Genomic DNA, 57671 nt, shown 5'->3' on the forward strand with positions numbered 1-57671 from the left:
AGGCAGTGGTAACAACTTAACGAGCGTGAGCCGTTTTATCAAGTGGTGGCAAAATGAAGTGTATTGCATACGTCAGTAGAGTGCCTATCAGTGATCGCACTATTCGAATGCCTACTGGGTTATCAGACATCGTTAGCGTCTCTCGTAAGCACAATCCAAAATCGCAAATTACGGGTATCATCTCTTACCGTGAAGGTCAGTATCTGCAAGTGCTAGAAGGCCCTTATCTGGAAGTAGACAAGTTAATGAGTAAGATAGCTTCTGATCCTAGACATGAAGATCTTTGGGTGTTTTTGGATGTGCGCGTGATCAAACGCAGCTTTCATAATTGGGCTGTGAGCGTGTTTGATTTTGTGGATCAAGGCAACTTTTTTAATGCGTTCATTGAGAACAATAGCGCTGTGTTAAACAGCTTTGATGAGTCTCAACAAAGACGTATTCAACCGTTTATTGATATAAAAAAATCTGATACGGTGCCTGAAAAGTATTATGAAGGTAAGGATTTAAGATTGCTGGCATGGCCTGATCTCAACAATGAAAGCCAGCCGCAGATGATTATGAACCTGTGTATCAAATTGACTAAAAAGCCTTATTCGTTTAATGCACTAGCGGACAGTGGTGAGTTTGGCAGCCATCACCAAGTCACACAGATTATCAGAGAGTTTGATCGTTTAGGTTTATTGAGTGTCACAGAGCCAGCACCGATACATGAGCAAACCGTAAATGAGAAAAAACCTAATAAATTTTATGGTGCGATCAAAAAATTCTTAGGAATGAGGTAAAAAATTGAATTATCAGAAGCTAGCAATCATTGGGGAAGTAGGTGCTGGAAAAACTCGGTTGGTCAAAACCCTAAGCGAGATAAGCCCCATCGAAACAGAAGCAAAATCTAGTATTGATATCGGTAAAGAGTACACGACGGTCGGCATCGATTATGGGCGCATCACTCTGTCTGACGATATGGCGCTAGGTATTTACGGTGTGCCAGGTCAAGAGCGTTTTTCTTTTTTATGGGAATTCGTCAATCAGTCGCTATGGGGATTGCTCATTTTGATTAGATATGGCGAGACACCCGATTATGCCAATTTGGATAAGCTATTACACTTTTTTGCACCAGAAAAAAATCAGACCACGTGTATCATTGGTATCACTCATTGCGAGGATGCTGACAAAGATAGTCTTTCAGCACTGGGACAAGAAATAAGAGTGATGTTGATGCAGCATAATGTGGTGGCACCCGTGCTCCATACAGATCCTAGAAATAGAGAGTCCGCCGTGTCTCTGTTGTCATTATTTAATACCCTTAATAATCAAGACTAATGCCAGATATGACTATGTTAAAAGAAAAATTAGACGAAAAATCACCAGCAAAAATAGCGTTATTAAGCCACATGAAAGCATTGTGTGATGCCAATAGAGAAGTCATATTGGTTAGCTTATGCACCACAGATGGCTTTCCCATTAGTTGCTTTTCGATCAGTGAATTGAGCAATCAAACGGACAAGTTTGCGGCGATGAGTAGCACGCTATCAGCGCTGAGCGATTCATCCGCGAGTCAAATGAAGCAGGGTAAGTGCGACATCACTATTGTTGAAGCCACTGCTGGGAATATGCTATTTGTCAAAACTGACTATATCGGTAAGCCGTGTGTATTGACCGTGGTAGCGCAGAATAAGATGGCACTAGCAGAAGCAAGATATAAGACCAAAAAATTGATTGGTGTCATTTCTGCTATCACTGAGTAAGGCGCATAAGTAACTAAGATTGCTGGATTCGGTAGGCTATAAGCGATAATTCAACTGTGATAGACATGTGATATTATTTGCGTGATCAAATATCGACACTGTATTCAGATATCGACCTTGTATAAAGGTAATGCATTGACCTTTGACGGCCATATCTACCAAAAACGCACCATTAGCGGCATTAATTTTGCCATGAATCGTGTGATTGTGCCTTCTTCGTCAGTCAGCTCTAGGTTGCTTCTTTTGCCAAGACCATATTGTAAAAATTCATGATTCTCCAAATCTGCTAGCGTCTCAAGTAATCCCATCCTGCTCAGATAATCGGGACTGGCACAGAGCGAATAACGAGTCAGCGCCAGCCGTTTTGCTTGGTCGCTGGAATCTTGCAGCTCTTAATGCGAACGGCGAGCTCATATCCTTCTTCGATTAAGTCAATGTGTCGATCAGAAAAATCCAACTCAACGTTTAGGACGGGACAGCCAGTGCTGTATCTATCGGTGATGGCGCGTAATGAAGAATTTCTATAATACATTGCGTAGAGGCTAGAGGCTTGTCGCGTATTAACTATCGGGCGAATAGATTGAATTTATGCTGTTGGCTCTATTCTAAAATGAATGGTTCTATTCTGAAGTAAACGGTTCTGCTGTGGCTATTTGACGCTATATTTACAGTGTTATTGTTCTGAAAGTTAGAGTAATTAATTACAGTCAATAATTTTTTTGATAGCTTATTTTTCATAATTTGTTCTTTGATAGCGTAATATACAAAGCACCACTTAACGGATTGTTGAGCGGTGCTTTTTTGAGTCAAAATATCAGTTTTAGATAGTGGTTTTTTAGGTACTAATTCTAACGGTACTGAGCTTAAAGATACTATCAAGGATAAATAGTTAGGCTTGGCTTTTTTTACGACCCATCAAGCTATTAGCTACCCATGCTGGACCAATTAATAAAAATTGTAAGTCTTCAAAAAATGAGGGTTTTTTGCCTTCAATTTTATGACCAATGAACTGTCCAATCCAAGCAACCACAAAAACAGCTGCCCAAACCTTAAAGCCCCATGGTAATAATGCCATTACTGACAAACAAATAAGAATAAACATTCCCATCGCCAAGAATAACGGCGTGGATAGACGCATATAAAATAACAATACCAACGCGCTAAGTACCAAGGTAAACCAGACTGATAGCGACATGCCCATGCCTAACAGGCTGACAAATATCGTGGGAACGCATAGCCAATGGATCTTCTTATTGACTAGGTTTTGATGACTGACAGAATATTCACTAAGCCATTGCTCAAGTGTGAGTTTAGACAGGCGTTTTTGCTGAGTACGAGACATACTAACCTCCATGTTAGTAGATAAATTGAAAAATCTCTCCTATCAGTTGTAGCACTAATTGAGCCAGTCCACCACATTATCTGATAGACGGCACAGTCAAAACCTATAGCGCTATCAACATATTTACCAATATCTGCGAGCTCTTTGGTTTTATTCTTTTAAGATATCAGCGCTTATGTGTCATACAAGATAACCGTTAACCTTGTTCACTGCGCTGCCATTCATACAAACCAATAAAGGCGTTTATTTGATATATCATGGTTTGAATGGCAAAAATGTAATTGCCTGACATTAGATTGACGATGAGCCAGACAAAGTTAACGATAATCCATAACCACCAGTTAAATGAATAGCGCAAAATCATCGCGGCTTGTGCAGTAATGGAGAGGACAAAAGCAATGACGTTGATCCAAAAGAAGGAGATAAATCCTAGGAATTTACTATTATCATCTTCAACCACTGCATAGCCATAGCTGGCGAGTAAATTATTTACCGTGGGGAAAAGTGCGAGACCAATAATAATAAAGGCGGCGGTAATCAACCAAACCGCTTTGCTCGCCGCCTTTGGTATCATGTCGCCATCAGGATCGGTATGTTTTGACCAATAAAAAATACCGTAGACATGGGTGAAAAAGTTGAAAAGTGGCGCGAGCATCAAACCGACTGCACCAGACGTCGCCTGCACGACGACTTCTCCCGCAGTCGCTGCCATTCCCAGCCCGTTGCCCATAACGTTTTTGCGAAATGATAGCGAAACCACACAGACCAAACCAACGAAAGACACGCCCAAATAAAACATATCAAGTGTGGTGTGTTCTGTCGTGAGCCAAAAACCTGTGGATAATGCTATTACCCCGCAAATGAACCAAGTGACAATCCATTGCATCGCCCACTTTCCAGTAATATTATCTAATAGCTGAATACGCATAAAGCCTTTTTCCTTAAAGTATTAAAACTACAATGAGTTCTTATTTTATTTTTTAGTATCATATTATTTTTGTATTATCGCTATTCTTGCCATCGCTATTTTTACCCTGTCGTCTATCTACCATAAACATACTGATCGATAAGCAGCAGCGCTTGCTGATAACGCGCATCGTAATCTGGCTGATCAACATGTGTGGTTTGATATCATGACGAGCAAAAATATCGACAAGACGTCGCTCAAAGCGTCCACGCGCCTCAGGCGTGCCCAATGAGCGCATGCCATCATCAATCCATGGCGTATTGTTATCTAGCATAATGGTATGATCCAAGCGAAACTCATCGATACAAGCCGCCACAAAAGGATGGCTGCGACCTTCATATTCTTCACAAAATGCTTGAGTGGTCACAAAATCGGTATCAACGATGGTGACAGGAGCGGTCGCATTAGCCGCCGCATCTCTTATAGCTTGAGCATGCTGAAGGGCAATCGGACCATAGTCATTGTATTGTAGACCGACTTCACTACCGCCCAAATCTGTACCGACATATAAGCGTCCCATCTCTAAAGCAAAGCTGGCGCCATAATAATTGGCCAGTTTATGCACCAATGTGGTCTTGCCTGAGCTTTCACCGCCGACAATTGCCACCGTTTTGGTATAGTCGCCGCGCGCTTGGGGATGAATAGCTGACCAATGCGCGACTGGATTACGAGCGATGGCATAAGAATCAAACTCAGGCTGTAACGGGGTCGTGACGACTGGTATCGATAATCGCTCATAGACATCACTCTGCGCCAATGGGTGGTTTTCTGCGACAAACAAGACTGTATCTGCTGGTAAGTCGAGCGCTGTCGCTAAACGTTGTAGTTTGGCATTGCTGGCTGGAATGTTGATTGTCACATCAACGAAGCTATCATGTAGCGGCAGCTCAATCTCATGAGTGGTATGAATCTGGATAAATGGCAAATCAGCACACGCCATCTGTAGCCAACGTGCTTTGTCTTGCAAAGTAATGTCAAAGTCTAGATGCGGTGCTGGATGCGCCATAATGATAATATGCAAGGTTTTCGCTTGTCCTGCTGCAGCCAATATACTGCGCATTTGACCTAAATGTAGTGGCTCAAAATGTCCAATCATCAATCCTGACTCGTACATAGCTTTCCTTAATTTTTAGTCATGCTTCATCGCACTAATTTTATCGATAGACTTCTAGGATATCTGCTATTTACCAGCATGTTATAAAGGTTTAAGGCGATTTACAGGTAGGTTATTGTAAAGGGGTGTTTTTTTATACGACTTTTTTCTGATAAAAATATGACCAAGTTATTAATTTAACTGTGATTGTTTGAGTATCTCACCATTTCTGAGATTCCATTTACACAATATCTATGTGCTGAAAATGGCTAAGTATTGAATTTGTAACAAGATGTGTAATATGGCAGCAACAAAGCTAATTGTGAAACATTTTGAAATAACTATTTAAAATCAGCAGTTTATGAGGTTTTATGACAGATTAGGGCAAGCTTGGTTAGCATAAACTCACAAAGTACGTCTATACGTTCAACAGATAAATATTAAATAGTTGCTATACTTATTCATAAGTTAAGAAGGCTAAGCAGCTTCCTGACTACAATCGGAATAAAAACAGAAGAAAAAAAGCAGAATTTCAAATAACAATAGAAATGATAGAGAGGTATTTGATTTGGCTAAACTAGCAAAACTACATCGCTCACAGAACAATCGCATGATAGCAGGTGTGATGGGCGGCATTGCCGAATACGTTGGCTGGTCACCGACTTGGGTGAGAGTATTATTCGTGATTATCTCATCCTTGAGTGCAGCAGTACCTGGCATCTTAATTTATATAATTTTATGGATAATCATGCCAAAAGCGACTAGTGCGTCTTACCAATAAGATTTTTTTATATTTGCTCGTATCTTTTTAATAGCTTAGTAGCAGTACCATTTTAATATTATCATTTTGATAGCATCACTATCGAGATTAGCTCAGATAGATTTTTAGCAAAAAAAAGAATAGCAGTTCGACTAAAAAACAAAAAGCCTGACTTATCAGGATACCAAAGACATACTTTTCCTCCTGCCCAGATGCTCGCGCATTTGGGTATTTTTTTATCTGCTACTTTTGTGCCTCCTATATTGCAGCAGTTTGATTATAAATGAGCCTTATAACGACTCGTTTAGGTCTGCAGCATAAATTTAATTGATGTAAATATAGATAAAATAGTCAATTTTTAGTAAGGTGAGCAGGCAAATAGAGTCGTTGCCGAATAGGCTATACGAGTGCTATCAAAACTTTATTTATAAATATCCATTCCACAGTGGCTTTACTATGAAAACCCAAACTATGACATCCCAAGCGACAACTCCGATGATAGAAAATACAGACCCTCAACCGATGACGTTTCAGGATTTAATTCTAACCCTACAGAATTATTGGGCAGATAAGGGCTGTGTTATCTTGCAGCCTTATGATATGGAAGTCGGCGCGGGTACTTTTCACACCGCGACATTTTTACGCTCGTTAGGTCCTGAGCGTTGGAATGCTGCCTATGTGCAGCCATCGCGTCGTCCAACCGATGGTCGCTACGGTGATAACCCAAACCGTTTGCAACATTATTATCAATTCCAAGTGGTACTTAAGCCAAATCCACCCAATATCCAAGAGTTGTATTTGGACTCGCTAAGAGCCATTGGTATCGATCCACTGGTGCACGATGTGCGTTTTGTTGAAGACAACTGGGAGTCGCCAACGCTGGGTGCGTGGGGACTAGGCTGGGAGATTTGGCTCAACGGTATGGAAGTGACGCAGTTACGTACTTCCAGCAAGTAGGCGGCCTTGAGTGTTTTCCAGTGACCGGCGAGATTACCTACGGTCTTGAGCGCTTGGCAATGTACGTGCAGGGTGTTGACAGCGTTTACGATTTGGTCTGGGCAGATGGTGAGTTTGGTCGCGTCACTTATGGCGATGTTTTCCATCAAAACGAAGTTGAGCAGTCGACTTATAACTTTGAGCACGCCGATGTGCCAATGATGGGTCAGATGTTTGATTTTTATGAGCAGCAAGCAGATAAATTGGTTGCCGAAGGTTTGCCATTACCTGCTTATGAGATGGTACTAAAAGCTTCGCATGCCTTTAACTTGCTCGATGCGCGCGGTGCGATTTCAGTGACCGAACGTCAGCGTTTTATCCTACGTGTGCGTACGCTTGCCCGTAAGGTTGCCATTGGTTACGTTGAAGCACGCGCAAAATTGGGTTTTCCATTGGCAGACGAAGCACATCGTCAGGCGGCGCTTGATAAGTATTTGCCAAAAGAACAAGCCGCTGAGAATACAGAAAGCAATCAAGCTATTGATAACAACCAATCTACTAATAACAATAAATAGGAGCATCCCATGAGTACTATTCTATTTGAACTGGGGTGTGAAGAGCTACCTCCAAAAAGCCTAAAGCCACTACGTGATGCGCTACAAGCGAGTGTCACCGAACAATTAAATGAAGCAGAAATCAGCTTCGATAGTATCAAAGCCTTTTCTGCACCGCGTCGTTTGGCGCTTCAAATTCAAGGTATTAGCGACAAGCAACCTGATCGTAGCGAGCAAAAAACGCGGCCCTGCGATTAAAGCTGCCTTTGATGCGGAAGGTAATCCAACACGTGCAGCGATGGGTTTTGCAAAAGGCTTAGGTATTGAAGCCAGCGAGTTGATAACGATTAACACCGACAAAGGTGATTATGTCGGTTATGAGCAAGTCATTCATGGTCAAGCAACTACTGAACTGTTAGCTGCCATTTTCCAGACAGCACTAGACAATTTACCGATTGCTAAGCGTATGCGTTCAGGTGCCAGCCGCAATGAATTTGTGCGTCCAGTCCAGTGGGCAGTGCTGATGCAAGATAGTACTGTCATTGATGCGACTATCCAAGGCCATCAGACAGGCACGCAAACTCGTGGCCACCGCTTCCATAGTCCTAACTATCATGAGATTGCGCACGCCAATGACTACGAAGAATTACTAGGCAGTTTAAAAGTCGTGGCTGATTTTGATAAGCGTCAAATGCTGATCAAAAACCAAGTCAAAGCGCTAGCAGATGAAGTCAATGCTGATGCTATTGTGCCGCAAGATTTGTTGGATGAAGTCACCGCATTGGTTGATTTCCCGATTGCGCTACGAGCAAGCTTTGAGCCGCGTTTTTTACAAGTGCCGCAAGAAGCGCTTATCTCGACCATGCAAGCGGATCAAAAGTATTTTTGCTTAACTGATAAAGCAGGCAAGTTGCAGCCTTACTTTATTTTTATTACCAACATTGAGTCAAAAGATCCTAACCAGATTATCGAAGGTAATGAGAAAGTCGTGCGTCCGCGTTTGGCCGATGCCGAGTTTTTCTTCTTACAAGACCAGAAGCAGCCATTATTTGCGTTGACAGAAAGCCTCAAAACTCGTGTCTTCCAAGACAAGCTGGGTACGATTTGGGAAAAATCTGAGCGTATTGCCAAGCTTGCCGCCTTTATTGCCGCCTTGATGCAACAGCAAGGTCAGCAGATTGATATCGATGAAACGGTGCGTGCGGGTATTTTGTCAAAAGCCGATTTGGCAAGCTCGTTGGTCGGTGAATATCCTGAATTACAAGGTATTGCAGGCACTTATTATGCACGTTTGAATAATGAGCCTGAAGCAGTGGCTGCCAGTTTAGAAGAGCAGTATTTGCCAAAGTTCAGCGGTGATGTACTACCACAGACGCCAATTGGCATTTGCTTAGCATTAGCAGATCGCTTAGATACGCTAGTGGGTATTTTTGCCATTGGTCAAGCGCCGACTGGCTCAAAAGATCCGTTTAGCTTACGTCGTTCAGCAATCGGTATCTTGCGTATTTTGATTGAAAAGCAGTTGCCCATTAATCTAGTAGCGTTGGTCGAGCAAGCGATTAAAGGCTATAGCTCTGGCGATGGTAGTAAAATTGCAAGATGGGTGATACCTTTACTCAAGTCATGGCGTTCTTAAACTCGCGCTATCGGGCGATGTATACTGAGCAAGGCGTTAGCGTCGACACCATTCAGGCAGTACAGGCGATTAATCCGCATATGCCGCTTGATTTTGATCAGCGTATTCGCGCCGTTCAAACGTTTAGCGAATTACCACAAGCCTCGATGTTGGCTGATTCAAACAAGCGTGTTGCCAATATATTAGCCAAGTCAGAAGTGAGTGTCGCTGATAATGTCGATGAAGCGCTATTGTCTGAATCTGCCGAGCAAAGTTTATACGGCAGCGTACGTCAAGCACAGACAGCGGTGCAACCATTGCTTGAGCAGGCTGACTATACACAAGTATTGCAAACGCTGGCCAGCTTAGATGAGCCGTTGACCCAGTTCTTTGATAATGTGATGGTCAATAGTGAAGACGCTGCCCTGAAAAACAACCGCTTAGCGCTGCTTAAGCAAGTACGCGCATTGTTTTTAACCGTCGCTGATATCAGTGAGCTGCAGCTATAGTTTCACTAATATAAATCGCTCACTTTATTTTCTGTTTAATATAAAAACTGGCCCGCTATGGCCAGTTTTTTACACCGTATCATGGCATTTATTGATAAATTACCATGATAAATAGCTAGGCAATTAACTCGCTAAAACATAGCACTATTGTCAGTATTGCTGGTTAAGTTATACTGTTCAGACGTATTGAATAATCCGCCAAGCGGCTTTTATCATTCATAGCGCTTACTCATATTCAAAGGAGCACTGCCGTGTTTGCTGTTATCATTATCATCATCGTTATTTGGATAGTAATGTGGGGGTTTTATAAATTTATGTACCCGCGTGCGCCCAAAAGCATGATGCCAAAAAAAGGGGATGTGATCACACCGCGTCAGTGCAATTTTTGTGGCAACAGCTTAGCTGAATACCGCGGCGTCCTTGAAACCAAGCCCAACTTGGCTGCAAATAGTGAGAGTGCTATTGGCGAAAACCAAGCATTGTTTTTTTGCAATTATGAGCATCAAGCAGATTTTCATGCAGGTAAGGTTTATAACCCTAACGTATAAACAATTAGATTATGGCTTGGGCATAAAAAAGCGCTTGGCTCATCAGAGCGAAGCGCTTATTGTTTCGTCGCGTAATATGCGCTTATAAAACAGACTGTGCGTCTTTCATAATTTTATTTAATAGCGCTTCAGATTGTTTGTCTTGCTGTAGTCGATCTTCATCGCTTCTTTGATTGGTGTGTATTTTTTCATACAAATTCAAGCAGCACAGTACTAAGATACTTTCTTGACTGAGGCTTGGCGCATCTCGTTTGAGATCTAGTGCATGGTTATTGATATACGAGACAGCTGAGAGCAGCTCTTCTTGTTCGTGTACTGGGCAATAAATAGGATAAGTGACACCCGCAATTGCAATATCAACCTTTTTGATTTGTGGTTCAGGGATAGTGGTTTTCACAGTAGCACTCGACGTATTTGAACCAGTTGCAGCGACTGGTTGTGGTTTAGAAGAAATATTCTGCTGTTGGCCATTTTTCGGCTGTTTTTCTATAGAGTTTTTGTGGTCATCGGTCATGATAAATCCTACAATGTCTGGTCAGTAAAATGAGTAATATAAAATATTACCGTTTTGATTTTGTCGGTTTCATTAGCAAGTAGTAATGATCGGTCATCGTTTATTGCTATTCCTGATCAGCCTTCTACTTGATCGATGTGGGTTAAGCGTTTTAATACAACTTGTGTACGCTCAGCTGCCAATTGATTCTTTTTCTGCAGCTCACTGTTTTGCTGTTTAATATCGCTATATTGCTGCTTTAATTCATTGTTTTGTTGCTGTAACTGGCTGTTTTGTTGTTGCAATTGGCTGACCTGTTTTTGCAGTTTGTCTTGCTCTTCGCCTATCATATGATGCGCTTCAGCCAAGCTTTGGTAGCGCTTGTCGAGATCGTGCAATTGTTTTTTGGCACTGTCGCGTTCGCTATGGCTAGTGTTGAGCTTGGTCGTTAATGCTGCAAGCTCTTTAGGGTCGCTAACAGGATGCTGTTTGAGGCTGCTAAGTTCAGCACTGACAAGCTGATACTGTTTTTTTATGTCGAGTATCATTTTTTCTAATATTCTAAGTTGATCATACATAGTCAGTTTTTATCCTTAACAAGTAAGCGTGAATGAATTTTGTTCTCTGCGTTTAATAATGCCATAGGTGACCGCATAATATCTATATCAACAAAGTAATTACCTATATTAGACGTTGTTTGTTTATTTTTATTAGCCATGGTTTGATTGATAATATCAAGCGATGTCTCACACCTATTTTATCCGTCTGTTTTTATTTTTTAAGCAATATTTTTTAAGCAATAATCAATCACTAGGACCTCTATTATGAATGACAATATATCTGGCTGGAATACATGGCTGACTGCTTTTGATGACTGGACTGACGTCTCTATCAGCGAAGTGCATGGCTTGATGACAGGGCTGATGACTGCCTGTAATGCGCCTGATGAGCAAGTATGGGCTAAGGTCTTTGAGGAGCTCAGTTTTGCGCCTTTACCTGACGAGGCATTGACACTATTAACAGAAGAAGCGGAAGACACGGTTTTTCAGCTTAAAGACAAAGACGATGCTTATTCTTATACGCCATTAGTGCCAGATGATGAACATGATTTGTACGAGCGCGTGATGGCATTGAAACAGTGGGCAAATGGTTTTATGACGGGTTTTGGGATTACCGACTGTGGTCTCAGTGGTGACGAAAATGAGATGCTGTCTGATTTGGCTAAAATCGGTGGTATTCGACTAGAGGATGATGAAAACTTTGAAGGTGGCGAAGAGTCTTATCTGCATATTTATGAGTTTGCGCGCATGGTACCAGTGAGCTTTGCCACCCGCAAGCGTAAACCTGTTAAAGATATTGCCCTGATTGCTGGACTGGCTATCGATGCCAAAACCACCAAAGAGCTGCAGGCAGAAGGCAAGTTACCAAAGCCAATGCCGCCAGTCGTTGATGCGATGAATCAAAACCGTCCTTCATAATAAAGACGCCATCGTAAGAAGCAATCTGTCATAAAAGCCAACTTATCATCCATGCTAGGGCGTGTCCTCAATCTAAGAGAAAGCGACTAAATGGGCTAAAAATAGTCAAATCTTGCAAAACTACGTCAAATAGCTGGTTAATGTCCCGATATTATCTGCGCTATTTTTCTGATTTGGCTATCATTTATCTCATTTTTATCACCATTTTCAAAATGAGGACACGCCCGAGTATTTTCTAAAAAGATATGAGAGATTTTAAGGGTCATTACTGGCGCTTAGGTAATAGAAGAGAGATTATGATGATTACCGCTAATGATATGATGTATTTGCGCCGCTGCGTAGAGCTTGCTACTGAAGCTTTAGAGGCGGGCGATCAGCCATTTGGTAGCGTATTGGTCGACGGCGATGGTCATGTGCTGCATGAAGATCGTAACCGAGCCAATTCTGTCGATGCTACTTATCATCCTGAGATTGCCGTTGCCAAATGGGCAGCAGCAAATATGACAGCGGAGGCGCGCGCTAACGCTGTGGTTTATACCTCAGGCGAGCATTGTGCCATGTGCTCCGCTGCTCATGCGTGGGCAGGGCTTGGTCATATTGTTTATGTCAGCTCATCAAAACAGCTTGGCGAATGGATGGAGGAGATGGGCGTGACATCAACATCACCAATTAACTCATTAAGTATTCAAGAAGTAGCACCAAATGTATCAGTACAAGGTCCGATTGCTGGATTAGATGCAGAAGTAAAGGCGCTGCAACAGCGCGCATTTCACAGACGCTAACGCTTTCTATGTTTACCATTCCAGAAATTGCAGTAGCGAAAAACGAGTGCGAATACTACATCTAGTGGGCTTGGAAAATTTAACATCGCTAACCGTATTTCTAAAATCGGTATTATATCGTGATAAGGATATTTCATGACTTCGAACAATAATAATCAGCTCAAAAATACATCTTACCCTGCGCATAGTATCGATTGGCTAACGCGTTTGATTGCTTTTGATACGGTCAGTCGCCATTCAAATTTAGCCTTGATTGAAGATGTGCAAGCGTACTGTGAACAATTAGGTTTGATAGTAGATTTGACTTTTAATGAAGCCAAAAACAAAGCCAATCTATTCGTTACTGTGCCAGCAGGGGCAAACGCTGACGAAGTCAATCACGGTCTGGTGCTATCTGGTCATACCGATGTAGTGCCAGTCGACGGGCAAGCATGGACATCAGAGCCTTTTACCGCGACGATACGTGGCGATAAGCTATATGGACGCGGTGCGTGTGACATGAAAGGCTTTATCGCTTGTGCATTGACGTTATTACCACGCGCTGTGCAATTATCAAATAGCGGTCAGTTACGTCGTCCACTGCATTTAGCATTGTCATTCGATGAAGAAGTAGGCTGTTTGGGTGCGCCATTGATACTGGCAGATTTGAAAGCGCGTGGTATCACCCCTGATTATTGTATCGTCGGTGAGCCAACCAATATGACGATGGTTGTGGCACATAAAGCATTGCCGTTTATCGTTGCCGCGTCCATGGTAAGTCTGCGCATTCGTCATTGACCGCCCAAGGTGTCAATGCTATCAGCTATGCCAGTCGTTTGATTGGTTATGTCGATGGATTGGCGGAAGAGATTAGTCATCGCAGTGATAATGATGCGCTGTTCGATGTGCCTTATTCCACATTGTCTGTAGGCACGATTCGAGGTGGTACCGCGACCAATATTGTGCCTAATTTGTGCGAGTTTACCTTTGACTATCGTAATCTGCCGCATATGACACAAGAGGATATTCTTGCACCGATTCAAGCGAAAGTGGCAGAATTAAATGCCCAGATGCAAGCACGTGCTGCCGATACCGGCATTGAGCTGATGCAAGAAGAAAGCGTACCGGCAATGACTGATAACGACAGTGCTGAATTGCAATCGTTAATAGCCGCTCTGACTGGAGATAAAGAGCGTCATAAAGTGGCTTATGCAACTGAGGGCGGGCAATTTACCAATGCTGGCATCCCAACGATTATCTGCGGTCCCGGTAGTATTGAGCAAGCACATAAAGCCGATGAATACGTTAAGCTGAGTGAAATTGAGCGCTGTGATGGTTTTTTACAGAAGTTATTAGACAGCTGTACGATCAATTGATGGATTAAATCAGCAAGTGTTCCTTTCTGTTATCAGCAAGTGACGAGTTAGCAGAAGAGACACCGTCGTTATGGCGGTGTTTATTTTTTAGCAGTTTGGCATTACTGTGATAAATTTTTATAAATAATAAAGTAGGGGTTGGTCGATGTCTTGGCATCTGTTTGCAGTATTCTTTGCAAGTACGTTTTTTATTTCAGCGACCCCAGGTCCCAATATGCTGCTCGCGTTTCAGTATGGCATGAACTATGGCGTAAAGCGCACATTGTGGACGCTGGCAGGACTGAGCCTTGGGTTGTTTATTTTGCTGCTATCGACCCTACTTGGACTCGATGTGATTAGTCGCCAGTCGCCTTGGTTGTTGACAGTCATTAAAGCAGTGGGTGCGGCTTATTTAATCTATCTGGGTATTAGCTCTTGGCGTGATGCAGGCAATGGCAGCTTGATGAGTGATGCTCGTGAAATGAGCGAAGAAGTCGCGGCTGAATATTCTCTTTCTGGCAGTGAAGATACAGCTGGTACACCGCAGCCTCGTTCGCTCTCAAGCGCAGCGGTGAGAATCTCGCCAAGCAATGTGACCTTGTTTCGTACAGGTATTTGGGTATCGCTATCTAACCCCAAAGCCATCTTATTTTTTGCCGCTTTCTTCCCCAAATTTATCAATTTTAGTGCGCCGTTATGGCCGCAATATATTCTATTAACGGTAGGGTTGTTCTTAAGTGAAACAATTTGGCAAATCGTTTATACCTTGGGTGGTACAAAACTGGCAAGTTGGCTCGATGTTGGCAATCGTTTAGCGTGGCTAAATCGTGGTTGCGGCGTCATATTTATCATCATTGCAGCCGCTTTATTGGCTGAAGTTATAAATAGTTTTATGGTTTAAAGAACGAATCTAGCAGGTTACGTTTTATCGGCGCTTTCTACGTGAGTTTGACAAAAGTAATTCACCCTGCACACTGAGACAGGTAGCTTAGTTTGATCTATTAGGTATTTTATGATTGGGCAGATGATCGTATGTTAAATATTGAGATAAAAATTTTAAGTGTTAATGAGCTTAACGATTTCAGAACTATCAGACTTTCAGCTCTAGAAAAATCTCCAAGAATGTTTGGGTCTACATATGTAGCAGAAGTAGCAAAACCACCAATTTTTTTTGAAAATTGCTTATCAAGTTCAACTGTATTTGGCGCCTATCATAAAAATAAAATCATAGGTTTAGCCACCTTCACACAAGAGACGGGAATAAAGTTTTCGCATAAAGCGTATCTATCCAGTGTATTCATTGAACCTGAATTCCGAGAAAAAGGCATAGCAAGTCAATTGCTTAGGGAAGTTGTGGAGTATAGTAAAAAATATGTGGAACAAATTTTACTTACTGTAGCTGATGATAATAAGCCTGCTATTAATTTCTATAAAAATTTTGGTTTTCAAACTTATGGAATAGAACCAATGGCATTGAAAGATAATGAGGAATATATTGATGAGATCTTAATGAAGTGTTTTGTGTTATAGCACTTTTATTGTGTTCATAAGTCAATATCTTAATATGCCCTTATAGCAATCATTTCGAAAGTTAAGTATCGTTTGCACTCTCTTTGAGAGCTTGATAAAACTAACCCACTTTATGAATAAAAAAGCCGCTCACTATAAATAGTGAACGGCTTTTTTATTTTTACTCAAACTTATAATTTAACGGTTACGCCAATACTTCTATTAGCTCACCCTTGACCATATGTGGACTGACGAAATCAGTAATACGTACGCTCACGAGTTTACCCAACATCTCATCCATTTTCTCGACATCATGAGGGAACATAACTGTACGAGTGTTATCTGCCGTGCCGATTAAGCAGTCAGGATGACGGTTGGCAACTTGTTCCACCAAGACACGTGTCGTGGTGCCGACCATCTCATGCGTTTTCGCAAGTGTCGAATCAATGATGACTTTTTGGAATTCAGCCAAGCGTTCTTTTTTAGTTTTGAAACTCACGTCATCTGGCAACTCAGCGGCTGGCGTGCCCGGACGTTTAGAGTAGATAAAGCTGTAAGAGTGATCGAAATTCAGTTCTTTTGCCAAGTTCAATGTATCTTGGAAGTCTTGATCGGTCTCACCAGGGAAGCCAATGATAAAGTCGCTTGATAAGTGAATATCAGGACGAATGGCTTTGAGCTTATTAATCTGATTGATATAGACATCAATCGTGTGATTGCGCTTCATCGCTGCAAGATAGCATTTGAGCCACTTTGAACAGGCAGATGCAAGTGAGAAACCAGCTCTGGCAATTGTGCATAGGCATCAATAATGTCATCAGTGAACTCTAGCGGATGGCTGGTCGTATAGCGAATACGCTCAACACCATCGACATGCGAGACATAATGTAACAGCTCAGCGAAACGGCAAATACTGCCATCGTCTTTTTCACCGCGATAGCCGTTGACGTTTTGACCCAATAGGTTGATTTCACGCACGCCTTGCGCCGCTAAGCTATCAATCTCAGCCAATACGTCATCGAGTGGACGTGATAACTCTTCACCGCGGGTATAAGGAACGACGCAAAATGAGCAATATTTTGAGCAACCTTCCATGATGGAGACAAAGGCTTTAAACCCTTCCACTCTTGGCTCAGGCAAAAAGTCAAACTTTTCGATACTCGGGAATGACACATCAATCGTACCGATACGGTTTTTAGGCGCGATTTCACGCTGCTCATGTGATTGATCATACAGCTCTGGCAGACGGTGCAAGGTTTGCGGGCCAAACACCATGTCGACGTAAGGCGCACGTTTTTGGATATTATCGCCTTCTTGTGAGGCCACGCAACCACCGACGCCGATGACGAGGTCAGGGCGTTTTTCTTTTAGTTTGCGCCAGCGGCCCAATTCTGAAAATACTTTCTCTTGCGCTTTTTCGCGGATAGAGCAGGTATTCATCAGCAGCACATCGGCTTCATCGATATCGTGTGTGACTTCCATACCGTGTGAATCACCGAGCACGTCCAGCATTTTGCCAGAATCATAGACGTTCATCTGACAGCCTGCGTGGTGACGAAGACTTTCTTAGTCGCTGTTTTGACAGGTGCTTGGGCTGAACTTGATTCTTTGAGTGCAGTGACAGCAGGTGCAGTAGCGGCTGTTTCAGCGACAGCAGTGTCATCGATGCGGGGATTAAATACAGTAACACTCATAAGGATAAGTCCATGATTGACTAAAAATATAGCGTGATAGGTGATTAACAGGTGGCGTATTTTATCACAACCCTATGACAATGTGAAAAATTAGCAGAGTCAATTGTTGGTCGTTATGATCAATTATTTATAACAGTATCAATTATTTACTGCTGCTAGTAACGCGTTTGGCAAAAATTATGGCTTGCTATCACTTCTATGTTACACCGTGCTATCGTATTTATTAACAAAAGGTAAAGGTGATGGTTGAAAGTGCAACGAGTATAGTATGATGAATGCGACCATATTAGCGCGATTAATTAAATCGCGATTTACGCCGTTTTGGCATTGTTATGCTAAATATATTATTTAGCCAAATCATTTGGACACATTACAAAGAGAGTCAGTATGACAAAGCCGCAGGTTGCTCATAGCATCAAGGATAGAGAATCTATTAAGCAAAATGAAGATGTAAAACGAATGAAAGCAAGGACGCTACGAGTCAGTGCGTTAAGTTTGGCGACAGCAGTGAGTGCGCTAGGATTGTCACAGGTGGCTTGTGCTGAGCTGACGTGGGGCGAAGAGGACAGTTATCAGCAAGAAGGCAGCTATCAACAAAACAGTGGCTATCAGTCAGACAATGGTGTGAGCTCATTTACAGCAGCGGCAATTGCGGCAGAACGCGGTGATGTCAGTGCCTTATACAATTATGAGCAAGCGATGAGTGGCGGTTTGTTTGCTATGTATCCCACTTATTGGCGGATGAATTTAGATCTTAATTCGCAAAGTTCGGCGGCAGTATCACAGTTTGTGCGTCAATATCCAAATACGGTGATGGCAGAAAAGTTGGTGGCGGATTTTGCTGAGACCAAAGCAGGCTCCAATGATTACGCCTCAGTACGCCAAGTTGCGAATTTAATTACCAATGCGGATGCCAGTGAGCGCTGTGCGGTTGCGCTTGGGTTCAATAATGGCGGCGATACTATGCGGGCTATGGCAGCCAAGTCTGAAGTTTGGTTGACGACCAAAAAGCAGCCAGCTTTGTGTGACCAGCTCGCGATGGAGATGAATAATAACGCGCTGATTAGCAATCAGGATCGCGCGGCGCGGCTCAAGCGTATGCTACGCAAAGGCAAAACGGGTGACATTATGGCATTGTCATCACGTTTAGGAACGCCCATTGCTTATTCAGCATTGAGTGAGATTCAACTGAATCCGTCTGCTTTTTTTAGCCGTTTTAGTCGAGAACCTGCAAGTCAAAACAATCAATACTTATATCTATATGCCATGGGACGCGTTGCTGATAAGTCTTACCGTGAAGCTGCATTACAGTTAGATTTTGATGTTAAGCAAGACAATCAGCGTTCAGTTAAATTATTGAATGCGGAGACTCGTCGCTATGCGTATCGCATCCTTGGGGTGCAACGTATGAATCATAATACGGATGATGGTTTTAATGCTGAGGCGGTTGACTGGTTTCGCAATAGCTTAGACGAAGATTTTAATTTTGAAGAAGCCGAAGATTATGCCATGGCAGCGATTCGTTTTAGCCGCTGGGACGATGTGGTCGAAGCCATCTCAAAAATGGAGCTGAAACCCAAAAAAGTGACCAGTGGCAATATTGGCTGGCTCGCGCTTACGAGCAATCAAGCGATGCTAACAAGCGTAATACTGCTAAAAAAATGTATCAAAACTTGGCAAAAAATAATGACTATTATGGCTTAATGGCAAAGGATAAAGTGGGTCAGCGTTTTGATGCCAGTCGTTTGGGTGGTAATAACTTACCAAATGTCAGTACCGCTGATCGCGCACGGGTTATGCAAGATGCCAACTTTGCGCGTGCTTTTGCTCTATATAATGCTGACGCCAGCCGTGCCTATGCCAATCGTGAATGGAACTGGGCGGTAAAGCAGGCGCGCGACAAGCGTGATGATAACTTGATTATTGCCGCTGCTCGTCAAGCCTATGATATGGCTGGCTCGACCGAGCAATTTATGCCGTTGATAATACTGATAGAGTAGACAGCTTAGCGTTATCACATCCGATGCCGCATCAAGATGCAGTCGTACGTTATAGTCAGTCTGCTGGTATCGATCCTGCTTGGGCTTATGGCATCATGCGTCAAGAAAGTCGCTTTGTTGCATCAGCACGCTCAAATGTTGGTGCCAGTGGTTTGATGCAGGTGATGCCTGACACAGCAAAATATATTGCTCGTAACTTAGGTGAGACCTATAGTGCCAGCCGTGCCAATAGTGGCGATACCAATATTCGTTATGGCACGTGGTATATGGGTGATATTTTCGGTAAGCTAAACCGTCAACCTGTGTTGGCAACGGCTGGCTATAATGCGGGTCCGAACAATGCCAAGCGTTGGCAACCAGTATATGGTTCGCTCGCAGCCGACCAGTACGTCGAGTCGATTGCCTTTCCTGAAACCCGTAATTACGTTAAACACGTGATGGAAAATGCCACCATTTATAGCAGTCTATTAGGTCGTAGTCAGCCTATTAGCCAGCGCATGGGCACGATACCTGCCGCGTTCTAAAATGCTAATGTATAAATTAAAAAACCATTCGTGAGCAATCATTAATGGTTTTTTATGTCACTTTTGATCGTGCAATCAAAACTAGTTTTGTCTTGACGCGATGCCTAATTCGACGCCCAACCTCGCTGATGATGACATGCTAACGTTGCGATATTTTTGTACTATTGATGCTATCATTAGCTTATGTTTACGTTTCTGCTATAGATTAAAAAAAACGTTTTGCTACCATTGCATCAATTAGTGTCTTTTATACGTGCTTATAATAAGTGCTTATCAATCAACGCACACATTTTTGTTAGCTCTATTCTTAGTTTTATCAGTGTTTATACGTCGAACACTATGAGCTAAACGATAGCCCATGTTTTTATCATTGCTAGATGCCTTCAGCCCTATGATCAAAAAATATTTCAATCTGTCTCTGTTATCCAAAGTTCGGCATCAGTCATCTATTCAGCAGATGCAGGTGCGCTCGCTATCTACTCTGACGCCAGATTTAAACCCATCTGAAAAACATTCAGCGACTAAAACTGTCAAGCATTTAGGTCAATGTCATGCAAGTTCGATAACTAATACATCTATGGATAAACTAAATACGACGCTAAGTATCGGTGCATTAGTGATGTTGCAAGGCATTATGATGATGCCGGTACATGCCGCGAGCGCTGTTAAGAGCGGACAGCGGGTGTTGATGATTGAGATGACGCCAGCATTGTGTAGCATACAGCCGACACGTGCCCGCATGCGTCAATGCTTGGAGGGTTATTCGTTGACAGTATCAGGTCTGGATATGGGATATGGTGAGCGCTGCGGACGTGGTAGTGAGCCACGTCTGACACCATTACAGTTAAAAGTCGTCAACCGTATTATGCCTGATACGACAGTACGTAGCCAAGCTTGGCAGCGTTATGGGGCGTGTAGTCCACTTAGTGCCAGTAGTTATTTTCGCCAGATTACCAATTACGCTGGCGCATTAAAGCTGCCTAATGAGCTTAATACGGGTAATAGCTATACGGTTTCTAAATCTCGATTTATCAGTCAAATGACCCAGCTTAATAGTGGTATGTCCTCAAACAGTATTGATTTGATTTGCCAAGCGGGCAGTCGTCGTCAATCAACATTGACGGATATCCATATTTGTTATGAAGGGAGCGAATTTGGCACATGTCATAATGTTGTAGATAATTGTGGCAGTAAGTTTGTCATTTCGGGTGGAAAATAGTTTTTTTAGCCCATTTAAATGCTTATTGTTTGAATTGAGGACACGCCCTAATAATATTCGCTTATTTTAAGTGTTGTATCCACTGTGTATCACGCTTCTCAATGCTGTTATCAGCTGCCTTCTATTGCTTTCTAGCACTGTATCCATATAGGTTTACAGTAGGTATAAAAATCCTCCCGTATAAAATGTAACAATATAATCGGTGGTCGGCGTCTTATTGTCTCTAGACGATTTGCTGAACGAAGTGCTACACTAGCTCTCGGTTTATGACTGCTATATTCAGTAGGCAAGTCGCTATTTACAACGATAGTCATCCATTAGAACCATCAATCAGAATCATGAATTATCTAATCTATAATTAGGGAGTATTCAATGTCAATGAAACAGCCTTTACGTGTTGCCGTCACTGGTGCCGCTGGTAATATCAGCTATGCTATGTTATTTCGTATTGCATCTGGCGAGATGCTAGGTAAAGATCAGCCAGTTATTTTGCAATTGCTTGAAATCGCTCCAGCACTTGACGCCCTAAAGGGTGTGGTCATGGAATTAGAAGATTGTGCATTCCCTTTATTAGCAGGTGTTGTGCAGACTGATGATGCGACCGTTGCATTCAAAGATGTTGACTATGCTCTGCTAGTCGGTTCACGTCCTCGTGGTCCAGGTATGGAACGTAAAGATTTGCTAGAAGCCAACGCTGCGATTTTCTCAGCACAAGGTAAAGCGCTGAATGACGTTGCAAGCCGTGACGTAAAAGTATTGGTTGTCGGTAACCCTGCCAACACCAACGCCCTTATCGCTCAGCGTAATGCACCAGATCTTGATCCACGTAACTTCACTGCGATGACTCGTCTAGATCACAACCGTGCCATGGCACAGTTGGCTGGCAAAACTGACAGCACAGTAAATGACGTGAAAAAAATGATCATCTGGGGTAACCATTCATCAACGCAGTATCCTGATCTGACTGCTGCTACTGTCAACGGTAAGCCTGCGTTGGATTTGGTTGATCGCGAATGGTACGAAGCGACTTATATCCCAGAAGTACAACAACGCGGTGCTGCAATCATTAAAGCACGCGGTGCATCATCTGCCGCTTCTGCTGCCAACGCGGCCATTGCACACGTACGTACATGGGCATTGGGTACTGATGAGAACGATTGGGTATCAATGGGCGTTTATTCAAACGGCGAATACGGTATCGCGAAAGGCTTAATCTACTCATTCCCATGCACATGCACTAACGGCGACTGGTCTATCGTAGATGGCGTTGATGTGTCATCAGACTTCTCTAAAGAGAAAATGGCAGCGACTGAGCAAGAGCTTAGCGAAGAACGTGATGCGGTAGCACACCTGCTTCCATAAGCCGCCAATGTCACGATATTATCATGTCATCATGTCATAAAGCTGTTTTATAGAAATTGATCTAAAAAAGCCCTCTACATTAGAGGGCTTTTTTGTGTCTTGTCTGCCCATCAAAATACAATTGATAACGTTAGATACACGTTGATTAACAGCTATTAAAATAAAGCTTGCTACAATAAATGTGTCAATTTAGATAATAAACACAAAGACACTCGTACCATTAAGGAGAGAAATATGTTGGGTGAACCAGAATACAATATGAATGAATTATTTGCACAGTTGGGACTTGATAGCTCAGATGCAGCGATTGATAGTTTTATTGAAAATAATCAGTTGGATAAAGAAGAGAAGTTGATAGAAGCGAGCATTTGGACAGACAATCAGCGTGCTTTTCTACAAGAAGAATGGGAAAAAGATGCGGAATGGGTAGAGGTCATTGATGACTTAAACGTACGTATGCATCCAGATGCTTAGAAAAAAGAACTATTAAAAAACGAATTATTAAATAAAAACCCACAAACGTTATAAACGCTGTGGGTTTTTTTATAAATTATAAATATCGATGCCCGCATTTAAGCTTACTAGCAATCTAACTGGGCTGCTGCTCTCGCCACTCAATCAATGCTTTCACATCATTATGGATGCCTGTTTTTAATGCTTCTAAGCCATCATAATGTCGTTCACCATGTAAATAATGCAAAAATCGAACCTGTAAAGTCAATCCATATAAATCGGCATTTAATTCTGGGAAATGCACTTCCAAACGCCAATCATGTTGTTTATCGACAGAGGGTCTAGTGCCGATATTGGCTGTCCCAAATAGGCTATTGGAACGTAATCCTGAGATACCTGATTTGCCATCTATAGCAAGTGCCGATAAGCCATCAGCAATCACTTGCCCATCCTCGTCGAGGCTGACGACATCAACAGCAAAGATACCATGCAGGGCAGGTTTTAAACGCTGTAGGTCAATATTCGCAGTAGGAAAGTCCATGGTGCGACCTATTTTATCGCCACCAACGACCATTCCTGTAATCGCATAATCGCGACCAAGTAGCGCATTAGCAGCGTCAATATCACCAGCCAATAGTAAGTCTCGAACGCGAGTAGAGCTGATACGTGCCGCTTTACCACTATCATCGATGACGGTATGTAGGTTGGTTACATCTAAGCCATAATTCCGCAAAAACTGACTGTCGCCAGTACGGTCATGACCAAATTTGAAATCATCACCCAACACCAACGCTTTGACATTTAAGCGCAGGGCTAAGAGATCCGCAAATGCTTGGGCGGATAGCGAGCGAAACTCTGCATCAAATCCTGCCACAATCAAGGTCTCAACGCCATATTCTGCTAACAAAGCTTGTTTTTCAGCGAGATTGGTGAGGCGAGCAGGCGCAGTGGCTGGCGCAAAAAATTCACGAGGCTGTGGCTCAAATATCATGACAGCAGAACCAAGATTTTGTGCATGGGCAATATCACGGACTTGTTCAAGCATCGCTTGATGACCAAGATGGACACCATCGAAGTTACCGATAGTGAGCACACAGGGCGCTAAATCTACTGGACTAGTATTTGCAGTCAAATTACTTGGCGAGGCAATCAGTTGCTCAAGAAAATAGGTGTTCATAAATTTTCAGCTATGATAGATAAAACCAGATAAAAAACACACCCGTACCAAAATCAATGTGTTTAAAATCAGCCATTATAAAGTAAAATGACCACACTAACATCCTATAGTCTACTGACAATAAAAGTATGGCGCTATCCGCTCTGTCATCTTAAAATACCGTGATGTTTGTCCACATGCTTTTGTAATGACCCTCTGTATAGATGGATCATCTTGCAACAATTATCACCCATAGACTATTAATTAATAATTACGGAGACCTTATGCCCGTTGCTGCCTTGAATGCTGTGCCAGCTGTTTTGTTAGAACACTATCTCACTGATGAGTTTGTCGTGCAGCGTGCAAGTAGAGACGACTTGTCAGAGATTTTGGCGATTTATAATCAGACTATTGCAGGTAAGCAAGCCACTGCCAATCTTACTCCAGTGAGTTGTGAAGAGCGTGCAGATTGGTTTGATGAGCATATAAATAGTCCGACGCGTCCTATTTATGTCGTAAAAGCGATGCATAAGACCACGCAAAATTCAGCAGAAGCAGGGACAGCAACAATCGTTGCATGGGGCAGCTTTAGCGATTTATATGCACGACCGGCTTATCATATCAGCACTGAGATTAGTATCTACTTGCATCAGGATTATCACGGTCAAGGGTTGGGCAGCTTATTGACATGCTGGATGTTGACACAAGCGCCAAGCCTAGGCATTCATAATGTAATCGCGCTTATTTTTGCGCACAATCAGCCAAGCTTAGGATTGTTCCGTAAGCTTGGTTTTGAGCAATGGGGATATATGCCAAAAGTGTGTGATATGCAAGGCTTTATCGCTGATGTTGTGATGCTGGGTAAAGCGGTGACATCGGATGATGCTTCAGATAAGTAAGCTAAAATAGCTTAACCCAAGATCTTCCATTGACCTTTTATCTTCTGTAGCTGATAGGTCAATGGTGCAGGTTCGCTTTGTCCTTTTAACATCAGCTCCCCAATGATGGTGGCACGGGTTTTATCATCACTGTATTGAGTATCGGTAATAGTGACGCCATCAACCGTTTGCTGAAAGGCATACTGAGTTTTAGCCAGCTCTTCTTCGAAGTTTGCCATATCTACTTTATAATATTTAACAGCTTCCTTTACCTCGCCATAATACAAGCTATCTAGTGCTTGCTTTACAGTATCTTCCGGCGTACCAGTTTCGGTGGGATTGGTTACGAGGCTCTTTTGCTTGGTCACAGAGGTGACTGGATTGATATCATCACTATCAATAGCCGTTTCATCTTTACTATTGTCAGTTATCTGCTCGCTGCCAACTGTGCTATTCGTATCCACTGTTGACGTTTGATTAGCAGCGCTATTTTCAGCATCAATGCTTTTATCAGAACTGCCTTCAGCGATGGCTGCCGTATCTTCGGCACTATTAGCTGTCTTATCGTTATCGCTACAAGCACTTAAAAGCAGTCCAGTGCTAAGGACACCAGCAGTCAGAATAGTTGGTAAGCGTAGCAAGGTTACTCGTTTGGTTATCATTATTAGCCCTCAGATTTCATTTATTCGTTAATGGTTAATTATGGCAACTATCCGCGTCATTCACTATCCATTCTCTTACTAAGCTTGTTTTGGTTTCGTAAGTGAAGCTGCTTAACCATGCTTTAGCTGGCGTGGACGGAAACCAGTGGCTAGTAATACCACGCCATAAACCAGTGCTCCCACGGCACACATAATGAGCAAAGCGGCGATACGTCGCCACTGCGCATCATCGCTAGGGAAGTAAGGCAGCATGACATAAAGTACGCCAATCATAGCGCTGGTCGCAATCGCAAACTGGGTAAATAGCTTTTTCCAATGGCTGCCAAAGCGGAAAATATCACGTTTATGTAAGAAGTAATATAATAAGCCTGCGTTCACAAAGGCCGCGCCCGTGGTTGCTAATGCCAAGCCGCCATGTAGCGGAATCTCTAAGAAATAAAATATACCGATGAAAATGACACTAAAAACCATGTTGGCAAAGACAGAAATGATACCGATTTTTACGGGTGTTCTGGTATCTTGACGGGCAAAAAAAGCAGGGGCAAAGATTTTAATAAGCATAAAGCCTAAAATACCACCAGCCATACTACGTAATGCGAGCGAACTCATCTGCGCATCGCGTAAGGTAAATTCACCGCGCAAAAACAGCGCTTGCATCAGTACATCGGCAAGTATAAACAACGCTGCTGATGCAGGAACACCGACTAAAATGATTAAGCGTGCCGCCCAATCGATGGTCTTTTTAAAACTAACATCGTCTTTTTGCGCCTCGCTTTTTGATAGGCTTGGCAAAATGACTGTACCGATTGCCACACCAATCAAGCCTAATGGCAGCTCACTCATACGCTCTGCGGCATACAGCCAAGAAACCGAGCCGCCAATCATCAATGACGCAAAAATGGTATTGAGCAGCAGATTAATTTGAGTGACAGAGACGCCAAAGATGGCAGGCAGCATGAGTTTTAAAATACGGCGAACGCCTTCATGCTGAAAGTCGACCTTGGGTGCGACCAGCAGCTTTTGTTGCCATAGCTGCGGTAGCTGTAGTAAGAATTGCAACAATCCTGCGATAGCGACTGCATAGCCTAGCGCCATGATAGGAACATCGAACATAGGGGCAAAAATTAGCGCGCCACCAATCATACATAAGTTCAATAACACGGGTGCAAAAGCAGGCGCAGCAAAGCGTCCGTAGCTTTGTAAAATGCCACTGGCAAAGGCGGTCATAGAAATAAATAGCAAATAAGGAAAGGTCAGACGCAGTAATTCAGCGGTAATAGCAAACTTACCTGGTTGATCCGCAAAACCAGGCGCGAATAAAGTCACGACCCAAGGAGCCATTAAAATAACAACGACGGTAAGCATCGACAAAATTAACAACAGAGCGCCTGAAGTACGACTGACTAAGATTTGTACCTGCTGCAAACTATATTTTTCTTTGTATTCGGACAGTACAGGGACAAAAGCTTGACTAAAGGCACCTTCTGCAAATAAACGCCGCAAAAAGTTTGGGATTTTGAAGGCGACTAAAAAGGCATCCATCAGACCACCAGCGCCAAAGACGCCTAACAATACGACATCGCGTACCAGACCTAAGATACGAGACAGCATGGTCATACTACTGACCACCATGGTTGAACGAAATAACCGACTTTTTGCCATGAGAACCTATTGTGCTAATTTGTTTAATGAAGGTTGTTTACTAAGTTGCTGCTATCAAAAAGCTGACGAATTATAGCATTTTCATAATCGAGATAAATGGATTGGATGTGGAATATAATGCATACAGTTAACTGTTAATAGAGCTTGTAACAGGATTGACAAAATAATTATCCATACGACTTAACCCCCAAGAATGTTGGCGACCATCTCACGCAATTTTGCCCATTCAAAATAATCACCGGGATCTGTTTTGCGACCAGGGGCAATATCGCTATGACCTGTTAGATGACGACGAGTTTTGGGATAGGCGGCATAAATGGCACAGACCACTTTTGCAAGTACTTCATATTGTGCGGCGGTGAAGGACACAAAATCAGACCCTTCAAGCTCAATACCGATGCTATAATCATTACATTCAGGGCGACCCAAGTAGCTAGAGCGTCCAGCATGCCACGCGCGCTCATTAAAATTAACAAACTGAGTTATCGCGCCATCACGCTCGATGAATAAGTGAGCCGAAACCTCCGCGCCTTTAATCGTTTGAAAATAGGGATGCGCCGCCCAGTCTAGCTGATTGGTAAATAATGCTTTAACGTAATGGATGCCGTCAGCATCAGATGCCCCGAACTCGTTCGGCGGTAGGCTGATATTATGAATAACAATAGTATCAATACCCATATCTGTTGGTCGCAGATTGCAGTTTGGTGATGCAAGGTATGTGGCTGCAGATAATCTGCCATCGTTAATCGTTATTGGTGTTATGGACATAATATTCTCTTTTATCATGATATTAATAAGTGGGCATTGACCGCTGGTTGCTAGCCATTTTTTATCAATTAATAGTCATTCTGATAATAGCTACCTTGATAACAGTAGCTTTGATAGTAACAACTTTGATAACAGCCACTTTGACTAAGATATTTCAATGATATGGCTTTTAAGGTTCCTTTAGTGGACGATCCAATCGGCATTATCAACCAGCCATCAATCACGCTATCGGCGTATGAATAATAACGTGCGAGGTTTACCCCATGTCTCTAAAGCCTAATTTTTTATCTGTAGATTGTACCCTAACTACTATGAGTCAACGAGCGCGTTTACCACTTGCTATTGCAGGATTGCTACTCTCTGCACAAACGCAAGCTTTTTTGCCAACCCCAGCATCATTAATAACGACAGGGGCATTAGTGCCTACGCCACAAGCTGCTGCAATCGCTAATAATACGCCAAATAATGCCGCTCAAAAAGACACTCAAGGGCTGGAAAAAAGCAACGTTGAGCAATTATTAGCCAAGTGGCGTGAGCAAGCAGCAACACAAAATTTAGCCCAAGATACGACATGGCGACGTTTATTATATTTTTTGATGATCAAATTTGATTGGTAAGAAAAAAGACACCAGCATGGTTGATGAGGCTGACTTTTTTTAAGTAAGAATGGACAGTATGATTCAGCTGCAGAGCTCGATGCGTTACTCGTCGCCCTCGCTAATGCGGTAGCGATAACGAATAATCGTACTGTCAAAAAAAATACTGCCAATAATTCGGTATTATGCCGTTTCCCAGCGCGTGTACAATGGTTGACCGATACATTAAACATTGATAAGGCGATGCTACAAGTTGACTGTCCCGAATTGAATGAATGGATGCAAAGGATTGCCCCCGAGCAGCTATCTATCATGTTTGCCCAAGAGTATTTAGACAACCCTTTATCAGCCTTTGCTCATACCTTATTGCGTATCGACTCAAAAGCGAGCGCGGCTGATCCTAGCCAGATTCATCACGCGGTTGCGCTGAATTATACGGTTGGTGGTAATCCAAAAGACAATTTTGTGGTGTATGCCATCAAGTCAATGACTGGTCGCTATGATAATTTAATAGAAATCGATCCTTATCCAGCAAGGCTGGCCAAGTATCTGCAAGAAGACGAGCGTGACGCATGGACGTATCAATTGGATTTGACTCCAGCGGAAGTGCAGCAGATTATGTTGCACGTTTGGGAAACCAAAGATTTAAAATTGCCGTATTACTTCACCACAGATAACTGTGCGTCTGAGATTTTACGCTTAATTGATGTGGTGCGTCCGCAGCAGCACTTATTGAGTCAGCTGCCTTATGCGGTTATTCCTTCAGATGTCGTGCAGTTGCTTGATGATGAAGCTTACTTGCCAGCACCAACTATACCCCTGCTGATAGCACTTTACGCCAAGCGCAGTTGAATAAGGTCAAAGAGCAGCGCGAGCAATTCGGCTATCACAACAGCGCAAAACAGACGATTAATGAGGTTAAATCTGCCCAACTCAATACGGTTTCGAGCATGTCAGCTGATGGACAGACGTTATTGCAGCCTAATATAGCAGTATCAGATAACAATCCAATAGACAGACATCCGCTGCAACTGGCTCATATGGGACTAGGGCAGCGCGGTGATAATAACTATATCGATTTGGGCTTACGAGCGGGCTATCATGATATTCTCGATCGTCCCTCAGGATTCCCACAGTTTTTTGACTTAGAAGGCGCATCTGCGACTTTGCGCCTGTACGACACCGATAATGACACAGCCAATCAGCCAAACAGTGTGGTTTTGCAAAATGTGACATTGATTCGTGGGCGCTCATTTAATCCAGTCAATTCTGCCAAAAAAGGCAAAACGTGGGGCGCTAGCATCGAGGCGACGCGTGTGAATGATGGCTCCCAGCAAGACGGTCGCGATCATTTAGTTGGGAGCTTGGGCTATGAATCAGGTTGGTCATGGGCATTTGGTACGCCTCGCACAGGTACAGGCGAGATGCCGCCGCAGCTATGTTATACCTTTTTGTCCAGCACAGCGCAAGCAGGGCGCAGTATCAATAAAGGCTTTCGCGTTGGTGCTGGCGTGAATGCAGGCTGTCGTTATCAGATTAACAATCAGTTACGTGCGCAGGCTGAATTGCAACTGCCATATTGGTATCATGGCAGCAGCGATGAGTCTAATGCCCGTGGTCATTATTGGCAGCCGATATCGACATTAGGGCTGCAGTACGATATCGATAAAAAACAAGCATTACGCATTAATGCTAATTATGATTGGCAAGATCGTGTTGATGCCAATGAAGACATCCAGCTGTCGTACAGACGCTATTTTTAACACTTATTACTAAAAAGATGTATAGGCAGTCATTAGAAATGGCGTTCAAATAGAGGATAAATGATGAGTACGCAAAATTTATTGATTATTGGTCAAGGTGATATTGGTTTGCCAGTCAGCAATCAGCTGGCACAGGACGGCTTGAATGTCACAGGTTTGGCTCGTGGTGAGCGCCATCATTACTCTTTGGATGCTAACGCTGAATTTATGCAAGCCGATGCATTGACTCTGACGGCTGAGCAGCTGCAAGATTTTACGGCGATAGCAATTATCGTTACGCCCGATGATTATTCGACCAGTGGCTATCATAATAGCTACTTAGCAATTAGCCAGCATTTGGCAACGCTTGCGGACAAACTCACCAACCTTTCACGCATTGTTTTTATTTCATCAACGGGTGTTTATGGGCAAGATAATGGCGAATGGATTGATGACAATACCGCGCCTGTGCCGCCAGAGCGTGAAGCATCGCAGGTAATATTGCAAGCAGAACAAGTCTTGCAACAAGGCTTTGGTGATAAAGCTATTATCATTCGTCCAAGCGGTATTTATGGACGCGCGCGTCTCATGCGTCTGCGTAAAGCCCGCGAGCCACAAAAGGAAGCAGTGGCAGCCGCGCATTGGAGCAATCGGATTATGGATCGCGATTTGGTCGCTATCATCGCTAACGTACTGACTATCGATGCGCCCAAGCCCCTGTATATTGCTACTGATTATGCGCCAGTCACGACTTTTGAGTTGGGCGTCTGGTTAAGTCGGCAGATCAATGAAACGCTCCTGCTCTTGACGATAAAAAAGTAGCGGTTACGGGAAAACGCTTGCACAGTAATATTCCATTAGCTTGGTTGGCATATCCTGATTGGCAAGTCGGTTACCGTGATATTTTGCGTCATCAAGAACAATATCAAGAACAACATTAAGAGTAATATGCCAGTTTGATTTAATTAGAATTATTTTTATATTTTATAGCCTATGGAGATTTCATGACCCAGCCTTCTACTTCTGACACTCATTTACCCAGTGCTGATCTTACAGCAGCAGGCGGTACAATTTCAGAAGGCAATGCTGAGCAGTCGTCTATTTTGCCAGATAGTACCCAACCTGCGATTGTACATCCTAATTTTGACCCGAGTCGCTTGGCACTTGATCCTGCCAGACCCTTGAGCGATATTCCAGAGCCTGCTAGGCGCCTAAATGGTCAGTTGCAACGACTTTATGGTCGCTCTGCGCGTTTTTATCAGCCTAAAGAACACAGCTTGTCAAAATGGTCGCTGATTGCTTCGGAAGTATTGGGCGAGCATCTGTCATTACTGCGGGCAGCAGAGCTTGTCGAGTTTCCAGACAGCTTTTATCACAATCACAGCGCGCAACCATTATTATCATCATTACATGGTATGACTTTGCTCGACATGGCTGATATTCAGCAGGCGCTTCGTGCTTATCCAGAACTGCATCGTTACGGTTTTGCACTGAATGGCTCTTCTGTAAGTACCGATACGAGCGTTAGTAGTAATGCTAAAAACACACAGTCTTCTTTCCGTGTATTGACCAAACGGTATAATCCAGATGAGTTGCTCAACAGTGTTTACGCCGAAGATTGGCAGGTGGTGTTGCAGCCGCAGCAATTTGAGACAGGCGAGGGCAGTTTGGCTACTGACATTATGGCATGTAGCGTCGCTGTCCATGCATTGAGGCAGTGCGAGACACGCAAAAGTATCAATCACCGCTATAGCGCCGCGCAAATCTGTCAGCACATACGCAGTTATCTGCTGAGTCAAATCATTTGTGAGCCATCGCAGCGTCATGCCTACCGTCAAATACGCATTTTTACAGGACATGTTATTGTTGCCGCGTATCATTTAGGTTGGGAGATACAAGTGAGTGGTGACGGTCAGTGTTGTTTTAATCTCTCATCGCGCAGTGGCCTATTGACTCGTTATCCTAACATGCAGGATTACGACATCAATGGTTGGTCAAGCTGATCAATAATGCGTACAATAACGCCAATTTTTTGCTCTTCTTTTTGTCAATAGGAACGCTTCCATGCTTAATGCCTCAATGCCTAATGCGCAACACCCTTCTTTTTCCTCACATCAATTTATCCAACTGGCTTTAGACAATCAAGTTCTCAAATTTGGCGAGTTTGTCCTCAAGTCTGGTCGCATCAGTCCGTATTTTTTTAATGCAGGCTTGCTGGCATCGGGTGAGATGTTGTCGTTGCTCGCGTGTGGTTATGCTGATGCCTTGGCTGAGCAAATGGCTGCTAGTCATAACGGTACAGATGAGCAGGAGCTGGTGATCTTTGGGGCAGCGTATAAAGGTATTCCTTTTGTGGCAGCAACCGCGCAAGCCTTATGGATTCATCATGGTATCAATGCTAAGTGGGGCTATAATCGTAAAGAAGCCAAAACTCATGGCGAAGGTGGCAACTTAGTAGGCGCTGACGTTAGTGGTAAAGCAGTCTGGGTACTAGATGATGTCATTACCGCTGGTACGGCGATGCGTGAAGTGGTTGAGATTTTAGAGCAAGCGGGCGCTAGCGTTGCTGGTATTATCGTTGCCCTTGACCGTAAAGAAAAAGGTCAGGCTGAGCATTCTGCCATTCAAGAGTTGGCGTCGACATTAGAGGTACCAGTGCGCGCGCTCGTCGATATCGATGATTTAATCAGTTATTTGGCAGATGACCATGGCGTACAAAGCGGTCAGCATAAAGATGCGACCCAACTTGCCAAGATGCAACATTATCGCGCGCAGTACGGCGTATAGTTGGGCACTGAGTTCGAAGCTGTTCTACATTAATAATATAACGTAAGTGAGCTTTATTATGAGCCAAGAAAATCAAAAAAAATCGTTAAACATACTCGTTATTATAGATCCTATCGAGCAAGTTAATTATAAAAAAGACACGACCCTTGCGATGATGTGGTCGGCACAAGACCGTGGGCACAGCCTTGGCTATTGTCAGATCCATGATTTGTGGTTGGATCGTGGGCAACTGATGGTTGATACGCAGTCAGTGACCGTCAAGCGTGATCCTAAAGATTTTTATACACTAGGGGATAAAGCGACAGCGCCAATCAGCGACTATGACGTGGTGTTGATGCGTAAAGATCCGCCGTTTGACATGCGTTTTATTTATGCCACTTATATGCTTGATCATGCCAAAGCGGCAGGCGTGCTAGTGGTCAATGATCCACAAGCGATACGTGATTGTAATGAAAAGCTCTTTGCCACGTGGTTTAGCGATTATATGAGCCCAACGATTGTGACCAGTAAACAGGCGCATATTCGCAAGTTTATCGCTGAGCAGCAAGACGTCATTGTTAAGCCGTTAGATGGTATGGGCGGCACGGGTATTTTCCGCTTGACCGCTGATAGTCCAAATATCGGCGTCACGCTTGAGGTTTTAACCGAGCTTGAAACCTTGCCGATTATGGCACAGCGTTATTTACCAGAGATCAAAGAAGGCGATAAGCGCGTGTTGATCGTTGATGGTGAAGTGGTCGATTATAGCTTGGCGCGTATTCCTACCAAAGGCGAGACCCGTGGTAATCTTGCGGCGGGTGGTAGCGGTGTTGCGATGCCGCTCACCGATGTCGAACGTCAAGTGGCAGAAGTCGTGGCACCTATTGTTAAAGAAAAAGGTCTCATGTTCGTCGGGCTCGATTTAATCGGCGGTCGTATTACCGAGATTAATGTCACCAGCCCAACGTGTGTACGTGAGATTGATGATCAATGCGGTACAGATATTGCGACCGATTTTATCATCGCCATTGAGAATAAAGTAGCAGTTTGCGCAACGCTGTAAGGATCGAGTGATTTATCACTAAGCTATGCGCACAATACTTAAAAAACAGTGTGCTAAGATAGATTGATAAACAGCATCTTTCATAGCGCATGAAAAGGCGATAAAACGTCATTTATAAACGATGCTTTTATGATTTTTCGATAGTATTTATAAAAGCCAAGTCGTGATTGCTCGCGGCTTGGATTTTTGTTATTGACAGTGCATAAAGTGCTATATATCAGCCAACGATTTACACTATACTATGCGAGATTTTATAGGGTCATTATTGGCTGATGACTAAGATGATCATAGGATAATAAGTCCTTCATATAAATAAAGAAAAGATAGGCAGGCGTTCATGAAAGCACCGCATATATTAATGATGGCCGCGGGTACTGGCGGGCATGTGTTCCCAGCACTGGCAGTGGCTGAGGAATTGACTCAGCGTGGTGCGGTTATTCATTGGCTAGGAACGCCAAATGGTATGGAAAATGGCTTGGTTGCACCGACTGGTTATCCTTTTCATGCGATTGAGATGCAGGGTTTACGCGGTAAAGGAATCGGGCGTTTATTGAAGTTGCCAGTGACTTTATTGTCAGCGACGATGGCAGTTATAAAGGTGATTCGTAGTAATCAAATTGACATAGTTGTCGGTTTTGGTGGTTATGTGACAGCGCCTGGCGGTATCGCTGCACGTCTGACCAATACGCCTCTGATTATCCATGAACAAAATGCCATTGCAGGCATGAGTAATCGCTACCTATCCAAGATTGCAACCAAGGTGCTGCAAGCATTTGAGGATACCTTTGCCAATAGTGCACAGGATGCTAAGCTTGAAACGGTGGGTAACCCAGTACGCAATGCTATCACTGGTGTCTCTGAACCAACGGTGCGTTATGATGTTAATGACAACTCACCGCTCAAATTGTTGGTGGTGGGTGGCTCACTTGGTGCACAAGCCTTAAACGACACTGTGCCAAAAGCGCTGGTATTGCTCAATCAGCCTTTTGAAGTGCGTCACCAATGCGGGCGTAACAATGAGGCTGCCACACAAGCGGCTTACGATGAGCAAGACTTGAGTATGCACAAGTTTGTGGTACAGCCTTTTATCGACGATATGGCCGCCGCTTATAATTGGGCAGATGTTATTGTTTGCCGAGCAGGCGCATTGACGGTTACGGAAATCCAGAACGTTGGTATTGCCGCAATTTTTGTACCGCTGCCGCATGCGGTAGATGACCATCAGACTGCTAATGCCCGCACGTTAACCTCACACGATGCGGCGATTTTGTTACCGCAGTCTGAACTGACAGCACAGCGTTTGAGCAATGAGCTTGCTGCCCTTAATCGAGAGAAGTGCCTAGCGATGGCCAAAAAAGGCCATGCCCTTGCCAATCGAAGTGCGAGCAAGCAAGTTGCTGATATTATCTGGCAAACGCTGTAGCCTACATTCTTATAGCTGACTGTTTTTATTACCAATTATTTTGATACACTAAATTGTATTAGCCTTTAATAAAGAGAATCCCTATGTCTAACCCTGCGAAAGCTCTACCTAAGCGTTTGATTGAAATACCAGAAATGCGTCGTATTCAGCATTTGCATTTTGTCGGTATTGGTGGCTCGGGGATGTGCGGTATCGCGGAGGTGATGAACAATCAAGGCTATCAAGTCAGTGGTTCTGATATTGCTGAGAGCTTAGTGACAAACGTTTGGCACAGATTGGTATTGATATTGCGATCGGTCATGATTCTAAGAACATCGCCAATGCTGATGTCATCGTTGTATCGTCAGCGATTGATCGCAGCAACCCTGAAGTAAAAGCGGCACTAGAAGCGCGTTTGCCAGTGGTACGCCGTGCCGATATGCTGGGCGAGTTGATGCGTTATCGTCACGGTATCGCTGTTGCTGGTGCTCACGGCAAAACCACGACGACCAGTTTGTTGACTACCATGATGGCAGAAGGGCAACTCGATCCTACCTACGTGATCGGCGGTAAGCTGAATGCATCTGGTAAAAATGCTGCACTGGGTAGCAGTCGTTTCTTAGTGGCAGAAGCCGATGAGTCTGATGCATCGTTTTTATCGTTACATCCGATGGCCGCGATTGTCACCAATATCGATCAAGACCATATGGAAACGTATGAGAATAGTTTTGATAAATTAAAAGCCGCTTATATTCAGTTTTTACAAAACATGCCATTCTATGGTTTGGCGGTGGTCTGCGGTGACGACCCAGAATTGTATGCCATGATTGATGATATTGGTCGTCCCGTACTGACCTTTGGACTTGAGCCTTTTAACGACGTTCAAGCCATCGACTTGGTAACGGAAGGTACTAAAACTCACTTCACGGTACTGCGCCGTGACCGTGAACCTTTACGTTTGACTCTCAATATTCCTGGTACTCACAACGTTTACAATGCACTTGCTGCTATTGCCATGGCGACTGATGAAGGGGTGGATGACGAAGCGATCAAACGCGCTCTGCAAAAATTTGAAGGCGTTGGTCGCCGTTTTGAGCAGCATGCTTCTGTCAGTCTTGATGATGGTAATGTTTTATTGATTGACGATTATGGTCATCACCCAAAAGAAGTCGATGCCACCATTAAAGCGGCACGTCAAAGCTTCCCTGAACGTCGTTTGGTAATGATGTTTCAGCCGCACCGTTATAGTCGTACCCGCGATTGCTTCGATGATTTTGTCGAAGTACTCTCCAGCGTTGATGAATTATTATTATTAGACGTCTATTCAGCAGGTGAAAGCCCAATTACTGGTGCTGATACCAAGTCATTGGCGCGTAGTATTCGGTTGCGCGGTGAAGTTGAACCGACGATTATTGACAAGGACAATTTAGCTCCTGTCATGCAGCGTTTATTAAAAGCCAATGACATGCTCATTACTCAAGGTGCAGGTAATGTAGGCAGATCGCTGTCGACTTGGCTGCCAATAACCTTTACATTAAGTAAGCTAAAAAATTCTAGGAACGATCTTCATGACGACTGATACTAAAGAAAATACCAGCACTCAAAATTCAGATAATTTAGAGAGCAATGATGCCACTCTAAACACGACGACCAGTGATGCAAAAGATGCCAGACAGTTTGGTAAAGTGGCGGTTGTCTATGGCGGCAGTAGCAATGAACGCAGCGTGTCATTAGACAGTGGTGCTGCCGTATTGCAGGCGCTACAAAACCAAGGCGTTGATGCCACTCATTTCGATCCTAAGCATCAAGACATCACAGAGCTACGCGAGTATGACCGCGTGTTCAATGTGTTGCATGGTCGCGGCGGCGAGGATGGCTTGCTACAAGGCGTGCTGCAATGGTTTGATATTCCGCAGACGGGTTCAGGCATTCTGGCATCAGCGCTGGGTATGGATAAGGTTCGTACCAAGCAATTGTGGCAGGGTTGTGGGTTAGCAACCGCGCCATTTTCATTGTTAACAGCTGAGACTGACCTGGCAGCAAGTGGTCAACATGCTAGGTTTACCACTTATTATCAAGCCCGTTCATGAAGGCTCGAGTATTGGTATGACTAAGGTCAACAATCTTGACGAGTTGCCAGCGGCTTATGCCACGGCAGTACAGTGCGGTGATGCGGTTATGGCTGAGCGCTGGATTACCGGTCGTGAGTTCACAATCGTCATTATCGACGATGAAGCCTATCCAGTTATTCGTCTTGAACCTGCTGATATTACCAACTTCTACGATTTTGAAGCCAAGTATAATCGTAATGATACCAGTTACTATATCCCCTGTGGTCTGAGCGCTGCTGACGAAAAGCATTTACAAGATCTGAGCCTTGCAGCGTTCCGTGCCGTTGATGCCAAAGGCTGGGGACGCATCGATGCTATGCAAGATGAAGCAGGCAACTTCTGGTTGCTTGAAATCAATACAGTGCCAGGCATGACCAGCCATAGCTTGGTTCCGATGGCAGCCAAGGCTCGAGGCATGGACTTTGATGCATTGTGCTGGCATATTTTAGCGCAGACATTAGAGTGACTGGTATAGCAGTTATTGCTTAAATAGTTATTTAGCAATGCTACTTTTTAATATTGTTCATTCTTTAACATTGCTCATTTTTTAACATTGTTCATAATGCTATTGATATTTATTAAGGCAGTTGTCATTAATAGGCTGTCTTAATAAACCAGTGATAAAACATTATGAATCATTAGGTTTGAATTTTTCTTATAGCCTGAGAATACTACTAGACGAGAACGGGTTAATGTATCACTAGAGCTGCTATACCACAGCGTCATGTAAACTTGTGTAAATTCGTTGTCACTAGTAGGGGTTAAGCTATTGTTTAACCATAAAATACGTTAATATTGTAATTATAGGTCTGTTTTAGTGATATTTCTGTTTTCTATGAATTTAGCCCATAAGTTATTCATAAATTAAGAAAAATGTTACGTTTAAATGAGCATAATGTCATCCTATAAATCGTTTTAGTAAAATATTTTGATAATATGTCAACTTAATAGGCCTCTGCAAAAATATGCAGATTTACATTTATAAATAGCATGATCAGTTTTATGCAAATATAGGGACAAAGGTCGTTATGGCTCAAACTGTCAACGAGGTAACTGACTTGATGAGTGATAAAACCCGTCGCCCAAACTCTAAGTTCCAAGTACCGACTTCGCTCAAATATTTTTTTATGGTATTGGTACTAGGGTTGCTCGTACTGATATTGATAATGGGTGGAAAAGCGTTGCGTGATGCACCGCCAGCTTCTATCCATGTGAATAATCAGGGTTTGACAGTTACCCAGTATCGCGCATTGCAACAGGTTATGAATCAACAAAAGGTAAGCAGCTTTTTTACCTCTGATTTGCAAGCGTTAAGAGATATTACGACGGGTCTGGCTTGGGTTGATCAGGTCAGTATTTCTCGTGATTGGCAACGGGGCATAGTCGTTACTGCATTACCTAAGCAAGCGGTTGCTAATTTTGGTACAGAGCGTTTGGTGGATGCAAAAGGTGCGGTTTTTGTCCCTGCTGATAGTAAAGATCTGACGCAAGAACGCTTCGCCACCTTACAAGGTGAGATAACGCAAGCCCCAGTTATCATGCAGCAGATGCAGCAAGTTAACGACTGGTATGCGCCACTTGGTATGCAAGTCGAAGATATTATCCTGTCACCAAGAATGACTTGGCTGATTCGTTTTGACAATGGACTGCGTGTGATTGTTGATAATGAGAATACTGCGCAAAAGCTGCTGAGTTTGAGTCAGCTGCTCGGCAATCAGTTAAGTGAGCGTCGAGGCGAAATACAGTCTGTAGATTTGCGCTATAAAAATGGTTTTACCATTGCTTGGGATATGGCACAGCCAACAATCGATGAAGCAGAATAACGATAGATAGATAGCACAAGCAAAAACTGGTTAGCATTTTAGTTTGAGCTATTTTGATAGTTTGTAGCACAGAATATACAATATCATAGCGTGTTGATAACGCCTTTTTTAATGATCTAATGGAGACGTCATTTGGTCTCCTGTTTAGCGATAATTTGTCTGGTACCATGAAAAATACTGAAAATCTGGTTGTTGTCCATCTAAGTGCCACGGCAGTCTATGTCGTTATTGGTAACGTTGTCTCTGCAAAAGACATCCGTATTCTGGGCGTGGGACAAGTCAAAAATAGCGATTTTTACCAAGGTCAAATAAAACACCGTGAACGTCTACAAGGTGCTATTAAACAAGCCATTCAAGAAGCAGAAGATACTGCCAATTGCCGCGTGCACAGTGTGTGGTTGACCTTAGCGACCCCGGAATTATCGAGCAAAAATAGTGCAGGCGAGGTACGTGTAGAAGATGAGGCGGTACGTGCCAAAGATATGGTGCAGGCGTTGTCTAATGCCAAGTCACGCGATCTATCATCAGACTACTATCTAATGCATTGCTGTCAGCAGGGTATCTATGTTGATGATCAAGATTTCATGGTGGATGATGCAATCGAAATGATGGCGCATAATATTACTGTGATGTATCACATGATGATGATGCCCGTTGCTAGTCGTCAGAATATCCAAAAATTACTGCAAAGCTGTGATGTTGGTATTGACCACATTGTATTTGATGCAGTGACGAGTGCTGAATACAGTTTGATGAGTGACGAGCGCCAGCAAGGGGTTTGTTTGGTAGATATTGGTGCTAGTACGACCAGTATTTGCGTTTATAAAGAAAACAAGCTCATATTTACCCATTGTATCGCGACAGGCAGCCACGAAGTGACGATGGATATCTCAGCTGATTTTGGTATCTCCATGATTGAGGCTGAAAAGCTGAAAAAAACTCATGGTACTGTCGATGTCAATAGTGTCGATCCTAGCTCGTTCTTTATCTTTAAACCACAAGGAACAGGTGACGAGATTAATATTGGTATCTATAATCTAGCCCGCATTATTGAAGCGCGCTATGTGCAGATATTTACGGAAGTTGCTCGTCAATTGCATGAGGCTGATCTCATCGGCTATATCGACAAAGGTATCGTACTCACAGGTGGCGGTACGGCGATTAAAGGTATGATACCCTTTACCAAAAAATTGCTCAAAATGCCCGTAGTATTAACCAACACTCATCCTGCTATTAGTGCTCATAATCATTTTGATAATGATGAGTCATTTAAGCAGCTAAACAGTCAAGTGAATGATCGTGCTTATCAAACGGCATTTGGTACACTATTATATAGTCAAAGCGAGCAGTTTCGCCGTAGTGAAAAAAGCGAGCCTGAAGCGATTCAAAAAAATCGAGTCACTGGTGTTTTTCAAAGTGCAGGGCAGCGTTTTGCTAGTGTACTCAAAAAGATATTATAATCTGTTAGCAAAACATACTTATATTAAGCAGCATATGAGTATGCAGCTATATAATAGGCAAGAATACGAAAAGTAACACCCTGTACTATACTGGCATATTTTGGCTAGCACAATTATCTAAGCCATTGCCCTGTTTTATTTAAATACAATTATATATAGTAAGTCGATAGCGCGCCATATAAGTGTGTTACCAAGTATCGACCATCACGCTATCTGCAACTGGAGAAACCTTTTTATGTCAAAATACACCATGCCAGATGATAACCAGCCTCAAAATAACGGCCAAGCAAGCTTCACTGTATTCGGTGTTGGTGGTGGTGGCGGTAATGCGGTTGAACATATGGTACAACAAGGGATTAGAGGTGTAACGTTCGTCTGTGCTAATACGGATAAACAAGCGCTTGATCGTTTAACTGCACCGCATAAATTGCAACTTGGCGCAAAAACGAATCGCGGTTTGGGCGCAGGGGCGAACCCAGAAGTTGGGCGTGAAGCAGCAGAGAGCGAAGAAGAAGCCATCCGTGCATTACTCGAACATTCAGACATGGTGTTCATTACTGCTGGTATGGGCGGTGGTACGGGTACGGGTGCAGCGCCTGTGGTTGCTCGTATTGCTAAAGAAATGGAAGTGTTGACAGTTGCCGTCGTCACTACGCCATTTAAGTTTGAAGGTGGCAAACGCATCAAGGCTGCTAAAGCTGGTATTGAGCAATTGACTAATTTCGTTGATTCTATCATTACGATTCCGAATGATAAGTTGATGAGTGTCTACGGCAATATCTCTATGCAAGATGCCTTCAAAAAAGCGGATGATGTGTTATTACATGCGGTTCAAGGTATTGCTGAAACTATCGCTAGTGAAGGTATGATCAATATCGACTTTAACGATATCCGCACTGCTATGACTGCCAAAGGTCATGCGATGATGGGTATTGGCCGTGCTAGCGGCGATGATCGTGCGCGTCAAGCAACTGAGAAAGCCATCAGATCACCATTACTTGATGACTTGCGTTTAGAAAATGCAAAAGGTCTGTTGGTTAACGTGATTTCTTCTGAATCACTCTCATTAGATGAGATGAGCAAAATCAGTGTTATTGTCGAAGAAATTACAGATATTGACGATGCACATATTTTCTATGGTTCAGTGATTGATGAAAAAATGGGTGATGACTTACATGTCACTGTTATTGCAACGGGTCTGACTTTAGATGAAAACGCTGGACAAGAGCCAGAAGTAGTCGAGGCACCAGTTCCTTCTGTCAATAGCACTCAGCCTGTTGACCCTAACGTGCATACCAGTGCTTTAAACAGCCAGAAGCAATCGCAAGCTCAGATGTATCAAGAAACGGCTAGTGCTACTCGCTCAAGCGCGCCTCAAGAGCAGGCGAAAACCAAAACCAATAGCATTCAAGACTATCTAAAACGTCAACAAAATAAATAATATTTTCAGATTTTTAGATCCAAAACAAGCCAGTACTAAGTTGCTGGCTTTTTTGTGCCTATAGAAAATGTCCATATATTAGCAAACTGATTCAGCTATGAGCGCGCTCTATTTATAAGAGTCGCCTCTCGATGCGAAAATAATCATTAATAAATAGGCGTATAAAACAATTTATGATTGTAACATTTGGCTGTTATTTCCCTGTTTTAACAGAGGCAATGTGATCAATAAGACATGAGAACCATCAAAATTTATTGACGATAAGTGTTATCAATCAAGGAGATAAGGAAATTAGCGAGTTTTAACTATGGCGAACTAGGGGCGGGTAATGATACACTATGGCAATTGTAACAAAATATGTGAGAAGACAGCATGAACCAAAGAACCATAAAAACTGCGATTGCTGTTACAGGTATTGGTCTCCATAGTGGTCAGCCTGTTGACTTAGAGTTTCATCCGCAACCTATTGATACGGGTATTGTTTTCGAGCGTTCTGATATCGAAGGCAGCCAGCCGATTCCAGCCAGTGCTTTTTTGGTGCAAGACACTATGATGTCGTCAAACCTAGTGTTTGGTGGCACACGTGTGGGGACGGTCGAGCATTTGCTTAGTGCCATTGCAGGACTTGGCGTGGATAACCTTTTAATCCGTGTATCGGCCTCAGAGATACCGATTATGGATGGTAGTGCCGCTCCTTTTGTAGCGTTGCTGCTTGACGCAGGATTCTGCGAGCAAGACGCTTTAAAGAAGTTTATAAAAATCGTCAGACCTGTAAGAATAAAAGTGGATGATAAATGGGCAGAACTGCGTCCTTATGAAGGGTTTGAGCTAAATTTTGAGATTGATTTTGATCATCCTGCTATCGACAAAGATTTTCAGCATGCCCAGTTGCAGTTTTCGACGCAAAACTTCATTGAGCAATTGAGTTCAGCCGTACTTTTGGGTTTTTACGAGACATAGAAGCCTTACGTCAGAATAATTTGGCGTTAGGAGGCAGTATGGATAATGCTATTGTTATTGATGAGGCAAATATCTTAACGAAGAAGCTTGCGTTTTAATGATGAGTTCGTTCGCCATAAAATTTTGGATGCTTTAGGTGATTTGTATTTGATTGGCTATCCGATTTTGGGTCGCTTTAATGCTTATAAATCTGGTCACGCGTTAAACAATTTATTGGTACGTGAGATACTATCTGACCATAATAATTTTGAAATTGTAACTTTTGATGACAATGTAACGTGCCCAATTCAGTATTTGCCTCTCGAAGGTTTGACTGTTGAAGGATGAATACAGGAATATACACGAAGTATCGAAACATTTACGCAATATTACATAATCCGGCAGTAATTACATTCTAATAATATTCGTTTTTTTGAATGTATTGTTTAGATTATTTTAACAATTCTGCTCTAGAGTAGAGAATATCAAAGCTGTGGATAGTTTTTCAATCATCTGTTGGTGACGTTCATAATGTGAACGGAGCTAGCAGGTGATTTTTTTTGTTTGCGTCATTACAAAATCGCAGCGTTATCAGCTGATTTTTACGGTTTTGTTTACACAACTTTACATAGTAACATTAATAATTTCAATGATTTGCCAGACGTAAAAGTGCTTTTTTGAGATTTTCATCAGTGGTGACATGCTCTGCGGCCTGTGATATAGTCCGCTTTGTGTTTTGGCTAAGAGCCTGATTTTCATTGGCTTTACTAGATTTTGACAAAGTTGCTGATACTGCTAATAGTTGTTTAGATGAATGATTATCAGCTGAATTTTTAGCTACGACGACGCGAATTTGCTTGAGTTGTTTAAATGTAATTGACTGCTCTGTTAAGACTTGCAAATAAGCGCTCTGCAAATAGCGAATATGATTGGCAGCAGTCATTGAGCCCACACTGAGTATTAATTGCTCGGAGGTGAGGCCTACGACCCAACAGGTATTAAGAATTTCTTCAGGTAGACAATCTACCAATAGCTCTTTTACCTCGTTGGTCGCTTCTATGTATAGCCGCATATTGTCAGCAAGCGTTCGGGGTAGTGCGCTACCAGCAAAAGCTTGATGGTCGATAAGTTGGGCAAGCCGATTTGGCTGTTTTTTTGACATCGTGATGACTCATCTAATAGGTGACAAAATCGATATTCATAATTGACATGCTAAAAGCAATTGATATTGAACGATTTGCGAGACAGTGAACTAAGCGGAATATGGTATTAACAGATAATACCAGCATTAGTCACTACAGAAGAAATAGCGGGCTGTTTTAATAAGGATTTTATCATGTTTTGTAATGATCATCTCCTCTAAACTAATTGATGCTTTGTCACGGATGACGAGCGGTCTTGTATTAACAATAGGTAGTAAATTTATGAAACAAGCTTTATTAATTTTGTCAGTATTGGGAATGGGTATAGCACAGACAAGTGGTGCTGTCGAAACAACCTTTCAACCAAATAATACCTTGAGTCATACCATCACTAACATCTCTGCTTCTGCGAACTACGGTTCTAGCCGCAATATCTATAGCACTAACAGTGGTGCTCATGTATATAGCAATGATGAGATCAGTCAAGCCATTGATAATTTAAGTGCGCATGCCAAGCAAAAAGAATACCAGCTTGCTTCGCTTACCAGCCGTTTGTCTTATGAGCAGCGTCAGCAGCAATCAAGCCGCGCTCCTGATCGCAATTCTGCTCCTGCTATCGCAGCGGCAAGTGCATCGCGAGTAGCGTTATCTAGAAGCTCTGGCTACTGTGCTCGCTATGTACGTAAAGCGCTACAATCAGCAGGTTACGAATTTACGCCTAACCCTTCAGCTTATCAGTATGCCTCTCGCGGCACACTTGCTCAAGCAGGTTTTACCAAGATCAGTAATGATATGCAGCCACAAGTGGGTGACGTCGTTGTTTATAATCGTACGTCAAACCGTCCACATGGTCATATCCAGATCTTTGATGGTAACGATTGGGTATCTGATTTCCGCCAAAACAGCATTAGCCCATACAGTGGCACTTACAGCTATACGACATGGCGTGATTCGCAATATGTCGATGATGCATCAGACCGTGGTATTTACCTCGCGATGGCTGACAAATAGTAGCCAGTTAGATGTAACCTAAGTTAAAAGTTTTCTCCAAATCCAGTAATGCTCTTTATAGCGTTGCTGGTTTTTTTGCGCTTTGAGTTGTGATGCTTAAGTTAAAAGTAGAGTTAAAGCTCAAATTTCGACCAGTGGCTACGATTGTGAAAGTCAGGCGGGGAGGCGTGGTTTGAGGCAAAATATAAAGCAATCTCACCAAACCATAAAATAACGCAAGGATGTATTTGCTCAATCACAGTATTAGCGATAGCATACTGCTGATTGGATCGTTGGATTACTGGTACATTAAAGCTGCGCTCATAATGATGAGGTTTTTTTGCGACTGATGGATTATTAGATAAAGGATTCTCCACGTACCTTAATGTTGGCTTTACATTATTTATCCAATTAATAGACGCGCGCGCTTGTCCATCAGCTGCATATAAGGGTGTTGGTGGTAAGGTCGCAGGATTACGATAGCTTTCAAATTGATATAGCGCGTAACGACCGTCTGGATTGGCATTAATCTCGATATAAGGTGTTGCCTTTTGAGCCTCCGTTAGATTTTCATCATTTATCAGACGACCAGCGATAAAACACTCAAGGCAAGTCTCTTCCCACAAGTAATCATCGAATCTTACTTGCGCTTGCTGCCATATTGACCAGTTTAGCTGCTTTGCTAGCAGTTGGTTGGGCAGGGTGAGTTGATAGGTTAGCTGTAAGTATAGTGATGGCTGTCGAATAATCTGAGCACTCACATTTATACAGATGCGCTGTAACTCATCTACTGTTACACCCAGTTGCTGTGCATCGTTTACTATGGTTTCGGTGGCCACACAGAGATTGAATGATTGATTCATAATTTAAGACCCAACAATGAAAATATATAAGTAACCATAAGAAAAATTGTACCGACTAAGCGAGCTAATATTACACACTAAGTAAATCTAAAACGCGCAGACAACATAAAAGCCGCGAGCAAGATGCATCGCGGCTTTTACATTTATCGTCACCATTTGGCTATGATTTGAGTTGATATGCATCACATCACTCAAACCAAGCTGGTCATCACATATTATTATGCATGACGCGCTAAGTTAGACAATTTTGGGTTGGCGTTTGGATTTTTACGTAGTAACAATGCCATACGACCAATAGAATGAACCAAAGACGCGTTAGCCGCTTTGGCAAGTTCTGCACCGATGACATCGCGCTCTTCTTTTGTGCCAGCAGGCAGTTTTACTTTGATGAGCTCATGATCTGATAGCGCGCGATCAATCTCTTCAGTAATGGTTGGGGTAATACCTTTGTTGCCAATCATGACGATAGGTTTGAGGTCGTGACCAATGCCTCTTAGGCGTTTGATGGTAGCGTTATCGAGTTGCATAGAATTCCTAGGTGTTGGTAAAAATAAAAGACAGTGCTATTAAGAGCAGTTGACGACCATTATAGATAATCTGTGGTCATCTTGCATGAGATCAGCAGGATTTTGCACGATTTTACGTGATGAAAATGTTAAACTGAATGTTTGGGCACATTATAAACGCTACTGTCTGATAAATCAGTGTTTTAACCAATAGAATTTAGTCAGTCTAAGACTGTAAATGTATAAAAATCTTGATTGATGGCATATTCGAATGAATTTAACCCATATCGAAAGTGCTTCATAAATCTTTTAGCTACTTCAGTAATATGTATGAATGTTTTGCAAAGCAATAGGAGCAGGTATTTTGGCCACGCGTATCGAAAATAAAAAACTGTCAAAGAGTAGTAGCGCTTGGATGAAAGAGCATATTGACGATCATTATGTGCAAAAAGCGCAAAAAGATGGCTATCGTGCCCGTGCTGCCTATAAATTATTAGAAATTAATGAAAAGACCAATATTATTAAAAAAGGCATGACGGTTGTGGATTTGGGCAGTGCTCCAGGCAGTTGGTCTCAAGTGGCAGGTCAGCTGGTAGGCGAAAAAGGTATTTTGATTGCCTCTGATATTCTGCCGATGGATACATTGCCTGATGTGACCTTTATTCAAGGCGACTTTCGCGAAGCAGAAGTGTTTGATGCGATCATGGCAGAGGTTGGTGATAGGCAGGTCGATGTAGTGCTGTCCGATATGGCACCAAATACGGCAGGAAACAGCGCAATCGATCAGCCACGCATGATGTATTTATGCGAGCTAGCAGTGGACTTTGCGCTTGCAACCTTACCAGAAGGTGGCGCACTTATTATGAAAGTGTTTCAAGGCGAAGGCACACAAGAATTACGCAAGCAGATGCAGCAGGATTTTAGTAAGATTCGTAGTATCAAACCAGGTGCGTCAAGACCACGGTCAAAAGAGATGTTTTGGATAGCGATTAAATAATCATAACGTCGTTATGTCACAGCCATTGTAAGCGAGATAATGTGTCACCATAACATAGTCTCATGAGCGCATTGAACCCGCTACAATCGTTAACTGAATAATAGCGAAACCTGCTTGAATTATGCAGGTTAGCACCACATATCATGGTATATTAACTTTGTTTCAAGAATATTTTTTAGGCAAAGTCGTCTGACAATAAGCGCTGATGTGCTCATCTATGATAGATATATAGGTCATTGATATTTATAAATCGTGAAAACAGTCCCCATGCAGCATTTGAGTTGTATGAGTCTGAATCACAAATTTTGGCTATGAATATATCTACTAAAAAATGAGCGATACGTTTATAGACGTCACGTGTTTAATAAACACACCAATAAGTAAGGGATGGGAATAACTAGTGAGCGACATGGTAAAAAATACCTTATTGTGGCTGGTGGTAATCGGCGTTTTGGTGCTGGTGTTTAGCGGCTTTGATCAATCATCCGAGCCGGATAGCCTTAACTACTCTGAGTTTGTGACCGCCGTGTCAGAAAACCAAGTAGCCAGCGTTGAAATCGATGGCGAGCAAATCACCGGCGAAAAGAAAAATGGTTCATCTTTTGAGACCATTCGACCAGCTGTGTCAGATGACGAGCTCATGCCATTGCTGCGTGAGAACCAAGTCGAAGTCCAAGGGACTGCCCCAAAACGCCAAAGCGTCTTGATGCAATTACTGATAGCCAGTTTCCCAATTCTATTGATTATTGGTCTGTTTTTATTCTTCATGCGTAACATGCAAGGTGGCGCTGGCGGTAAAGGCGGCGGCCCTATGAGCTTTGGTAAGTCAAAAGCTAAAATGCTGACTGAAGACCAAATCAAGGTGAACTTTGAAGATGTGGCTGGTTGTGAAGAGGCCAAAGAAGAAGTGTTGAAGTGGTCGAGTTTTTACGCGACCCTGATAAATTTACCAAACTGGGTGCAACGATTCCACGTGGTATCTTAATGGTAGGTCCTCCAGGGACCGGTAAAACCTTGTTAGCCAGAGCCATTGCTGGTGAAGCTAAAGTACCGTTCTTCTCAATCTCAGGTTCTGATTTTGTTGAAATGTTTGTCGGTGTCGGCGCCTCACGTGTACGCGATATGTTCGAACAGGCTAAAAAGAGCGCGCCTTGCATCATCTTTATTGATGAAATTGATGCGGTCGGTCGTCATCGTGGCTCTGGTATGGGCGGCGGTAATGATGAGCGTGAGCAGACACTGAACCAATTATTGGTTGAGATGGATGGTTTTGAAGGCAATGAAGGCGTGATCGTCATTGCCGCGACCAACCGTGCGGATGTGCTTGATAAAGCGCTATTGCGTCCAGGTCGTTTTGACCGTCAGGTACAAGTGGGATTACCAGATATTAAAGGCCGTGAGCAAATTCTTAAAGTGCATTTGAGAAAGCTGCCGAATACTATCGGTGTGGATGCCAATGCATTGGCTCGCGGTACACCAGGTTTCAGTGGTGCGCAGCTGGCCAACCTTGTCAACGAAGCGGCATTGTTTGCAGCACGTCGCAACAAGACCAGCGTTGATATGAATGACTTTGAAGATGCAAAAGACAAGCTATATATGGGTCCTGAGCGTAAATCAATGGTCATTCGTGAAGAGGAGCGCCGTGCTACTGCTTATCATGAAGCAGGTCACGCCTTAGTCGCTGAGCTACTACCAGGTACCGATCCTGTGCATAAAGTAACGATCATGCCGCGTGGTTTTGCGCTTGGGGTTACTTGGCAGTTGCCAGAGCATGACCAAACCAGTATGTATAAATCAAAAATGCTGAGCGATATTGCTATCTTGTTCGGCGGTCGTATCGCTGAAGAAGTCTTTATCAATCAAATGTCGACGGGTGCTTCTAATGACTTCGAACGTGCAACCAAGATGGCTCGCGCCATGGTGACGAAGTACGGTATGTCTGACGCACTTGGTATTATGGTTTATGAAGACGAAGACAGCTCGCAAGGCTATTTTGGCTCTAGCAGTCGTACGATTTCGGAAGCCACACAGCAAAAGGTCGATGAAGAAGTCCGCCGTATGTTAGAGGAGCAATATGATATCGCGCGCGAATGATTGAAGGCAATCAAGAAAAAATGCATGCGATGGTAGATGCCCTAATGAAGTGGGAAACGATTGACCGTGATCAGTTGCAAGATATCTTAGCAGGTGAAGACCCACGTCCACCTAGAGTTTATCAGCACAACGAAGTCAACTTATCGAAGAATGATATCAAAACAACCAACTCAACACCGCCACCGTTACCAGCGATGTAGTTATTAATTAATTCATATCCAATAGAAAAAGCCCTTTATGATAAAGGGCTTTTTTGTTGTCCATATTTCGTGAAGGGTTTAGTACAGAATAGAGTTTACTGGTATGATAAGCACAACGCATAACAAGCACAGTGCAATAATTAGAATGTTTTAATGAGAGATAATTTGGTTATGTCCTTATTTCAGCCCTTACCCAGCTATAAGATATCAAGTCGTGATAAAACACTAGATCTATCGCAGCCTCATATTATGGGTATTCTTAATGTCACACCCGATTCGTTTTCAGACGGTGGACAATTCAATGCGGTAGATAAGGCTGTTGCGCATTGTCAGCAAATGATAGAAGAGGGCGCGACTATTATCGACATTGGCGGTGAGTCTACTCGCCCCAATGCGGATGCTGTGGGCACGTCTGAAGAGCTGCAGCGTGTTGCGCCAGTGGTTCGAGCCATCCGCCGGCATTGCGGAGAGGATATTTGGTTATCCATTGATACCAGTAATCCAGAGGTTATGAAAGCGGCTTTTGATGCTGGTGCTGATATTTGGAATGATGTACGAGCACTCAAACGCGAGGGTGCAGCAGTACTAGCGGCTGAGCTTGATATACCAGTCATGCTCATGCATATGCGCGGCGAGCCAACAACGATGAATAATTTGGCACAATATGACGACATCATTAGTGACGTAAGGGCTGAGCTATTATCGCGCATTGACGAAGTAACAGGAATCGGTGTTAAGCGTGAGAAAATTATTATCGATCCAGGCTTTGGTTTTGCGAAAGATTATGAGCATCATTGCGCACTATTAAGCCAGCTTATCAGGCTACAAGCGCTTGATTTACCGATGATGTTTGGCATTTCACGCAAGCGTTTTTTAGCGGAAGTATTGAGCAAGAATGGCGTCGAAGTCGTTGCTACTACCAACACGGTAGATCGTGATGTGGTAGGTACGGCGGCTGGTATCTTTGCCCTACAGCAAGGCGCTGGCATTATACGCACCCATAATGTGGCGATGATGCAGCAAGCAGTCGCCTTGTGGCGTCAATTATCTGCGCATAATTATCCTTAATCCCAATTTAAAATAATGAGAGTACTTTTATGACCACCCCGATTCAGCCAGAACCAACCAATGAACAGCGCCGCATTATCTATCAAGCACGCCGCGGATTAAAAGAGTTAGACTTTTATATTGACCTTTATGTTAAAGAAATTTACTTAACGGCAGAGCCTGCTGAACAAGAGACGTTTGCAGAAATGCTGACTCATGAAGACCCTGATTTGTTGGATTATTTCACCAATCAAAATCGTCCAGAAAACGAAGAAATATGGGCGTTAGTCAATAAAATTAAGACATGGCGTCATACCAAAGATTTGACTTAAAGACTGATTTAGATATAAAAAATGGTTGTCCAGAGCTGGCATAGATAGGCCTGAGCAACATAATGGTCTGCCGTTTTTTGGTGATAAAATATGACCTTGGCAAATTCGTTACGTATTGATACGGCTATTCGGCCTGCCAGCTATGTGCGTTTGCTGCTTTATAGTGGGTTGACCGCCGTCATGGCTGTACTGGCGTGGCTTGCTTCTTTACTGTTATGGCAATATGTGCTTATTTTAATCGTTACCGCCGCGGTGATTATTTATTTGACATTATCACGACCCATACTGCTGCACCTTAGCCAACCACCACTTAGTCATCGTGTTGAGCAGCATTGGCAGCTACTGCTCCGTACGGGTCGCGGTGATGAGCTATGGCAGGCACAATTAATCGCTGTCTCTGGATATCGATGGGCGATAAGCTTTGAATTCAATGTTATAGAGCCTTATCAGCGCTCTTTATCAGTGACCATCTTTCGAGATCAAGTGAGCCTTGAACAATGGCGAGAGTTGAATGTTTTGGCTAGATTATATTGAATATTCATAAATGGTGCTTATCAGTCCCATCGCCGAATGTTCAATATGCCTAACATAAACGCCGAAAATACGAGTTAAGGTAGTATTTTTTTATAGTGTCCAATGGGGGATTTTTTTCAAGAATTTACGAACGCCTACATGTCATAACAAAATACCTATCTGGATAGCGAAATAGATTTGTTATATTGCAAGAGAATTGTGAATCGCATAAGTAAATCGAGCTGTTGATTAATATATTAAATTAGCAGCGAAGTTTTTAGCGGTTTATAGATAATAAATAATATGACAAAAAGGAATCGAAAATGAGCTTATTAGGGAATTTGGTTAGTCAGGTGGCCCGTCGTGCGATGGATCCTGAAGATGCGCAGCGTAATCCTGTAAATCAACGCATTGATCCACGTCGTACAGGTGGTCTTGGGGATATATTGGGTAGCGTGCTAGGCGGTGCTAGTCAAACTGGTGGCTATAATCCACGCCAGTATGATCGTCAGCCAGACAATGGTTTTGGCTTAGATGATATTCTCGGTGGGTTAACAGGCGGTGGACTCACTGGTGGCAATCAAAGTGGCGGCGTCAATTCTAATGCCGGCGGTCTTGGAGACATATTAGGCAGTGTGCTAGGTGGTCAAGCATGGGTAGTCAAACGAGAAAATCTGGATTCGGTGGTAAAGGTATGCTAATCGCTGCACTTATGCCAATGGTACTAAGCTGGATCAAACGCAATGGCGGCTTGAGTGGTGCATTATCAAAAATCACAGGTATGGGTTATGAAAACCAAGCGCGTTCTTGGATGAGTAACCAACAAGACAATGACAACCTTGATCCAAATGATATCAGTCAGTTATTCGATGAAAATGAGATTCAGCAGGTTGCAGCACATACTGGTGCTAATGACGTAGAAGTCCGTCAAGGTCTTGCTGAATTGCTGCCAGAAGTAATGAATCAGCTGACACCAAGTGGCAATTTGGATAATGAATCTGAAGCCAATGAAGAGATTGATCAAATCATCAATCAGCTATCTAGTCGACTAGGTGCGTTAAAATAAATTTATCTTTTAAAGAAAGTCGCAATCGTTAATGCCAAAAAGTTAATACCATAAAAAAGAGTACGTTATCCAATGTGCTCTTTTTATGGCTGTTAGTTTAACCTTACTATTGGTACTCTATTACTGAATATTTACTCTTTGTTCTAAACAGATATGTTAAAAATGGTGAATAATAGAAAAATAATTCTATAAATCTTATAAGATGGTCATATGATTCATTGAGTCTTTTGTCGCAGTGGCTACTTTGATGATCCTTTATATAATATGACTGCGTGATGGTATAAGCATTTATAAGGATACTTAATCATGCCATTTAAGCCTATTCAAGCAGCGGTTGCCATTTTTGTCGGCTTGATCATTTGGTTTGTGATACCAGTACCTACTGGCGTTACCCCTGAAGCATGGCACATGCTGGCGTTATTCATCGCCACTATTGTCGCTATCATCGGTAAAGTATTACCCATTGGTGCCATTGCTATCATTGCAGTCACCCTAGTCGCACTAACAGGCGTGACTAGTGATAGCCCAGCACAAGCCGTTAGTGATGCATTATCAAGCTACTCAAGTCCGTTGATTTGGCTAATTGGTATTGCAGTCATGATATCGCGTGGCTTGATAAAAACGGGTTTGGGTCGACGTATTGCCTATTACTTTATTTCTATTTTTGGTAAAAAAACCATCGGCGTGGCTTATTCTTTGACTGCGGCTGAATTGATGATAGCACCCATTACGCCCTCTAATACGGCACGTGGCGGCGGTATTATTCATCCTATTATGAAGTCTATCGCGCAAAGCTTCATTCGACGCCAGAAGAAGGTACTCAAAATAAAATTGGTCGGTATTTGGCGATGGTGAACTATCATGCCAACCCGATTACCTCTGGGATGTTTATCACGGCTACTGCGCCCAACCCTCTGGTTGTAGATTTGGTGAATAAAGCCACAGGCGGTGATATTCAGCTGTCATGGACCACTTGCAGTGGCGATGTTTGTACCTGGCATGCTATGTCTGCTTGTGATGCCGTTAGTCATTTATATAATTTATCCCCCTGATGTTAAAATCACGCCCGATGCAAAAGGTTTTGCCAAGGACAATTTGGCAGAAATGGGAAAAATAAGCAGCCAAGAAAAAATCATGCTCGGGGTATTTGCTCTGATGCTGTTATTGTGGGCGAATATTCCCGCATTGATGTTAGGTGAGCAATATAGCGTTGATGCTACCACCACAGCATTTATTGGTTTGACGACCTTAATATTGACTGGGGTACTGACTTGGGACGATATTTTAAAAGAGAAGTCAGCATGGGATACCATTATTTGGTTTGGCGCCCTTATTATGATGGCCGCTTATCTTAATAAGCTTGGACTGATAAGCTGGTTCTCTGGCAATATCGAATCGATGATTGGCACGACTGGGCTTGGCTGGATCGGTGCTGTGACTATTTTGACCCTAGTATACTTATATATCCATTACTTCTTTGCTAGTACCACGGCTCACATTACTGCACTATTTGCAGCATTTTATGCGGTGGGTTTAAGCTTGGGCGCACCGCCGATGTTATATGCGCTTATCTTAGCCGCAGCGGGCAATATCATGATGACGCTTACGCATTATGCAACTGGTACTGCGCCAGTCATTTTTAACTCTGGCTATGTGACGTTAAGAGAGTGGTGGAGTATTGGCGCAATAATGAGTGTGGTCAATTTAGTTATTTGGATCGGTGCTGGTTTGATTTGGTGGAAAGTGCTCGGCTATTATTAATAGATCGCTCAAGTCATATTGTCTTATATACAGATTGGTGTTTTTAAAAAAGGTGAGGGTGGCTTAAAAGCGCTCATCTAATGTGTCTAAAGTATAATTGAGCGCGGCAAAACAGATATCGCTCTGAAAGCCTCGATATTGCAAAAACCGTAGCTGCTTTGCTTTGTCTTTTTGTTCAGTGGGTATGTCATCGCCGTACTTCTTAGTGCGCGCTGTGACCGCCAGTTTGAGCCAGTCGACACCATCTACCAGATTATCTGCACTATCATCTACAAACTCCCTAAACTCTTCTGACTCTGCATTTGCCATATCGATTAACTCATCGATATTACTGGGCATGGCAATTTTTTTACGATAAAACTCCTGCTTGATACGTCCACGTCCCCGACCTTTGCGGATATTTTCACGAATGAGCATGAGCGTCGTGCGATAATCACTTTGGTAGCCTTTTTCTTCAAACTCATCGAGTAGCGCATCAATTTTATCTGGGGCTTGCTCTTTATCAATAAGCTTTTGCTTAAGCTCAGCCTTGCCGTACTCACGGCGCGATAAATAATAAAACGCCAACCAACGTAAACGGCTTTCGGCTTTGATCTCATCTATTTCTGCTTGTCGTTGTTCAGGCGTGCGCAAATACGCTTTAAGAGCAGCGGGTAGGTTATCCATCTGATTGTCAACTGTGCTGTGCGCAGAAGTGTTGGTAATGGCAGCATCGGTTGTATACTGTGATTCTTTGTTAAATTCATTATCAGTAGCCGCGCTATCGTCTGGTTCACCATGAATATTTTGTTTAACTTCAGCCAGCATCTCTTTGATACTTTGCGCTTCGGGTTGCTGATAAGCAGGCACGTCACTAGGCTCAGGGCTAAAGTTAGCCGCTGGGTGAAAACGATTTTTACGTTTCTTAGTTTTAGCAGGATTTTTATTGGTAGAAGAGTGAGCCTCAACGGATTCTACTGAAAAGTCAGTATCGTCAGATAATGAATGGTCTTCATGATAGTAAGTTGAATGCTTGCGCGTCTTAGTTGTTTTTTTAGGATTGCCTTGATAGGAATGCTGAGAAAATTTGGAGGATTCAGAGGATTTGGACAGTTTTTTTGATTTGATAGTCGGACTACTCGCTGAATCGGCATCGGATTCAGCGACTATTTCAGCTAAAGTTTTAATGTTCATAACAATTTAATTTTCATAACAAGTCATGATTATTAATAGCGGTGAATAATTGCGCCGTTATTGTACAGGGTCAGAAACCAACGCTTCATTGGCTTTATCTTCGGCTTTGGCTTCTTTTTTTGACCCAAGCTTTTCCTCGCGAATTTTATCTTCAATCTCTTTTGCAATCGCAGGATTTTCTTTTAGGAACAGTACAGAGTTGGCTTTACCTTGACCGATTTTTTCATCGCCATAGCTATACCAAGAGCCTGCTTTACCAACCGCACCAATCTCAACGCCTAAGTCAATCACTTCGGCTAAATGGTTAGTACCTTCACCATAAGTAATTTCAAACTCTGCTTGGCGGAAAGGCGGTGCCATTTTGTTTTTGATAACCTTGACACGGGTTTGGTTACCGATGATTTCATCACCATTTTTGACCGCACCGATGCGGCGAATGTCCATACGAACTGAGGCGTAAAACTTGAGCGCGTTACCACCAGTCGTGGTCTCAGGGCTACCAAACATCACACCGATTTTCATACGAATTTGGTTGATAAATACCACCATACAATTGGAGCGTTTGGCGTTGCCTGTGATTTTACGTAATGCTTGGCTCATCAGACGTGCTTGCAAGCCATATGTGAGTCGCCCATCTCGCCTTCAATCTCTGCGCGCGGCGTCAAGGCAGCAACTGAGTCAATAACAATCATATCGATAGCACCAGAGCGCACCAACATGTCGGTGATTTCAAGTGCTTGCTCACCATTATCAGGCTGAGAAAGCAATAGCTCGTCAGTGTTTACGCCAAGTTTGCGCGCATAAACAGGGTCAAGCGCATGCTCAGCATCGATAAAGGCGCAGGTGCCGCCTTGTTTTTGACATTCTGCAATCGCCTGTAGCGTCATGGTCGTTTTACCTGAGCTTCTGGGCCATAAATCTCTACGATACGGCCTTTTGGTAGACCACCAATGCCAAGTGCAATGTCCAGACCCAACGAACCTGTTGATACTACATCGACATCCATAATAGCTGAGTCGTCACCTAAATGCATGATGGTATTCTTACCAAACTGCTTTTCGATTTGACCGAGTGCTGCTTTAAGGGCTTTGGCTTTATTGTCGTCCATACTGGATTCCTTGTCTTCAATCATTGGTTAAAACTATAAATTTGGTATGATAAATAAAATGTTTGTAGCTACGAAGGTTAACGGATCAATAGTGCTGATGGCTATCTAAATAATAGGCAGCGTTCGTTCAATGTCTATCTAAGATGAATGGGGTAGAGTATCGATGATGTAGACAGTAATATTAGATATATCACTCTACTATACAGTAAAATCAAATAACGATAAAAGTAAAATTAAGTTCATAATCAGCGCCAACAGATGTAATTTATAGGTAACATTATGCTCGTTGAGCCTTGACTGTTTTCTAAAGTGCAGTTGATTAGATAAGGTGATTATAACAAAAACCAAGGAGCATATAGAAGGTTAGATGATGCTAAACGACACTAACTGTCGCATTGTATATAAGTGATAACTTGTGTAATCTAGTTGCTGAATATATCCTAATTTTGGATAGGATAATGTCGCCCTTTGTCAATAGCATTAAAAGTTGTCC

General features: G+C 43.0%; 46 protein-coding genes and 11 pseudogenes. 40 read left to right on the plus strand and 17 right to left on the minus strand.

Features of this window, described 5'->3' with window-relative positions; all coding sequences use genetic code 11:
* Positions 1-53 precede the first annotated feature (53 nt).
* From TT12_RS15530 to TT12_RS08850, 3 genes are read left to right on the plus strand one after another with little or no spacing between them, the layout of a single operon-like run.
* Positions 54-782: a BLUF domain-containing protein gene (locus TT12_RS15530; protein ID WP_201605203.1), complete on the plus strand. Its 729-nt coding sequence runs from the start codon at positions 54-56 to the stop codon at positions 780-782.
* 4 nt (positions 783-786) lie between these two features.
* Positions 787-1320, plus strand: coding sequence for a GTP-binding protein (locus tag TT12_RS15535; RefSeq protein ID WP_060491787.1), 534 nt, complete (start codon positions 787-789; stop codon positions 1318-1320).
* Positions 1321-1328: 8 nt separating this feature from the next.
* On the plus strand, positions 1329-1745 hold the full coding sequence (locus tag TT12_RS08850; RefSeq protein WP_140412966.1) for a roadblock/LC7 domain-containing protein: 417 nt from the start codon (positions 1329-1331) through the stop codon (positions 1743-1745).
* 155 nt (positions 1746-1900) lie between these two features.
* Here TT12_RS08850 and TT12_RS15540 read toward each other — a convergent pair whose 3' ends face one another.
* The 5 genes from TT12_RS15540 to nadR all read right to left on the minus strand — a co-directional run bounded on the left by TT12_RS15540 (position 1901) and on the right by nadR (position 5168).
* Positions 1901-2053, minus strand: a complete 153-nt coding sequence (locus tag TT12_RS15540; protein ID WP_201560489.1) for a hypothetical protein — start codon at positions 2051-2053, stop codon at positions 1901-1903.
* Positions 2054-2094: 41 nt separating this feature from the next.
* Positions 2095-2277: a hypothetical protein gene (locus TT12_RS15545; RefSeq protein WP_201605204.1), complete on the minus strand. Its 183-nt coding sequence runs from the start codon at positions 2275-2277 to the stop codon at positions 2095-2097.
* 357 nt (positions 2278-2634) lie between these two features.
* Positions 2635-3087 (minus strand): Mpo1 family 2-hydroxy fatty acid dioxygenase, encoded by a 453-nt coding sequence (locus TT12_RS08860; protein WP_045454229.1) that lies wholly within the window; start codon positions 3085-3087, stop codon positions 2635-2637.
* 196 nt (positions 3088-3283) lie between these two features.
* On the minus strand, positions 3284-4015 hold the full coding sequence (gene pnuC, locus TT12_RS08865) for a nicotinamide riboside transporter PnuC (protein WP_045454057.1): 732 nt from the start codon (positions 4013-4015) through the stop codon (positions 3284-3286).
* 58 nt (positions 4016-4073) lie between these two features.
* Entirely contained in the window at positions 4074-5168 is a 1095-nt protein-coding gene (gene nadR, locus TT12_RS08870) for a multifunctional transcriptional regulator/nicotinamide-nucleotide adenylyltransferase/ribosylnicotinamide kinase NadR (RefSeq protein ID WP_243443534.1), read from the minus strand.
* A 547-nt stretch (positions 5169-5715) separates the two neighbouring features.
* Here nadR and TT12_RS08875 point away from each other — a divergent pair.
* The 4 genes and pseudogenes from TT12_RS08875 to TT12_RS08890 all read left to right on the plus strand — a co-directional run bounded on the left by TT12_RS08875 (position 5716) and on the right by TT12_RS08890 (position 10069).
* Positions 5716-5928 (plus strand): PspC domain-containing protein, encoded by a 213-nt coding sequence (locus TT12_RS08875; protein ID WP_045454060.1) that lies wholly within the window; start codon positions 5716-5718, stop codon positions 5926-5928.
* 501 nt (positions 5929-6429) lie between these two features.
* A pseudogene (gene glyQ / locus TT12_RS08880) lies at positions 6430-7418 on the plus strand (glycine--tRNA ligase subunit alpha).
* 9 nt (positions 7419-7427) lie between these two features.
* A pseudogene (gene glyS / locus TT12_RS08885) lies at positions 7428-9521 on the plus strand (glycine--tRNA ligase subunit beta).
* Positions 9522-9772: 251 nt separating this feature from the next.
* Positions 9773-10069 carry a hypothetical protein gene (locus tag TT12_RS08890; RefSeq protein ID WP_045454062.1) on the plus strand — a complete coding sequence of 99 codons (297 nt, stop codon included), beginning with the start codon at positions 9773-9775 and terminating at the stop codon, positions 10067-10069.
* Between the two features lie 82 nt (positions 10070-10151).
* On the opposite strand, the gene TT12_RS08895 is transcribed toward TT12_RS08890, so the two are convergent.
* Positions 10152-10583, minus strand: coding sequence for a cell division protein ZapA (locus tag TT12_RS08895; protein WP_045454066.1), 432 nt, complete (start codon positions 10581-10583; stop codon positions 10152-10154).
* Positions 10584-10699: 116 nt separating this feature from the next.
* The gene (locus TT12_RS08900) at positions 10700-11140 is read right to left on the minus strand and encodes a hypothetical protein (RefSeq protein WP_045454070.1); all 441 of its coding nucleotides are present in this window, start codon (positions 11138-11140) and stop codon (positions 10700-10702) included.
* Between the two features lie 246 nt (positions 11141-11386).
* Between TT12_RS08900 and TT12_RS08905 the strand changes: the two genes are divergently transcribed.
* The 5 genes and pseudogenes from TT12_RS08905 to TT12_RS08925 all read left to right on the plus strand — a co-directional run bounded on the left by TT12_RS08905 (position 11387) and on the right by TT12_RS08925 (position 15686).
* Complete coding sequence (locus TT12_RS08905) at positions 11387-12040, plus strand: UPF0149 family protein (RefSeq protein WP_045454074.1); 654 nt, start codon at positions 11387-11389, stop codon at positions 12038-12040.
* Between the two features lie 296 nt (positions 12041-12336).
* A complete protein-coding gene (locus tag TT12_RS08910) occupies positions 12337-12822 on the plus strand; it encodes a nucleoside deaminase (protein WP_243443536.1) in 486 nt (161 codons plus the stop codon).
* Between the two features lie 135 nt (positions 12823-12957).
* Positions 12958-14177 (plus strand): annotated as a pseudogene (argE, locus tag TT12_RS08915) (acetylornithine deacetylase).
* A 145-nt stretch (positions 14178-14322) separates the two neighbouring features.
* Positions 14323-15057, plus strand: coding sequence for a LysE family translocator (locus tag TT12_RS08920; RefSeq protein ID WP_045454077.1), 735 nt, complete (start codon positions 14323-14325; stop codon positions 15055-15057).
* A 131-nt stretch (positions 15058-15188) separates the two neighbouring features.
* Complete coding sequence (locus tag TT12_RS08925) at positions 15189-15686, plus strand: GNAT family N-acetyltransferase (protein ID WP_045454080.1); 498 nt, start codon at positions 15189-15191, stop codon at positions 15684-15686.
* A 184-nt stretch (positions 15687-15870) separates the two neighbouring features.
* Here TT12_RS08925 and miaB read toward each other — a convergent pair.
* Positions 15871-17359: pseudogene (miaB, locus tag TT12_RS08930) on the minus strand (tRNA (N6-isopentenyl adenosine(37)-C2)-methylthiotransferase MiaB).
* A gap of 387 nt (positions 17360-17746) precedes the next feature.
* On the opposite strand from miaB, the pseudogene TT12_RS08935 reads away from it, so the two are divergent.
* From TT12_RS08935 to TT12_RS08950, 4 genes and pseudogenes are all read left to right on the plus strand, one after another.
* A pseudogene (locus TT12_RS08935) lies at positions 17747-19883 on the plus strand (lytic transglycosylase domain-containing protein).
* A 358-nt stretch (positions 19884-20241) separates the two neighbouring features.
* The gene (locus TT12_RS08940) at positions 20242-21102 is read left to right on the plus strand and encodes a ribonuclease T2 (protein ID WP_243443537.1); all 861 of its coding nucleotides are present in this window, start codon (positions 20242-20244) and stop codon (positions 21100-21102) included.
* 372 nt (positions 21103-21474) lie between these two features.
* Positions 21475-22464, plus strand: coding sequence for a malate dehydrogenase (locus tag TT12_RS08945; RefSeq protein WP_201502460.1), 990 nt, complete (start codon positions 21475-21477; stop codon positions 22462-22464).
* 234 nt (positions 22465-22698) lie between these two features.
* Positions 22699-22938, plus strand: a complete 240-nt coding sequence (locus tag TT12_RS08950) for a DUF2789 domain-containing protein (protein WP_045444148.1) — start codon at positions 22699-22701, stop codon at positions 22936-22938.
* A 115-nt stretch (positions 22939-23053) separates the two neighbouring features.
* On the opposite strand, the gene ribF is transcribed toward TT12_RS08950, so the two are convergent.
* Positions 23054-24094, minus strand: a complete 1041-nt coding sequence (gene ribF, locus TT12_RS08955; RefSeq protein WP_045454085.1) for a riboflavin biosynthesis protein RibF — start codon at positions 24092-24094, stop codon at positions 23054-23056.
* A gap of 263 nt (positions 24095-24357) precedes the next feature.
* Between ribF and TT12_RS08960 the strand changes: the two genes are divergently transcribed.
* Entirely contained in the window at positions 24358-24972 is a 615-nt protein-coding gene (locus TT12_RS08960; RefSeq protein ID WP_045454088.1) for a GNAT family N-acetyltransferase, read from the plus strand.
* An 11-nt stretch (positions 24973-24983) separates the two neighbouring features.
* Here the strand turns inward: TT12_RS08960 and TT12_RS08965 are convergent, their stop codons facing one another.
* The 3 genes from TT12_RS08965 to ampD all read right to left on the minus strand — a co-directional run bounded on the left by TT12_RS08965 (position 24984) and on the right by ampD (position 28043).
* On the minus strand, positions 24984-25592 hold the full coding sequence (locus tag TT12_RS08965) for a hypothetical protein (RefSeq protein ID WP_243443538.1): 609 nt from the start codon (positions 25590-25592) through the stop codon (positions 24984-24986).
* A 132-nt stretch (positions 25593-25724) separates the two neighbouring features.
* Positions 25725-27275, minus strand: a complete 1551-nt coding sequence (gene murJ / locus TT12_RS08970; protein WP_045454096.1) for a murein biosynthesis integral membrane protein MurJ — start codon at positions 27273-27275, stop codon at positions 25725-25727.
* Between the two features lie 180 nt (positions 27276-27455).
* Entirely contained in the window at positions 27456-28043 is a 588-nt protein-coding gene (ampD, locus tag TT12_RS08975) for a 1,6-anhydro-N-acetylmuramyl-L-alanine amidase AmpD (protein ID WP_045454240.1), read from the minus strand.
* A 263-nt stretch (positions 28044-28306) separates the two neighbouring features.
* On the opposite strand from ampD, the gene TT12_RS17185 reads away from it, so the two are divergent.
* The 14 genes and pseudogenes from TT12_RS17185 (at position 28307) to lpxC (ending at position 43734) form a co-directional block, all read left to right on the plus strand.
* A complete protein-coding gene (locus TT12_RS17185; RefSeq protein WP_243443539.1) occupies positions 28307-28660 on the plus strand; it encodes a hypothetical protein in 354 nt (117 codons plus the stop codon).
* Between the two features lie 192 nt (positions 28661-28852).
* Complete coding sequence (locus TT12_RS17190; RefSeq protein WP_243443540.1) at positions 28853-29491, plus strand: Lnb N-terminal periplasmic domain-containing protein; 639 nt, start codon at positions 28853-28855, stop codon at positions 29489-29491.
* On the plus strand, positions 29488-30402 hold the full coding sequence (locus TT12_RS17195) for a DUF7840 domain-containing protein (protein ID WP_243443541.1): 915 nt from the start codon (positions 29488-29490) through the stop codon (positions 30400-30402). Before TT12_RS17190 ends, TT12_RS17195 begins: the two co-directional genes overlap by 4 nt.
* 63 nt (positions 30403-30465) lie before the next feature.
* On the plus strand, positions 30466-31203 hold the full coding sequence (locus TT12_RS08985) for an NAD-dependent epimerase/dehydratase family protein (RefSeq protein WP_306304337.1): 738 nt from the start codon (positions 30466-30468) through the stop codon (positions 31201-31203).
* A gap of 182 nt (positions 31204-31385) precedes the next feature.
* Positions 31386-32384 carry a hypothetical protein gene (locus tag TT12_RS08990; protein ID WP_045454099.1) on the plus strand — a complete coding sequence of 333 codons (999 nt, stop codon included), beginning with the start codon at positions 31386-31388 and terminating at the stop codon, positions 32382-32384.
* A gap of 61 nt (positions 32385-32445) precedes the next feature.
* Complete coding sequence (gene pyrE / locus TT12_RS08995; RefSeq protein WP_372886432.1) at positions 32446-33168, plus strand: orotate phosphoribosyltransferase; 723 nt, start codon at positions 32446-32448, stop codon at positions 33166-33168.
* 58 nt (positions 33169-33226) lie between these two features.
* The gene (gene gshB / locus TT12_RS09000) at positions 33227-34210 is read left to right on the plus strand and encodes a glutathione synthase (protein ID WP_045454102.1); all 984 of its coding nucleotides are present in this window, start codon (positions 33227-33229) and stop codon (positions 34208-34210) included.
* A 337-nt stretch (positions 34211-34547) separates the two neighbouring features.
* Positions 34548-35633: an undecaprenyldiphospho-muramoylpentapeptide beta-N-acetylglucosaminyltransferase gene (murG, locus tag TT12_RS09005; RefSeq protein WP_045454105.1), complete on the plus strand. Its 1086-nt coding sequence runs from the start codon at positions 34548-34550 to the stop codon at positions 35631-35633.
* A gap of 83 nt (positions 35634-35716) precedes the next feature.
* Positions 35717-37154, plus strand: a pseudogene (gene murC / locus TT12_RS09010) (UDP-N-acetylmuramate--L-alanine ligase).
* A gap of 26 nt (positions 37155-37180) precedes the next feature.
* Positions 37181-38189 (plus strand): annotated as a pseudogene (locus tag TT12_RS09015) (D-alanine--D-alanine ligase).
* 562 nt (positions 38190-38751) lie between these two features.
* Positions 38752-39546: a cell division protein FtsQ/DivIB gene (locus tag TT12_RS09020; protein WP_045454109.1), complete on the plus strand. Its 795-nt coding sequence runs from the start codon at positions 38752-38754 to the stop codon at positions 39544-39546.
* 167 nt (positions 39547-39713) lie between these two features.
* Positions 39714-41006, plus strand: a complete 1293-nt coding sequence (gene ftsA / locus TT12_RS09025) for a cell division protein FtsA (protein WP_198329470.1) — start codon at positions 39714-39716, stop codon at positions 41004-41006.
* Positions 41007-41241: 235 nt separating this feature from the next.
* Positions 41242-42447, plus strand: coding sequence for a cell division protein FtsZ (gene ftsZ / locus TT12_RS09030; RefSeq protein ID WP_045454113.1), 1206 nt, complete (start codon positions 41242-41244; stop codon positions 42445-42447).
* A 372-nt stretch (positions 42448-42819) separates the two neighbouring features.
* Positions 42820-43734 (plus strand): annotated as a pseudogene (gene lpxC, locus TT12_RS09035) (UDP-3-O-acyl-N-acetylglucosamine deacetylase).
* A 298-nt stretch (positions 43735-44032) separates the two neighbouring features.
* Here the strand turns inward: lpxC and TT12_RS09040 are convergent.
* A complete protein-coding gene (locus tag TT12_RS09040; RefSeq protein WP_045454117.1) occupies positions 44033-44548 on the minus strand; it encodes a hypothetical protein in 516 nt (171 codons plus the stop codon).
* Between the two features lie 262 nt (positions 44549-44810).
* On the opposite strand from TT12_RS09040, the gene TT12_RS09045 reads away from it, so the two are divergent.
* Positions 44811-45539, plus strand: coding sequence for a CHAP domain-containing protein (locus tag TT12_RS09045; RefSeq protein WP_045444182.1), 729 nt, complete (start codon positions 44811-44813; stop codon positions 45537-45539).
* A gap of 113 nt (positions 45540-45652) precedes the next feature.
* On the opposite strand, the gene TT12_RS09050 is transcribed toward TT12_RS09045, so the two are convergent.
* Together TT12_RS09050 and TT12_RS09055 are read right to left on the minus strand one after the other, a co-directional pair.
* Positions 45653-46381 carry a DOMON domain-containing protein gene (locus TT12_RS09050; protein WP_045454120.1) on the minus strand — a complete coding sequence of 243 codons (729 nt, stop codon included), beginning with the start codon at positions 46379-46381 and terminating at the stop codon, positions 45653-45655.
* Between the two features lie 218 nt (positions 46382-46599).
* Positions 46600-46908 carry a YhbY family RNA-binding protein gene (locus tag TT12_RS09055; protein ID WP_045444184.1) on the minus strand — a complete coding sequence of 103 codons (309 nt, stop codon included), beginning with the start codon at positions 46906-46908 and terminating at the stop codon, positions 46600-46602.
* Positions 46909-47251: 343 nt separating this feature from the next.
* Between TT12_RS09055 and TT12_RS09060 the strand changes: the two genes are divergently transcribed.
* The 8 genes and pseudogenes from TT12_RS09060 (at position 47252) to TT12_RS09090 (ending at position 54897) form a co-directional block, all read left to right on the plus strand.
* On the plus strand, positions 47252-47884 hold the full coding sequence (locus tag TT12_RS09060; RefSeq protein WP_045444188.1) for an RlmE family RNA methyltransferase: 633 nt from the start codon (positions 47252-47254) through the stop codon (positions 47882-47884).
* A gap of 400 nt (positions 47885-48284) precedes the next feature.
* Positions 48285-50178, plus strand: a pseudogene (gene ftsH, locus TT12_RS09065) (ATP-dependent zinc metalloprotease FtsH).
* 171 nt (positions 50179-50349) lie between these two features.
* A complete protein-coding gene (gene folP / locus TT12_RS09070) occupies positions 50350-51246 on the plus strand; it encodes a dihydropteroate synthase (RefSeq protein ID WP_045454244.1) in 897 nt (298 codons plus the stop codon).
* A 29-nt stretch (positions 51247-51275) separates the two neighbouring features.
* On the plus strand, positions 51276-51557 hold the full coding sequence (locus tag TT12_RS09075) for an FAD assembly factor SdhE (protein ID WP_045444191.1): 282 nt from the start codon (positions 51276-51278) through the stop codon (positions 51555-51557).
* 90 nt (positions 51558-51647) lie between these two features.
* The gene (locus TT12_RS09080) at positions 51648-52091 is read left to right on the plus strand and encodes a hypothetical protein (RefSeq protein ID WP_045454123.1); all 444 of its coding nucleotides are present in this window, start codon (positions 51648-51650) and stop codon (positions 52089-52091) included.
* A gap of 302 nt (positions 52092-52393) precedes the next feature.
* Positions 52394-52771 (plus strand): hypothetical protein, encoded by a 378-nt coding sequence (locus tag TT12_RS17200; protein WP_243443542.1) that lies wholly within the window; start codon positions 52394-52396, stop codon positions 52769-52771.
* Complete coding sequence (locus TT12_RS17205) at positions 52723-53136, plus strand: YidB family protein (protein ID WP_243443543.1); 414 nt, start codon at positions 52723-52725, stop codon at positions 53134-53136. Before TT12_RS17200 ends, TT12_RS17205 begins: the two co-directional genes overlap by 49 nt.
* 306 nt (positions 53137-53442) lie before the next feature.
* Positions 53443-54897, plus strand: a pseudogene (locus TT12_RS09090) (anion permease).
* A 63-nt stretch (positions 54898-54960) separates the two neighbouring features.
* On the opposite strand, the gene TT12_RS09095 reads toward TT12_RS09090, so the two are convergent.
* Complete coding sequence (locus TT12_RS09095; protein WP_045454128.1) at positions 54961-56070, minus strand: regulatory protein RecX; 1110 nt, start codon at positions 56068-56070, stop codon at positions 54961-54963.
* 57 nt (positions 56071-56127) lie between these two features.
* Positions 56128-57178 (minus strand): annotated as a pseudogene (gene recA / locus TT12_RS09100) (recombinase RecA).
* Positions 57179-57671: the final 493 nt, after the last annotated feature.

Origin of the sequence: Psychrobacter sp. JCM 18903 (genome assembly GCF_000586475.1) — a bacterium.
Classification (GTDB): domain Bacteria; phylum Pseudomonadota; class Gammaproteobacteria; order Pseudomonadales; family Moraxellaceae; genus Psychrobacter.

Coding starts and splice junctions, on each gene's coding strand:
- TT12_RS15530 (WP_201605203.1), top strand. CDS start 54: ATGAAGTGTATTGCATACGTCAGTAGAGTGCCTATCAGTGATCGCACT.
- TT12_RS08850 (WP_140412966.1), top strand. CDS start 1,329: ATGACTATGTTAAAAGAAAAATTAGACGAAAAATCACCAGCAAAAATA.
- TT12_RS15540 (WP_201560489.1), bottom strand. CDS start 2,053: ATGGGATTACTTGAGACGCTAGCAGATTTGGAGAATCATGAATTTTTA.
- TT12_RS15545 (WP_201605204.1), bottom strand. CDS start 2,277: ATGTATTATAGAAATTCTTCATTACGCGCCATCACCGATAGATACAGC.
- TT12_RS08860 (WP_045454229.1), bottom strand. CDS start 3,087: ATGTCTCGTACTCAGCAAAAACGCCTGTCTAAACTCACACTTGAGCAA.
- pnuC (WP_045454057.1), bottom strand. CDS start 4,015: ATGCGTATTCAGCTATTAGATAATATTACTGGAAAGTGGGCGATGCAA.
- nadR (WP_243443534.1), bottom strand. CDS start 5,168: ATGTACGAGTCAGGATTGATGATTGGACATTTTGAGCCACTACATTTA.
- TT12_RS08895 (WP_045454066.1), bottom strand. CDS start 10,583: ATGACCGATGACCACAAAAACTCTATAGAAAAACAGCCGAAAAATGGC.
- TT12_RS08900 (WP_045454070.1), bottom strand. CDS start 11,140: ATGTATGATCAACTTAGAATATTAGAAAAAATGATACTCGACATAAAA.
- TT12_RS08905 (WP_045454074.1), top strand. CDS start 11,387: ATGAATGACAATATATCTGGCTGGAATACATGGCTGACTGCTTTTGAT.
- TT12_RS08910 (WP_243443536.1), top strand. CDS start 12,337: ATGATGATTACCGCTAATGATATGATGTATTTGCGCCGCTGCGTAGAG.
- TT12_RS08920 (WP_045454077.1), top strand. CDS start 14,323: ATGTCTTGGCATCTGTTTGCAGTATTCTTTGCAAGTACGTTTTTTATT.
- TT12_RS08925 (WP_045454080.1), top strand. CDS start 15,189: ATGTTAAATATTGAGATAAAAATTTTAAGTGTTAATGAGCTTAACGAT.
- TT12_RS08940 (WP_243443537.1), top strand. CDS start 20,242: ATGTTTTTATCATTGCTAGATGCCTTCAGCCCTATGATCAAAAAATAT.
- TT12_RS08945 (WP_201502460.1), top strand. CDS start 21,475: ATGTCAATGAAACAGCCTTTACGTGTTGCCGTCACTGGTGCCGCTGGT.
- TT12_RS08950 (WP_045444148.1), top strand. CDS start 22,699: ATGTTGGGTGAACCAGAATACAATATGAATGAATTATTTGCACAGTTG.
- ribF (WP_045454085.1), bottom strand. CDS start 24,094: ATGAACACCTATTTTCTTGAGCAACTGATTGCCTCGCCAAGTAATTTG.
- TT12_RS08960 (WP_045454088.1), top strand. CDS start 24,358: ATGCCCGTTGCTGCCTTGAATGCTGTGCCAGCTGTTTTGTTAGAACAC.
- murJ (WP_045454096.1), bottom strand. CDS start 27,275: ATGGCAAAAAGTCGGTTATTTCGTTCAACCATGGTGGTCAGTAGTATG.
- ampD (WP_045454240.1), bottom strand. CDS start 28,043: ATGTCCATAACACCAATAACGATTAACGATGGCAGATTATCTGCAGCC.
- TT12_RS17185 (WP_243443539.1), top strand. CDS start 28,307: ATGTCTCTAAAGCCTAATTTTTTATCTGTAGATTGTACCCTAACTACT.
- TT12_RS08985 (WP_306304337.1), top strand. CDS start 30,466: ATGAGTACGCAAAATTTATTGATTATTGGTCAAGGTGATATTGGTTTG.
- TT12_RS08990 (WP_045454099.1), top strand. CDS start 31,386: ATGACCCAGCCTTCTACTTCTGACACTCATTTACCCAGTGCTGATCTT.
- pyrE (WP_372886432.1), top strand. CDS start 32,446: ATGCTTAATGCCTCAATGCCTAATGCGCAACACCCTTCTTTTTCCTCA.
- gshB (WP_045454102.1), top strand. CDS start 33,227: ATGAGCCAAGAAAATCAAAAAAAATCGTTAAACATACTCGTTATTATA.
- murG (WP_045454105.1), top strand. CDS start 34,548: ATGAAAGCACCGCATATATTAATGATGGCCGCGGGTACTGGCGGGCAT.
- TT12_RS09020 (WP_045454109.1), top strand. CDS start 38,752: ATGGCTCAAACTGTCAACGAGGTAACTGACTTGATGAGTGATAAAACC.
- ftsA (WP_198329470.1), top strand. CDS start 39,714: ATGAAAAATACTGAAAATCTGGTTGTTGTCCATCTAAGTGCCACGGCA.
- ftsZ (WP_045454113.1), top strand. CDS start 41,242: ATGTCAAAATACACCATGCCAGATGATAACCAGCCTCAAAATAACGGC.
- TT12_RS09040 (WP_045454117.1), bottom strand. CDS start 44,548: ATGTCAAAAAAACAGCCAAATCGGCTTGCCCAACTTATCGACCATCAA.
- TT12_RS09045 (WP_045444182.1), top strand. CDS start 44,811: ATGAAACAAGCTTTATTAATTTTGTCAGTATTGGGAATGGGTATAGCA.
- TT12_RS09050 (WP_045454120.1), bottom strand. CDS start 46,381: ATGAATCAATCATTCAATCTCTGTGTGGCCACCGAAACCATAGTAAAC.
- TT12_RS09055 (WP_045444184.1), bottom strand. CDS start 46,908: ATGCAACTCGATAACGCTACCATCAAACGCCTAAGAGGCATTGGTCAC.
- folP (WP_045454244.1), top strand. CDS start 50,350: ATGTCCTTATTTCAGCCCTTACCCAGCTATAAGATATCAAGTCGTGAT.
- TT12_RS09075 (WP_045444191.1), top strand. CDS start 51,276: ATGACCACCCCGATTCAGCCAGAACCAACCAATGAACAGCGCCGCATT.
- TT12_RS09080 (WP_045454123.1), top strand. CDS start 51,648: ATGACCTTGGCAAATTCGTTACGTATTGATACGGCTATTCGGCCTGCC.
- TT12_RS17200 (WP_243443542.1), top strand. CDS start 52,394: ATGAGCTTATTAGGGAATTTGGTTAGTCAGGTGGCCCGTCGTGCGATG.
- TT12_RS17205 (WP_243443543.1), top strand. CDS start 52,723: ATGGGTAGTCAAACGAGAAAATCTGGATTCGGTGGTAAAGGTATGCTA.
- TT12_RS09095 (WP_045454128.1), bottom strand. CDS start 56,070: ATGAACATTAAAACTTTAGCTGAAATAGTCGCTGAATCCGATGCCGAT.